53 protein-coding genes, 4 tRNA genes and 1 riboswitch (1 of these 58 running past the window's edge) are annotated in these 55,301 nt (G+C 60.7%); of the genes, 18 read left to right on the top strand and 39 right to left on the bottom strand.

Annotation, left to right across the window (positions count from 1 at the left end; all coding sequences use genetic code 11):
* Window positions 1-142: 142 nt before the first annotated feature.
* Entirely contained in the window at window positions 143-847 is a 705-nt protein-coding gene (locus tag ABIE32_RS09130) for an abortive infection family protein (RefSeq protein WP_429015424.1), read from the top strand.
* Here the strand turns inward: ABIE32_RS09130 and ABIE32_RS09125 are convergent.
* From ABIE32_RS09125 to ABIE32_RS09015, 23 genes are all read right to left on the bottom strand, one after another.
* Window positions 844-2,793, bottom strand: a complete 1,950-nt coding sequence (locus tag ABIE32_RS09125) for a replication endonuclease (protein WP_429015395.1) — start codon at window positions 2,791-2,793, stop codon at window positions 844-846. The two genes, ABIE32_RS09130 and ABIE32_RS09125, sit on opposite strands and share 4 nt — an antisense overlap.
* 69 nt (window positions 2,794-2,862) lie before the next feature.
* Entirely contained in the window at window positions 2,863-3,297 is a 435-nt protein-coding gene (locus tag ABIE32_RS09120) for a hypothetical protein (RefSeq protein WP_429015393.1), read from the bottom strand.
* Window positions 3,298-3,553: 256 nt separating this feature from the next.
* Window positions 3,554-3,895: a hypothetical protein gene (locus ABIE32_RS09115; RefSeq protein ID WP_429015391.1), complete on the bottom strand. Its 342-nt coding sequence runs from the start codon at window positions 3,893-3,895 to the stop codon at window positions 3,554-3,556.
* 3 nt (window positions 3,896-3,898) lie between these two features.
* The gene (locus tag ABIE32_RS09110; RefSeq protein ID WP_429015389.1) at window positions 3,899-4,102 is read right to left on the bottom strand and encodes a hypothetical protein; all 204 of its coding nucleotides are present in this window, start codon (window positions 4,100-4,102) and stop codon (window positions 3,899-3,901) included.
* Between the two features lie 416 nt (window positions 4,103-4,518).
* A complete protein-coding gene (locus ABIE32_RS09105) occupies window positions 4,519-4,773 on the bottom strand; it encodes a helix-turn-helix domain-containing protein (RefSeq protein ID WP_184710688.1) in 255 nt (84 codons plus the stop codon).
* Window positions 4,773-5,093, bottom strand: coding sequence for a helix-turn-helix transcriptional regulator (locus ABIE32_RS09100; protein WP_429015388.1), 321 nt, complete (start codon window positions 5,091-5,093; stop codon window positions 4,773-4,775). The genes ABIE32_RS09105 and ABIE32_RS09100 overlap by 1 nt, the downstream gene beginning before the upstream one ends.
* Window positions 5,094-5,122: 29 nt before the next feature.
* Window positions 5,123-5,791 (bottom strand): hypothetical protein, encoded by a 669-nt coding sequence (locus ABIE32_RS09095; RefSeq protein WP_429015387.1) that lies wholly within the window; start codon window positions 5,789-5,791, stop codon window positions 5,123-5,125.
* A gap of 135 nt (window positions 5,792-5,926) precedes the next feature.
* On the bottom strand, window positions 5,927-8,488 hold the full coding sequence (locus tag ABIE32_RS09090; RefSeq protein WP_429015386.1) for a phage tail tape measure protein: 2,562 nt from the start codon (window positions 8,486-8,488) through the stop codon (window positions 5,927-5,929).
* Between the two features lie 27 nt (window positions 8,489-8,515).
* Window positions 8,516-8,791, bottom strand: a complete 276-nt coding sequence (locus tag ABIE32_RS09085; protein WP_429015384.1) for a hypothetical protein — start codon at window positions 8,789-8,791, stop codon at window positions 8,516-8,518.
* Window positions 8,792-8,802: 11 nt separating this feature from the next.
* Window positions 8,803-8,940, bottom strand: coding sequence for a GpE family phage tail protein (locus ABIE32_RS09080; RefSeq protein ID WP_184710680.1), 138 nt, complete (start codon window positions 8,938-8,940; stop codon window positions 8,803-8,805).
* Between the two features lie 26 nt (window positions 8,941-8,966).
* On the bottom strand, window positions 8,967-9,302 hold the full coding sequence (locus ABIE32_RS09075; RefSeq protein WP_429015382.1) for a phage tail assembly protein: 336 nt from the start codon (window positions 9,300-9,302) through the stop codon (window positions 8,967-8,969).
* Between the two features lie 51 nt (window positions 9,303-9,353).
* Entirely contained in the window at window positions 9,354-10,181 is an 828-nt protein-coding gene (locus ABIE32_RS09070; protein ID WP_429015380.1) for a hypothetical protein, read from the bottom strand.
* A complete protein-coding gene (locus ABIE32_RS09065) occupies window positions 10,153-10,440 on the bottom strand; it encodes a hypothetical protein (protein WP_429015378.1) in 288 nt (95 codons plus the stop codon). Before ABIE32_RS09065 ends, ABIE32_RS09070 begins: the two co-directional genes overlap by 29 nt.
* On the bottom strand, window positions 10,437-10,856 hold the full coding sequence (locus ABIE32_RS09060) for an ogr/Delta-like zinc finger family protein (RefSeq protein WP_429015376.1): 420 nt from the start codon (window positions 10,854-10,856) through the stop codon (window positions 10,437-10,439). The genes ABIE32_RS09065 and ABIE32_RS09060 overlap by 4 nt, the downstream gene beginning before the upstream one ends.
* On the bottom strand, window positions 10,853-11,122 hold the full coding sequence (locus ABIE32_RS09055; protein WP_429015374.1) for a helix-turn-helix transcriptional regulator: 270 nt from the start codon (window positions 11,120-11,122) through the stop codon (window positions 10,853-10,855). Before ABIE32_RS09055 ends, ABIE32_RS09060 begins: the two co-directional genes overlap by 4 nt.
* 587 nt (window positions 11,123-11,709) lie before the next feature.
* The gene (locus tag ABIE32_RS09050) at window positions 11,710-12,075 is read right to left on the bottom strand and encodes a hypothetical protein (RefSeq protein ID WP_429015373.1); all 366 of its coding nucleotides are present in this window, start codon (window positions 12,073-12,075) and stop codon (window positions 11,710-11,712) included.
* 717 nt (window positions 12,076-12,792) lie between these two features.
* On the bottom strand, window positions 12,793-12,921 hold the full coding sequence (locus tag ABIE32_RS09045; RefSeq protein WP_429015371.1) for a hypothetical protein: 129 nt from the start codon (window positions 12,919-12,921) through the stop codon (window positions 12,793-12,795).
* Between the two features lie 46 nt (window positions 12,922-12,967).
* Window positions 12,968-13,372 carry a hypothetical protein gene (locus ABIE32_RS09040; protein WP_429015369.1) on the bottom strand — a complete coding sequence of 135 codons (405 nt, stop codon included), beginning with the start codon at window positions 13,370-13,372 and terminating at the stop codon, window positions 12,968-12,970.
* A gap of 219 nt (window positions 13,373-13,591) precedes the next feature.
* On the bottom strand, window positions 13,592-13,894 hold the full coding sequence (locus tag ABIE32_RS09035) for a DUF883 family protein (RefSeq protein WP_224149693.1): 303 nt from the start codon (window positions 13,892-13,894) through the stop codon (window positions 13,592-13,594).
* Window positions 13,895-14,012: 118 nt separating this feature from the next.
* A complete protein-coding gene (locus ABIE32_RS09030; RefSeq protein ID WP_184749485.1) occupies window positions 14,013-14,162 on the bottom strand; it encodes a hypothetical protein in 150 nt (49 codons plus the stop codon).
* Window positions 14,163-14,332: 170 nt separating this feature from the next.
* Window positions 14,333-14,458, bottom strand: a complete 126-nt coding sequence (locus tag ABIE32_RS09025; protein ID WP_395027883.1) for a hypothetical protein — start codon at window positions 14,456-14,458, stop codon at window positions 14,333-14,335.
* A gap of 119 nt (window positions 14,459-14,577) precedes the next feature.
* Window positions 14,578-14,787, bottom strand: a complete 210-nt coding sequence (locus ABIE32_RS09020; protein WP_429015368.1) for a hypothetical protein — start codon at window positions 14,785-14,787, stop codon at window positions 14,578-14,580.
* A 249-nt stretch (window positions 14,788-15,036) separates the two neighbouring features.
* A complete protein-coding gene (locus tag ABIE32_RS09015; RefSeq protein ID WP_429015366.1) occupies window positions 15,037-16,017 on the bottom strand; it encodes a thymidylate synthase in 981 nt (326 codons plus the stop codon).
* Window positions 16,018-16,372: 355 nt separating this feature from the next.
* Between ABIE32_RS09015 and ABIE32_RS09010 the strand changes: the two genes are divergently transcribed.
* Window positions 16,373-16,852, top strand: coding sequence for a hypothetical protein (locus ABIE32_RS09010; RefSeq protein ID WP_224149690.1), 480 nt, complete (start codon window positions 16,373-16,375; stop codon window positions 16,850-16,852).
* A gap of 87 nt (window positions 16,853-16,939) precedes the next feature.
* On the opposite strand, the gene ABIE32_RS09005 is transcribed toward ABIE32_RS09010, so the two are convergent.
* Window positions 16,940-18,364 (bottom strand): FAD-binding oxidoreductase, encoded by a 1,425-nt coding sequence (locus tag ABIE32_RS09005; RefSeq protein ID WP_429015364.1) that lies wholly within the window; start codon window positions 18,362-18,364, stop codon window positions 16,940-16,942.
* A 61-nt stretch (window positions 18,365-18,425) separates the two neighbouring features.
* Complete coding sequence (locus ABIE32_RS09000; protein WP_429015363.1) at window positions 18,426-18,836, bottom strand: DUF2069 domain-containing protein; 411 nt, start codon at window positions 18,834-18,836, stop codon at window positions 18,426-18,428.
* Between the two features lie 80 nt (window positions 18,837-18,916).
* On the opposite strand from ABIE32_RS09000, the gene ABIE32_RS08995 reads away from it, so the two are divergent.
* Window positions 18,917-20,221: a YihY family inner membrane protein gene (locus ABIE32_RS08995; protein WP_429015361.1), complete on the top strand. Its 1,305-nt coding sequence runs from the start codon at window positions 18,917-18,919 to the stop codon at window positions 20,219-20,221.
* A 21-nt stretch (window positions 20,222-20,242) separates the two neighbouring features.
* Here the strand turns inward: ABIE32_RS08995 and ABIE32_RS08990 are convergent, their stop codons facing one another.
* The 4 genes from ABIE32_RS08990 to ABIE32_RS08975 all read right to left on the bottom strand — a co-directional run bounded on the left by ABIE32_RS08990 (window position 20,243) and on the right by ABIE32_RS08975 (window position 23,840).
* Complete coding sequence (locus ABIE32_RS08990) at window positions 20,243-21,094, bottom strand: PoNe immunity protein domain-containing protein (RefSeq protein WP_429015360.1); 852 nt, start codon at window positions 21,092-21,094, stop codon at window positions 20,243-20,245.
* A gap of 163 nt (window positions 21,095-21,257) precedes the next feature.
* Window positions 21,258-22,067, bottom strand: coding sequence for an alpha/beta fold hydrolase (locus ABIE32_RS08985; RefSeq protein WP_429015359.1), 810 nt, complete (start codon window positions 22,065-22,067; stop codon window positions 21,258-21,260).
* Window positions 22,068-22,101: 34 nt separating this feature from the next.
* A complete protein-coding gene (locus ABIE32_RS08980; RefSeq protein ID WP_429015422.1) occupies window positions 22,102-22,524 on the bottom strand; it encodes a GNAT family acetyltransferase in 423 nt (140 codons plus the stop codon).
* Between the two features lie 17 nt (window positions 22,525-22,541).
* Window positions 22,542-23,840 (bottom strand): O-acetylhomoserine aminocarboxypropyltransferase, encoded by a 1,299-nt coding sequence (locus ABIE32_RS08975; RefSeq protein WP_224149683.1) that lies wholly within the window; start codon window positions 23,838-23,840, stop codon window positions 22,542-22,544.
* A gap of 160 nt (window positions 23,841-24,000) precedes the next feature.
* Here ABIE32_RS08975 and ABIE32_RS08970 point away from each other — a divergent pair, with 160 nt between their 5' ends.
* Window positions 24,001-24,450, top strand: coding sequence for a CBS domain-containing protein (locus ABIE32_RS08970; protein WP_184710644.1), 450 nt, complete (start codon window positions 24,001-24,003; stop codon window positions 24,448-24,450).
* Window positions 24,451-24,546: 96 nt separating this feature from the next.
* Here the strand turns inward: ABIE32_RS08970 and ABIE32_RS08965 are convergent, their stop codons facing one another.
* The gene (locus tag ABIE32_RS08965; protein ID WP_429015358.1) at window positions 24,547-25,860 is read right to left on the bottom strand and encodes a citrate synthase family protein; all 1,314 of its coding nucleotides are present in this window, start codon (window positions 25,858-25,860) and stop codon (window positions 24,547-24,549) included.
* A gap of 115 nt (window positions 25,861-25,975) precedes the next feature.
* Between ABIE32_RS08965 and ABIE32_RS08960 the strand changes: the two genes are divergently transcribed.
* Complete coding sequence (locus ABIE32_RS08960; protein WP_429015357.1) at window positions 25,976-27,487, top strand: CoA transferase; 1,512 nt, start codon at window positions 25,976-25,978, stop codon at window positions 27,485-27,487.
* A gap of 184 nt (window positions 27,488-27,671) precedes the next feature.
* Window positions 27,672-28,775, top strand: coding sequence for a chorismate synthase (aroC, locus tag ABIE32_RS08955; protein ID WP_429015355.1), 1,104 nt, complete (start codon window positions 27,672-27,674; stop codon window positions 28,773-28,775).
* 101 nt (window positions 28,776-28,876) lie between these two features.
* Here aroC and nrdR read toward each other — a convergent pair whose 3' ends face one another.
* The 3 genes from nrdR to ABIE32_RS08940 all read right to left on the bottom strand — a co-directional run bounded on the left by nrdR (window position 28,877) and on the right by ABIE32_RS08940 (window position 31,922).
* Entirely contained in the window at window positions 28,877-29,365 is a 489-nt protein-coding gene (gene nrdR, locus ABIE32_RS08950) for a transcriptional regulator NrdR (protein WP_395027905.1), read from the bottom strand.
* Window positions 29,366-29,385: 20 nt separating this feature from the next.
* Window positions 29,386-30,630 (bottom strand): serine hydroxymethyltransferase, encoded by a 1,245-nt coding sequence (glyA, locus tag ABIE32_RS08945; RefSeq protein WP_224149678.1) that lies wholly within the window; start codon window positions 30,628-30,630, stop codon window positions 29,386-29,388.
* A gap of 57 nt (window positions 30,631-30,687) precedes the next feature.
* Window positions 30,688-30,853: riboswitch (ZMP/ZTP riboswitch) on the bottom strand.
* Window positions 30,854-30,971: 118 nt separating this feature from the next.
* Window positions 30,972-31,922 carry a transglycosylase SLT domain-containing protein gene (locus ABIE32_RS08940; protein ID WP_429015352.1) on the bottom strand — a complete coding sequence of 317 codons (951 nt, stop codon included), beginning with the start codon at window positions 31,920-31,922 and terminating at the stop codon, window positions 30,972-30,974.
* Window positions 31,923-33,108: 1,186 nt separating this feature from the next.
* Here ABIE32_RS08940 and ABIE32_RS08935 point away from each other — a divergent pair.
* Window positions 33,109-37,242 carry a DUF748 domain-containing protein gene (locus ABIE32_RS08935; protein ID WP_429015350.1) on the top strand — a complete coding sequence of 1,378 codons (4,134 nt, stop codon included), beginning with the start codon at window positions 33,109-33,111 and terminating at the stop codon, window positions 37,240-37,242.
* 254 nt (window positions 37,243-37,496) lie between these two features.
* Complete coding sequence (locus ABIE32_RS08930) at window positions 37,497-40,265, top strand: DUF349 domain-containing protein (RefSeq protein WP_429015348.1); 2,769 nt, start codon at window positions 37,497-37,499, stop codon at window positions 40,263-40,265.
* A gap of 218 nt (window positions 40,266-40,483) precedes the next feature.
* Here the strand turns inward: ABIE32_RS08930 and ABIE32_RS08925 are convergent.
* The 4 genes from ABIE32_RS08925 to ABIE32_RS08910 all read right to left on the bottom strand — a co-directional run bounded on the left by ABIE32_RS08925 (window position 40,484) and on the right by ABIE32_RS08910 (window position 41,262).
* Window positions 40,484-40,568 (bottom strand) — tRNA-Leu (locus ABIE32_RS08925).
* A 170-nt stretch (window positions 40,569-40,738) separates the two neighbouring features.
* Window positions 40,739-40,823 (bottom strand) — tRNA-Leu (locus ABIE32_RS08920).
* A 154-nt stretch (window positions 40,824-40,977) separates the two neighbouring features.
* A tRNA-Leu gene (locus ABIE32_RS08915) sits at window positions 40,978-41,062 on the bottom strand.
* Window positions 41,063-41,177: 115 nt separating this feature from the next.
* Window positions 41,178-41,262: transfer RNA gene (locus ABIE32_RS08910), tRNA-Leu, on the bottom strand.
* Window positions 41,263-41,281: 19 nt separating this feature from the next.
* On the opposite strand from ABIE32_RS08910, the gene rnr reads away from it, so the two are divergent.
* Both rnr and ABIE32_RS08900 read left to right on the top strand, forming a co-directional pair.
* A complete protein-coding gene (rnr, locus tag ABIE32_RS08905) occupies window positions 41,282-43,615 on the top strand; it encodes a ribonuclease R (RefSeq protein WP_429015420.1) in 2,334 nt (777 codons plus the stop codon).
* A gap of 112 nt (window positions 43,616-43,727) precedes the next feature.
* A complete protein-coding gene (locus ABIE32_RS08900) occupies window positions 43,728-44,486 on the top strand; it encodes an SDR family oxidoreductase (RefSeq protein WP_429015346.1) in 759 nt (252 codons plus the stop codon).
* 158 nt (window positions 44,487-44,644) lie between these two features.
* On the opposite strand, the gene ABIE32_RS08895 is transcribed toward ABIE32_RS08900, so the two are convergent.
* Together ABIE32_RS08895 and ABIE32_RS08890 are read right to left on the bottom strand one after the other, a co-directional pair.
* Entirely contained in the window at window positions 44,645-46,261 is a 1,617-nt protein-coding gene (locus ABIE32_RS08895; RefSeq protein WP_429015344.1) for an NAD(P)H-hydrate dehydratase, read from the bottom strand.
* 50 nt (window positions 46,262-46,311) lie between these two features.
* Window positions 46,312-47,568, bottom strand: coding sequence for an NAD(P)/FAD-dependent oxidoreductase (locus ABIE32_RS08890; protein ID WP_429015343.1), 1,257 nt, complete (start codon window positions 47,566-47,568; stop codon window positions 46,312-46,314).
* Between the two features lie 371 nt (window positions 47,569-47,939).
* On the opposite strand from ABIE32_RS08890, the gene rpsB reads away from it, so the two are divergent.
* The 8 genes from rpsB to rseP all read left to right on the top strand — a co-directional run.
* Window positions 47,940-48,692, top strand: a complete 753-nt coding sequence (gene rpsB, locus ABIE32_RS08885; protein WP_429015342.1) for a 30S ribosomal protein S2 — start codon at window positions 47,940-47,942, stop codon at window positions 48,690-48,692.
* Between the two features lie 110 nt (window positions 48,693-48,802).
* The gene (tsf, locus tag ABIE32_RS08880; RefSeq protein WP_224149669.1) at window positions 48,803-49,693 is read left to right on the top strand and encodes a translation elongation factor Ts; all 891 of its coding nucleotides are present in this window, start codon (window positions 48,803-48,805) and stop codon (window positions 49,691-49,693) included.
* A gap of 77 nt (window positions 49,694-49,770) precedes the next feature.
* Window positions 49,771-50,490, top strand: a complete 720-nt coding sequence (gene pyrH, locus ABIE32_RS08875; protein WP_224149668.1) for a UMP kinase — start codon at window positions 49,771-49,773, stop codon at window positions 50,488-50,490.
* Window positions 50,491-50,535: 45 nt separating this feature from the next.
* Window positions 50,536-51,096: a ribosome recycling factor gene (gene frr / locus ABIE32_RS08870; protein WP_224149667.1), complete on the top strand. Its 561-nt coding sequence runs from the start codon at window positions 50,536-50,538 to the stop codon at window positions 51,094-51,096.
* Window positions 51,097-51,113: 17 nt separating this feature from the next.
* The gene (gene uppS, locus ABIE32_RS08865) at window positions 51,114-51,830 is read left to right on the top strand and encodes a polyprenyl diphosphate synthase (protein ID WP_429015340.1); all 717 of its coding nucleotides are present in this window, start codon (window positions 51,114-51,116) and stop codon (window positions 51,828-51,830) included.
* Between the two features lie 52 nt (window positions 51,831-51,882).
* Window positions 51,883-52,737 carry a phosphatidate cytidylyltransferase gene (locus tag ABIE32_RS08860; RefSeq protein ID WP_429015339.1) on the top strand — a complete coding sequence of 285 codons (855 nt, stop codon included), beginning with the start codon at window positions 51,883-51,885 and terminating at the stop codon, window positions 52,735-52,737.
* 8 nt (window positions 52,738-52,745) lie between these two features.
* Window positions 52,746-53,924, top strand: coding sequence for a 1-deoxy-D-xylulose-5-phosphate reductoisomerase (gene ispC / locus ABIE32_RS08855; RefSeq protein ID WP_429015337.1), 1,179 nt, complete (start codon window positions 52,746-52,748; stop codon window positions 53,922-53,924).
* Between the two features lie 155 nt (window positions 53,925-54,079).
* Window positions 54,080-55,301: the 5' portion of an RIP metalloprotease RseP gene (rseP, locus tag ABIE32_RS08850; RefSeq protein ID WP_429015335.1), read on the top strand. 164 nt of this gene lie beyond the right edge of the window; the window shows 1,222 of its 1,386 coding nt (coding positions 1-1,222); it begins with the start codon at window positions 54,080-54,082; its stop codon lies off the right edge, out of view.

Below are 55,301 nucleotides of genomic sequence, written 5' to 3'. Positions count from 1 at the left end.
GAATAGATTGGCGGTAAGAGTGATCCCTAGTTCTGTTATTGGTGCAGTGGCATCCGTTCTCCCTTCGTATTACCAAAGTCATACGAAAATAAATTCTCTATTTCAGGAGAGTGGAGCGCCTGGCGATCCCCCAAGCGGAAATATGGAGGCCAAGTGCGCTGAATGGCTTCGACGCTGCAATACAGATTCATCTGTTGATTCGTTAGCGATTCTTGGTCGGGTCATTCAGCCGTTTATGGATTCTCCGCCTACGAGATACCGTCCGGAAATTGCTGAAGGGCAGCAACGAATTCGGGAGACACTTGCGCGGAGTCAACTCACGTACCAAGTCAATGGCTACGTGTTGCTAGCAGGGTCTAACGTAACGAGTAAAACGCTTGCCGACTACTTGCGAACGGGCGACTTTCAGTCTATCGAAGCTGAATTCGATAGAGCCTTGAAGCAGCTTGAGTCAGATCCACATGCGTCAATAACTGCAGCATGTGCAATTATTGAGGCACTTTGCAAGACTTATATCGATACCGTGGGAATTGCTATGCCTGCGGCGCAGACTGTTATGCCGTTGTGGCGAGCAGTTCAGGCGGACTTGAAGCTTAACGTTGACCCTCTACTTAGAGACGATCAAAAGCGAGTGCTTCAAGGTTTGGCTTCAATTGTCGACGGGATCGGTGCTTATCGGACGCACATAGGCTCGGCACATGGGCGAGGTCTAAATCCGCCACCGATAGCTATCTCCGAAGCTCGTCTCGCAGTTAATGCCGCGCATTCCCTTGTCATTTTTGTTATGGAAACGTGGCACTCTACTCAGCTAGCTAATGGCATAAAGAAATCATCTATGTTTGGCTAAGGACGGACGCGCTGGCTCTGTCTTATCGATTCGCTTCGATGATTCGGTGTTATGTCGTGCATGGAGTTCGCCATTGCAACGGTACCCGCCTTGCTCCAATGCTCAAAAGAGTGCATTTTCTGCTCCAGCAACGCCTTCCGCAGCCCATGCGTCAGCCTGGCCGTACAGTTATTGAAACCAGTCCAAGCGGCAGGCAAAGCCTGCCGGACTGGCGCCATGCTTGCGCTCTGTGCTTGGTCTACGGCCTTGGGGTTTTCAGGCTTGGTCTTGGATGCATGCGCAGCATGCGCGCTGCTCTCGTTCGCTACCGGCATCCAGGCGATGCGGCGGCTCACCAGCCAGCGGCCACACATGCGGCCCCGTTGCGGGGTCAGGCCCACGATGCGGCCCACTTCCACGGCTTCGCCGTAGCGGTTGATCTGGCCTTTTTCTACCATCGTGGTGACGGTGCGTAGGTGCCACTCGTGGCGCTTTAAGGCGTGGCCGCCCATTGCCTCCATAAACACGCGCCAGTCTGCGCGCAAGTTGCCTTGGCGGTGGCATGCGCGGTAAGCGCTCATGGTTTGGCGGTCGCCTTCTTGGTTGAACAGGTCAAGCTGGTCTTTGCTTACGCGGCGCAACTCGCGCCAGGCCGTCACGCTGGGCATGCCAATGGTCTGGAATTGGCGAATGCCCCAGCAGGCCGCCCAGGCGTCTACCCGTTGGTGCCCTTGGCTGGTCTCTTCGCCGAACTCCATTTTTATCTGGTCGCCGTTGACCAAATCTTGGTGGTCAGTCAGTGCCACATGGCCCACGCTCTTGGCAATGTACTTGGCCACGTAGCCAGCGGCGCCGCCCCGATCCATGCGCTTGATGCATACGCGGTTGTCTTGCGCGCCGCGTTCCTGGCCATCTTCGGCCAGCCAGTATTGGCGCAGCGTGCTTTCCAAGGTGATGGCGTCGGCCTGGCTTTCAGTCCACAGCAGGGCATGCCAATGCGGCGTGCCATCGTGGTGCGGCTCAGCCACACGCAGGCCGTAAATTTTGACGCCAAGGCGGGCCAGCTTAGCACGCGCCTTGGCCCAGGTATCGCGCAGCCATTCTTGCCCATCGCGGGGCGTGGCACCTTTGTACTTTTTGTTGTGGCGCGATTTGCCTGCGCGAATGGTGACTGGGTGGAACTTGCTCGGCAAGGTGAGGGTGATGAACAAGCCCACATGGCCATGGCTGTCTGCATACTCTTCGGCGCCGCGGATGCGCGTCATTAGCTCGCCACCACGCACCAGCGGGTTGGCGGTGCTCAGTGCGGCCAGCTCGGCCAAGGTGTATACCTGGCCAGCCTCATTACGGTACAGGCTGCGCTGCAGCGCTTCGGTATTGCGTTTGATCTGTGCTTGGCGGCGTAAGAGGCCGCCGTGGCTGATATACCGACCCTTGGTCATGTTCACCAGACCCAAGCGAATGGCTCCGGCTTCCACCACACGGGCCACCAAGCGGCGCAGTTTTCGGCGCCACCAGCTATCGTCTGATGAGCGCTTTATCGCGGCATCAATTTTGCGATCCTTGTCCTGCGGCGTATCGCCATCTTTGAATTTGAATAGGCCCACCAAGTCCTCGATCGTCAGCGCACCAGTGGTTCGCAGCATCATGGCCAGCGCCTGGCCCCGTTCAGCCAGGCTAAAACGGGCCAGCTCGCAACCATCCATAAATTCATCTACCTGGGCGGCCAGCTGTTTTGCCCAGGTGCAGATTTCATAGTCGCTCAGGTTCAGGCGTGCGGCGTCGCCATAAGCTGCATCAAAGTCGGCAATTTGTTGCAGCTTGTCCCAGGCCTGCACCCATTCGGGTATGTTTGGCTGCTGACCTTCTTTCGTGATGACTCCGGCCAGGTGTTCCGCAATCGCTGCTTTCCAGCCCGTTGGCGCGCAGTCAGCCACGCGCTGCAGATGGTATTTCACCATTTGCATGCGTGGCTTGTTTGTCTCCCAGTCGCGCAGGCTACTGGTGGGCAACAGGCGCGGGATGGCCATGATGCGCTAGTCGATGGTTCGCAGTCGCAATGCCTGCACGCGGCTCAATATCATATAGGCTTCGCGTAGCGCAGAGCGTATGCCATCGCGCTCTTTGGGAGGGATCAACTGCCAACTTCGGGCGGCCAGCTGGTGCATATCCGCATCCAAGTCACCAATCCCGCCCATCATCAGCATCACAATGCGCCAGGGGAGTGGCATGCGCGCCCATTCCGCATCCATTACGCCGCTATGAGTGGTGTTGCCGGCCTTGTTGGCAAAATGCTCGCGTAGCTCTGCAAACCGCGGTCGCAAACGCATGGGAATGCCCTTTTCTGGTGGCCCCACGAATGCCGTAGACGCGAAGCGAGGAGCAACTGGGTCAAGCAACACCAGATCAGGAGCCAGACATTGTGCGTGGGGTTGATCGATGATGGGAAACGCCTGCAGGCGCTGCAGCATGGCGTTTGCGATGGCCTGGGCTTCGGCCCGGTCTTGCTTCATGCGGCACCGCCTTTCGGTAGTGCAACGCGCAGTGCCTGTGCTGCCCGGTTAACCAGGCCGAGAGCAAAGAGCAGGGCCGCTCCATCGTCTGCTTGCGGTGGTTCGCCGGCGCAAGCACGGTCTATCGCCCAATAGGCTAGGTCGGCTTTATCTGCATCGCACAAGTCGTAAAAACTGGTGGCTGCGGTGGCGGTTGGAGTAGTGCTGGCCATGGTTATACCCTTCCATGTTCAGGCGTGGCCTGCAGAAAAGCGCGCAATTCGGACAGTGCCGCTTCTAGGGTATCCAGGCGAGTGTTCACCGCCTCATTACTTGCACGGATGATTGCGCCAAGCTGTTCCGGCTGTGGCATGGCATGGTCAGCGGCACAAGACACCATGTATTCCAGCCCTTCATAGGCTTGCATGGCGCAACGCAAATGCTCAATAGCATCTTCTGCACGAAAGGCCAATTTGTCTGCACTTTGGGCAAGCGTTCCGGCAGCATTCAACAAGCCAGGCTGGCCATGGCTAGCGCCTGCCGTGACTGGCACGGCATTCTTTGTGGTGGAGGTCATGTCTCAGACCTCCGCTTGCAGTTGGTTGATGGCTTGCAGCGCAAGCACCAGTTTGCGGCGGGCGGCGGCAAAGTTGCCGCGTTCGATATAGCTGCTGGCCAGGTTGGTGGCGTTGAACGCGCCCAGCACGGCATGCAGATGGTCTGCGGGAATAGCGTTGGGTTTGGAGGGTGCAGCGCTGCGGGTGGCCAGGGTCATAGCGGTCATGGTCTTGGTTCCTGGATGAATCAAGGGAACCACCGTTTGCGTTTTCAAGCGCATAAGGTGGATGGGATGTTGAAAACACGGAACCAGCCGTGCGCTCAACCTCGCGGTGTGAGCCATCCCACCCGAAACCATACGGGGTAGGTGCTGACGCACCCGCCCCCAGAAATTGGGCGTGACAAAACCCCGCTTGACGGTGGGGGCTGCTACCTCTGGTTCATTGGTGTTTTCAAGCACCGGGCCTCTCGGCTTGCAAATAGTGTAGCCCAAAACTTGCAGCTGTGGTGCTGCAAATTGTGTTGCCCCGGTGCCTATGGCTTTTTGTGGGGCTTGTTCTGTAGAATAGTGCTTTGTATGACTGAGCGCCTTGGTAACTGCTTTTGTGGTTCCAGGCGCATTTTTTTTGGTTGCGTGGGTGGCTAGCATGGCGATCCCTCCAACTGATAAAGCGCCAAGCGCCTGGGGTGGCCATCGCGGTCATAGGTCGGCACCAGCAATGTAGCGATGGCATGGCCGGCTTTACGCAGTTCTGCAATGCGAGAGGTGGAGGAAAAGGCGCCAATGCGGCGCAAATCGTCAGTGGTTTTGGGGCCGGTTTTAAGGGCCTCCAAAATCAACATGCGTTGGCCCACTGCGGTGGTGGCGTTGTGCTCCGGCGTAGGGTATTTGTTCATCACACAGCCCCCATCGCAGCCTGATTGCTGCGCTTTGCTTTCAAGGAGTCAATCCAGGCGTTCAACTCGCCTTCGTCAAACAGCACTGCGCTTTGGCGGTGCTCGCCAAGTTTGATGGGGCGGGGGAAGCTGGGGTCAGTCCTGACGATGGTGTCAAGTGCCGTTTTGCTCAGGCCGATCAATGCGGCTGCGCTGTGTTTTCTAAGTAGTGCCATGTCCATGCATCCTGGTTGGTTGGGATGCATGTATTTCATTTCATATCGACTGATATGAATAGCCCAATGTGCATGCAGACTGCCTAAATAAAAGGTAGCCTGCATGCACATTGCCGAAACTAATTTCTTGCAGATCAGCGCTTTTTTTGGTGCGCTCTTGGATGCAGAGGCCAATCCTTGGCCCATGTCTGCATAGTCTTTTTGCTGCGCGGTTTGAGCTTTAATTCTTCCGCAATACCTTTCGTCATTTCTTCATAGAAAAACTCCAACGTGTCGTAGAGGTCAGGCTTTGCAATCCAGGCGTACCAGTGCCTTTTGACGTAATCGCGGCGCGCATCAGGTTTTTCTTTATGAATTTCTGCTTTCCTTCTAGCTGCCTTCGAGCTGTTCCGACTAATACTCTTTTTCTGAATCTGGCCTACCACGTCTTCTGTTCTCTTGTACAGGACGTCGTTAATACTCCTTAGAAGCTCCTGCAGGAAGCTAGCGATCTCTGCAGACTGCTGAACTTCAGGATCGTTTTTTGCGCTCTCCACATAACCCATCAGAGCCTTGCATGCGCGTCTTTCTTTCTCATCCCATCCAATGCTAATTGTCCCCCCAGCTGGTTGCTGTCTTACCCAGCCTTGAACCACTCCGCCTCGCAAAATAGAGCTACCGCCTTGTATCTGCGATGACGTAAGACACTCTACAACACCGCCGTGAATAATGCGTTGGACATCAGATCTTTCCGGAACTGCATTCGTTTTAATAGGCTTTATCGAACCATGAGCGGCTAATACTCGGCCTTGCTTCTGTTTCATATGCATCCCTCGATGCCCCTGCCAGAAATGCCAGCCCAGCCTGTCAGGGTCACAGGTGTTCGGGGATCAGCCTAGGGCTGGCATGTTCAATGGTAGCAGCGAGACGGTGCGGATAAAGTAGGGTGGGCGTCGCGTTTAATCAATATCCATAAGGGAACTACCTCGGCGAGCAGCTGTCTGGCGGTCGCGTCTATCCATCTCGAAGGTGATAGCACGCGCCACGGCTCTTTCGTCCATACCCGGTGCGGCGGTGATATTGAACGTGTTGTTGCTGCTCACCGAAACCGGGGCGGCTGCCTTGGGTTGCAGGGTGAGCAGCTCTTGTTTGACCTGAAACTGCTGACCATCTTGTAGCGCCTGTGCGCCTACCGAAGGCCCAGCCGTTGCGCCAGTGGCCAATGCAAATGCCGCCGCCGTGGCTTTGGCTCGGCCTGCCACTTGCACAGGTGAATCGTTGGCTGTAGTGCTGCCTGCACCGACAGCACTTTTCATGCCCTCCCACACAGCGCCAAGCGCTTTCTTGGCCATGGTCATGAAGAAGTCGTACAAGCCCAGCGATGCGGCATTCAAGCCCCATTCAATGGCTGCCCATATCTCCTTGGCCAGGTTCCACCATTGACCCTGATCCCAAAACTCTTTGATCTTGTCCCAATGGGCTGCAAAACCCGCCACAGCACCAGCAATGCCCATAACAACTGCGGCTACCGGATTGGCCCGGGCAAAGGTGAACACCAGTTTGAGCAATCCCCACAGGCCACCTTTGAGCAGGCCAAACACGCCGCGCAGGCTGGAGAGCTGCGAGAGCGCTCCAGTGATGGCCGGCCCAATGGTTCGGAAAATACCGGCCACTCCCATGGCTTTGAAGGCGCCCCAAGCTGATACCAGCCATTGCACGGCCTTGGCGGCTATGCCGGTGCTAGCCGCAGCGGAGGCACCGGCTGCCCGCATGCCTAGTAGGTTGAGCAGCATGCGGCCCGAGAGCAGGCGCAACATGGTCAATGAACCGATCACGCCCACCAAGGCAATACCCAGGGTGCCCAAAACGGTGAGTACGGCAGCACCGGCGGCGGCAATGAGCATCAGTGTTTTGGCAACTTGCGGATTTTCTTTGACCCACGCTTTCATGCTGACGGCCATATCGCCTAGCCAGTTGAGTACGGCTTTCGCTTCTGGCGCGATCAGCTCGCCCAGATCGACCAGCAAGTTGGTGAAGCTGCCCTGGGCGGCTTCTGCCACGTTTTTCAGTGTGCCCAGCAATTTGTTGACGCGCTCTTGCAGGTCTGCCTGGTCTTGCAGCTTGGCCACGGTTTCTTGGTAGCCTGTCAGGCCTTTTTCAATAAACTGGTTGAGCACGCGCAGAGTTTCGGCATCGTCGCCAAACAGCTCTTTGATGATGCTGCCCCGCTGCATGGTGTTGAAGTTTTTGAGCTTTTCGAGCTGGGAGAACATTTTTTCCAGCCCGCCGAACTCGCCCTTGCCATTGCTGAAATCAAGCCGAAATTTGCCGCCAGCCTTCTTGACGGCCTCATTGGCCTTAGCCAGCTTTTTGGCATCCATCGTGTACTGGTACACCTTGCGGATGGCATTGCCAGCACTGCCGCCATCGGTCATGCCGGCCTGGTTCATCATCACCATCATGGGCGAGAGCGTTTTCATCGCCTCCATACCCTTTTTCTTGATGATATTGAGCACCGGCGCCATGTTGCCGAAGCCGGCCAGCATGTAGCGCGCGTCTGCGCCGGCGTAGTGGCTGCGCTGCAGCATGTCGAGGATGCCCATCATCTCGGATTCGGTAGCCTGTAGGGCGTCTTGCATCTTGGCGCCGAACTTAGCCGCTTCCGTAGGCGTTTCTTCCAGCATGACGGCAAGGTAGGCCGATGCCTCCCCCAGGCCCCCCAGGATGGTTTTGGCGCTCATGCCTTCCTTTTTGAGCGCGGTCATCATGTTGATGAAGTCGGAAGTGGTACCGGGCAGGCGGTCGCCCAGCCGTTGGGCCAGGTCGGTGATTTGCCGCAGTTCTGCCGATGCGCCGCCGTCTTTGGTCATGAAGGCTACTTGCAGCTGAGTACGGGCCTGTTCGGCGTCCGTAAATTCTTGCACCGGGTGCTTGACCCAGCCGCTCATTTTTTGCCCGGCCATCTGCGCGCCTACGGCTGCGCCGCCCCATTTGGCCAGTTTCATCATGGTGGCGCCGTGCTTCTCGCGCAGAGCGGCCAAGCGCGTTTCTACCTGGCGCTGCTGTTCGAGCTTGTGACGCTGGGCGTCAATCTGGGTGTTGGCGGCGCCAATGCTGGTAGCCAGCTTGGCCTGGGCTTGGGATGCACTGCCCAAGCCAAGGGCCGTCACTTCAGAGCGTAAGCGCATGACAGCAACACGTTGACGCTCGTAGGCAGCCGCCTGCTGGGCAACTTCCTTTTCTTTGCTGTCCAGCTGCTTTTTGCTGGCAATGCCTTGCACGCGCATGGCAGACAGCTGTTCTTTGAGCATGCGCAGTTTGTCGCGCTCGCGGATCAAATCAGGCTTGGCATCATCCAGCCTTTGCAGCAGGCGTTGCTGCTGCTGCAGTTTTTTCAAGGCCAGCTCGGCTTCGCCCAAAGTTTTGGCGGTAGCACGGCTGCCGGTTTGGATGGCTTTGAGCGGGCCGGTTACTTTGTCAACAGCCGCAAACAGCACTTCGAGGCGCAGTTTGTCAGCCATGGCACACCCCACAGCGTGCCAGGCGGTTTAGCGCAGAGAGCTGCCAGTCTCTGCCATCAGCAGTGCTTCTTGCGCGCGGTCTGCACGCTGCTGGGCAGCGCACAGCTGCTTGGCGCTGTGCCGGCTGGGCTGCAGGGTCTGGTCGAACTGCATATCTTCCAGTTCTTGTTGCAACTGCTCGGCCCGCGCGCGCAAATGGATCAAGGCCAGATCGCGTTTGGTTTGCGCGGTCTCGCGCTCGGCCAGCACTTCTTCCAGCTTGTAGTACGCAGCAATGCCTGCAAAAAACAGCAGTGGATTCATGAAGGGGCATCTTAGCTCTTTCGCTCAGGCGGTGCGTTGACGGTGTTGAAGCGCTGTACGGCCAACTGCTGCCAGCCTACTAGTTCGTCCAGCTCCATGGCATCCATGCAGCTGGGCAGCCAGTGGAAGACGAAGGCAATGTCTGCCATTGCCTCCTCAATGTGTTTTGGCAGTGCTATTGCAGCTCTGCCTTCGGCACGAAAAAACTGACCAACGCCATCCCCAGCATGAGCAGGTCGGCAGGGTCAAGGTTTTCCACCTCGTGCTTCACCAGAAGTGGCTCCGTCACGCGGGGCAGAACTTGCATGATGGCGTCGGCATTGGCGTTGAGCATGGCACCCAGGTCGATGCCGCGTAGCTCGCCGCTTTTGGGCTTGCGCACATGCACCTTGGTGATGACTTGCGCGCCACGAGTGATCGGCTGCTGCAGCGTGATGGCACGAGCAGGACGGCCATTGATGATTTCTTCGCCTTCGAGAGTTTGGGTCTGGCTGGTTGCGATATCGGTCATGGTGTTGTTTCCGTTGTTGAAGGGTTTGGTAGAGGTGAGGTAGAGCGGTGCTCAGGCGGTTCGGGTTTGGGCTGCGAATCTGATCTTGTGATGGTCGGCAGGGGTGAGCAATTTGCGACCTTTCATCGGCCCGAGGTCGAGCGTGCCGATGGCATCGACAATGGGCTGGGTGATGCCACTGGGAGCTTTCATGGACTTGCTACGCAGCGGACTCAGCAATACGTCCATCCGGCTTTCAAGGGTGATCCGGGCGGTCTCTGGGCTGAACCCCTGTGATGGGCCTATGTCAACCTCGATCGCTGCGTTGCCAGATCGCACATTGCGAATCAATGCAAGTGCGTCGGCCATTGCAGGCCCGTGTTTTTCCAGCAGTGCAAACGCATGAAACCGCGCGCCTGCAGAAAAGGCAGAACCATGGGCTGCCTGGTACGTTTCAGCCTCGATGCTGGCCTGCATAAATAGCGGCTGGTGCTCAGCACACTCGGCGCTCATGCTGGCAATAGCGCGTTCCAGCTCTTCACAAATGGCAATGGCGTCGTTCTTTTTGTTGAGGATTTTTTGCACCGCTGCAGTTTTTTCAAACCCGGCGGCCTCGAATGCGGATTTGAATTCGGACTCGGCCTTTTCTCGCTCCAGACGGGCGGCTTCCAGCTTGGCTTTCAAGGAGTCCTGGTTGCTGAAAATCTCTTTCAAGCGAACCACGGCGCCGGTGTTGAACGCTTCGCGCGCAGCCCTCAGGCGGGCCTGCGCATCCAGCCAAGTGGTTTTGGCTTCTTCGGCTTCCTGGGTAAAGGCGTTGGCAGGGGTATGTGTAGTGGTCATGGCTTGGTTGGTGCGGTTTTCAAGGGAGTTAGCAGTCGGCCAGTTGAACGGCGTCATGGCCGCCGGCAGCAGCGTTTAGCGCCGTGGCCAGTTGGCGGGCTTGCTCGGTAGTGAAGTAGGCGATGGGCACTGCATTTGGGCCGCTCCCCTCCTGCAGCACCACCTGCGCATGGCTGGGGGCACTTTCGCTGGAGAAATTCGCGCCATTGGCGCCTGCCAGGACTTCCAGGGTGCTGGTTTTGCGTCCGTTTTTGTCGCTGCATTGGGCTGCGCCTTTAAGGCTGTATTTCTGGTCGTTCAGGCGATGGGTGGTCATGTGCGCTCCTGTTTAGGGGTGACGGTGTAGTGAATCAACGAATGCCACTGCGGTAGGTGTGCCTGGCTGCTGGCTTGAGGCTGCATCGCTGCAATGGGCTTAATGGAATTTCTCTGTGTATCGGTTTCTTTTCTCACCGGCTTTTTGTAGGCAGCAAGCGCTTCTTTTCTTAGCAATGCAATGGCGTAGTCGCTACTGGGTAGGTCTACTTCTGCATGCGGCATAGCCGATGGCGATATGGTTTGAATAGCCTCAAAGCTCGCCACGAAAGTGAAATTGCACAGCACGTTGGTGCATCGACATATCAAGCTGCGCATGGTTCTGGTTTCTTGCTTGCTGGTGCGCACCTTGGCCTGAGCTTCACAATGCGGGCAGCGAATGAAGAAACGGCTTGCCCTGTTTTCCTGGGCTGTCATTTCGCTTCCTTTGCAGATGGCAGATCGGCACGTGGGCGGCTGTCGATCCAAGCATTGATTTCGGATTCTTTCCAGGCAATGCGCTTGCCGTGCACACGAACTGCCAGCGGAAATGCGCCACTGTCCATCCAGCGGTAGATGGTTTGGCGGCCAGCCCCCGTCAGTTGCTGCACAACATTGATTTGCAGCAGGCGGTCGTGGTACGGACTTGGCAGCTGCGAAATCAGCGGAAATTTTGTGGCTGCGGTGGAGGTCTTCTTTTCCATGCCTCAATAGTGCTTTTGAGGCAGGGACAAGTCACGTTGCACAGGTTGTGACTGCGTTTCTCACAGAAAGCAGCGCCTTTTCCGGCAACGCAGATGCCTCGCCAAAAGATGCGCAAGCTTTTCGTGCGGGGCCATCATCATTTCCCGTCGAATCCCGACACTTACCAAAGGGGCAAAACCGCCCCGCGAGGCCGCACCAGCGCTGGAAAGCGCCGGTGTCGGCGGTATCGACGAAAGCGATACATTAAGAGTGCGGGCGGGGCGGGGTCTCGACTGCGCGCAGAGGGTAGATGCGGAAGTAGGGCAGGCTGGACAAGGTAACCACTGTGGAGGCAGCGCCTGAGGTGGGAGGCACTGGCAGCTTGACTTGGCGTTGTTTAGTTTCGTCAAGGCCCTGAGCCTGTTCGCGTACTGGATTCTTACCGTCCTCATATGCGCAGGCTGTCATTCAGCGACACTGCCCCAGTCAGTATCACTCCCAAGAGCTGCCACTTTGAATCACACCGGACTTGGTGGAAGCTGCTGTCCCAATTTTTCAATTCAAACAGCAGCCCTAAAGAAGTAACGCGGCAATCCCAGTTCACACTTTACGTACTCTGCGCTGGCAACCATTTAATTCCAGCTACACCGAAGTCCCCCCGGCTGATATCAGCGGAGAACATTGGGAGCAATACCTGCAAATTGACATCAAGGGTATTCGGAAGCATCGCCCGCAATTTGGCAACTGCCTTTTCATTTCTGTAAATCGTGCCACCTGGCTCAACCACCATCATTGCGACCTCCCCACGATCAGCAAAGACACACAGCAGTGCATCATCTGCGTCCTGATTCAGCGAATCTTTGAGCTCATCTTCATAGCCAGCCAACTCCTCAACGTACAAATCATTGCTTAGAGCTTTCACGCCAAGGAAGGCTGCCTGCAGATCGCTGTCAATTTGCTTTTTACTTGTCATGGCTGCATTTTCATCCAGCAAAAAGTAACTGAGTCAGCCAGCGGTTTATAGATAGTTCACAACCCTCTGACTGCTGTTCACATGAACGCAGCCATTGGAGGACTCCGGACGAGGTACTCGAGGTGGCTGCTACTTGGCGACGGTAGACATTCATGTCACGGACTCGGCAGGCAGCAATCGCTGCATCGATGACATTGGCCTACGAGGCTCGAACGACAGCAGTGGGTTGACATGAGCCTGTTGTGGTGCTCAGAAGCGGTCATCCGAGGCGGTACGCGACGAGCTGGGCAATCGAGTTGCCGCACCGAGAATGAAGCGGACGCTCAGAACAGCCGGAACTCAGTGACCGATGTTGGCGATTGCTGCCGTTCAGGGCCAAGTTCATGGATTACGCGGAGCAGCCGAAAGCAGAAATCCGAGAGTTGTAGGAGATACGAGTCTGCTCTAAGCCGCGATGAAATTCTGTGCATGGGCAACAAGTAGTCATTTTTGCGCATAGGCCGAAAGTCATGTATGCCAGCGTGTATGCCAACAATTTTCTAACTTGATTTAGTTCTTGTAAATCAATGGTTTTGTTAATATGGTTTTAAGACGCCATTCGACCAATGACATAAACCCGTATGCTTCGGCATACGGGTTTTTTCATTTGCAGGTGTGCGGTCATATATAAATTACGCTACCCGTAGCTGTCCTTTATCTGCCAGCGCACAGTGCGTTTCAAATCCGCAGTTGGGACGGGTTATCGTCTGCGGGGGGGCTTCCTCCGGGCTTGGGCTTCTTGGGCGTGCGGGGTATGGGCGATTGTTTGCTGCCCAGCGCATGTATGCCGATAAAGATGGGGCTCATCGCTTCTCTCCGGTTGCGTGAAATGCCAAATGAAGTTCCGCGAAGGCTACAAATCCTCAATGGCCAGCGAGTGGTATGCCTTGGCAAAGGAGTAGTTGCTGTTGGCAATCACTCCGCGCAATGCATTGATCTCCTGGTCATTCGCAGTGCGTATCAGCAGGCCGACATGGCCTTGCTCGGCAAGCTCCACCAGGCTGCGCGCAATGGAGCCGTCTGAGCCCATCGATGGCAACGGTTTGTTGGACGCATCTACCGTGGGCGCGATCTCCTGCAGCACAACCTGGGGCGGTACCAGAAAAATATCGTCAATGCGAAACAGGTGGTCAGTAAGCCGGCGTGCAATCTCCAAGGCCTCATCTTCCGATGGGTACATGACAAGCGAGAAACCTGTTGGGTAGAATGCGCCGCCTACAAAGGCGCGCATCTTGGGGGTTACGGTCAAGGTCTGCATGGCAGCCTCCTTGTGCTCAAAGCGTTGATGGTGCACATGCTTGTCTGCACCACCAGCCTATCGTCGGCTCCTCCGAGAAGTTACGAAGTTTGTGCTTCTCACATGCCCCGCATGGGGCAGCACTCATCCACGGACGCGGAGCCAACCGGCGTGCGTCCACGGAAAACAGTCTTCAGGTGCCTGCTCTGCAAGGAGTCCGCACCTGCGCGTAGAAATGCGTCAACGTCGGCACATGACATAGGTGACCAATGCCCCCACCGCAAGTGCCGCACCGGCAATCCGCCATGGCTCATCCTTCGCGTACTGGTCTGCACAGGCTGCGGCGTGCCGGGTTTGTTGCAGCACTTGCTCGGCAGAATCCTTGGCGCTCGCGAGCCCTTCATCGATGCGCTGGCGCACGCCTCTGATTTCGGGAATGGCATCCAATTCCTTGACAGAGAGCAAGGCTCGAACATCATCGACCAGCTTGGCCAGATCGTCTTGCACTGCGGACAGGCTGGGCTGTTTGGATTTGAACAACATGGGACTCCTTTTTGTAAATAACGAGATTGGAACTACAGTACGACGCTTCGCGGTGACTGGGTGTAGGAGCGTGGCCCGGATACAAATGGAACGGATGGCGAAGACGCTTCATGGCCCGCTACACGGGTTCGGGGTCTTTCACAGGCGGCGCTTTCTGGGGCTCTTCGATAGGCAAGGTACTGTCGGGCGGGTCAATGGGCTCAGGTTTTGCCGGCTCCGGCATGGGAGGCGGTACCGGTGGCTGCGGTGGTGCGATGGGGGTTGGCATGGCTATTTCCTCCTGGCTGCCGTGGTGGTGTTGACGGTGTTGACCCTTCCGGGCGGATGTCCAGCGTCTTCGGGCCCATGGGCGTTGCAGCCAAGGCTGTTGACGGACTGTTCGACAAGGCCCGGATCCAGGTCACACGACAAGAATAGGCATCGGCAAGGCAGGCGCGATCAGAACGGCACCCAGATCGCGACCATCAGAAATGCGATGACGATGGCAAGCAGGATGGCGAATCGCTTGTTGGCAAATTGGCCAAAACCTGTCTTGGGGTTGGATGGTTTGCTGGGTTCGGTCATAGGGGCACTTTCCAGTTATCGGGTTGATACTGCCGTGATTCATCACGCCTTGAGGTTGATGCGTCGGCCTCGTGGGCAGAGCCTGAACATCCGCCATCGGCAGCCACGCTGTCATGCAGTCATGGCCCCACCGGTTCAGGTTGCACCACCCGCTCGGACTCCGGATCCTGCGGAATATCGGGCTCGCGGTCTGGCGAAAAGGGCGGATGGGCCGGGTCGTCTCCGTCTGCGGGCAGGGCTGGCTCCTGCACCGGATCGGGCTCGCCCACGGGGTCCATTTCCTCGTCTTCGGGCTGCGGCTTGTTCGCCATGAAAAGGGCGCTGTTCATGTTTGCTCCTTCCATCAAAATTGGAAGATCTCCTTGCGGTGTATGAACCCAAAGGGTGACGCCATGGTGTCTTGCTGGCTGTAGGACGTGCGCCTCCATGCCTGCAATCCGTGTCGCAAAAGTACGTGGTATGGAGGGCCGCTCAGGCCGCACGGCTCCAGAGGCCAGGGCTTGCGAGGCGGTGCAGAAATGAAAAACCCCGCAGGTCCTGTCAACCAGCGGGGTGAATGCGATTGGCGCTGAAAAGGCCTATACCGCCATGGGCGCCGTCAGCGGCGCATGGTGCTGGTAGCCTTCGAGGCGGAAGTCGCCGGGCTCCACTTTCTCCAGCCATTCTGGCTCGTAACGGCCGGTTTCTGCATAGCTTGGAATGCGGTCGGACAGCACCAGCTGTGGCGCGGGGAAGGGCTCGCGCTGCAGTTGTTCCTGCAGCATGGGCAGGTGGTTTTCGTAGATGTGGGCATCACCGATGAAATAGGTGAACCAGCGCGGTTTGTAGCCGGTCAGGCGTCCCACCAGGTGCAGCAGCGCTGCGCCCTCGGTCAGGTTAAAAGGCGTGCCCAGGCCCACATCGTTGCTGCGGATGTAGAGGCACAGCGATATCTCGCCCGCCTGCTGGTTGACGAGAAACTGGTAGAGCAGGTGGCAGGGCGGCAGGGCCATTTCTTCCAACTGCGCCCAGTTCCAGCCATGGAACAGAATGCGGCGGCTGCCGGGGTCGTTCATGATGGTGTCCAGGCACTGGCGCAACTGGTCAACGGCCTTGTAGAGCACGGCATGCGGCACACCGCCTTCGTCCACTTCCCCAATCTGGCGGTAACCCTTGGCCAAGGCATCGGCAATCTGTGCGGCGCCCTGGGGTTGAGCCAGATCAATCAGTTTGTAGGCAGGCCACTGACGCCATTGCACGCCGTACACGGGGCCTAGGTCGTCTTCCTGCAGGCGATAGGGGTTGGCCAGCCATGCCTTGTTCTCATTGGCGTTCTGATCCCAGACCTTGCAGCCAAGCGCCCGGAAATCCGCAGCACTGCGGCATGCGCGCATGAAACCCACCATCTCGCCAATGGCAGATTTGAATGCCAGCTTTTTGGTGGTGACAGCGGGAAAGCCTTGCTGTAGGTCAAAACGTAGGCTGGCGCCTGGCATGCTGAGGGTGCGGATGCCGGTGCGATTGTTCTGCCACGAACCGTGGTCCAGAATGTCCTGCACGAGTTGGAGGTATTGCTTCATTCGGTTCTCAAGAGGGTTGCCGGCCCGGGCATGGTTTCAGCGGCTGGCCCAGGGGCCATGGCCGGGTGCTGCACCATGCAGGCCTGGGCACAATGCCCGTACTTTACGCGATGGCCGCTTTCCCCTGCAGCTATGCAGTGCAGGAAGGCCATAGTTGGTTACAGAGACAACTAATCGTATAGTGTGCCAGTTTTCTCTGTTCAGGCCTGTTGCACGGCTGCAGGCATGCAGATTTGGCGCGGCTTTGAGTTCGAACAAGTTCATTGCTATTTTTTTAATAGCTTCAAGCGCTGATTGGACAAGCGCTGGAATTCCAGAACATTTGTGAAAAACATTTGAAAGGCGAGGTATGTGGATGCAAGGGCACATCGGGTATAGGGCATGGGGCTTTGCGGCTGTATTGGCGTTGGCGGGCTGCCAGAGCGGGCCGGGAGGGGCGCCCGCTGCCCAGGCGACCGATGGCCAGCAGGCCTACGGGCAGTTGCAGGGCCAGGTGGGCAAGTACCAAAGCGATGCGCCATTTTTGCAGCGTGGCGTGATGGCGGCGCGCCTGCAACACCTGCTGGGTACGCAGGCGCCGGTTTTCATGCGGAATCTGGAGGTGGCGGGCCCCTTGCAGAAGGAAGGATCGGTCTACTTCATTACCGGCAATCGCAAGCATGAGGGCGGCAGCAACGCCGCCGCCGTGGCGCTGGACGCGCAGACCAATACCATGCGCATCTGGTGGTTGCAGGACGGTCAGCCGCGTGTGGTGCAAGACCCCGGCGCGTCCTTTCTCTGGCCCAAGGATGTCAACACCATGATCTCCAACGCGCTGAGTGCGCCGGCTTCCTAATCCGCATGCCCGCTGCCCAATGAGGGCGGGGCATGCAGGGCAATACCCGGCGATGCGCCATCGCTCCTGCTGGGTTATTGATGCGAATCAAGACTGCCGGGCCAGCATGCAGTTGGGGTTCATGATGCCGTGCGGGTCAAGCGCCTGCTTGATGGCGCGCATCATGGACAGCGCAACCGGCGACTGGTAATCGGGCAGGGTGGCTGCCTTCAGGGTGCCAATGCCATGCTCTGCCGAAATGGAGCCGCCAAACTTGGCAACAGCGTCGTAGACGATGTGGTTGATCTCGTGCTCGCGCGCCTCAAGGAATGCCTTGGGGTCCATGCCCTCGGGGGCCTGCACATTGAAGTGCAGATTGCCGTCTCCCAGGTGGCCAAAGTTCACCAGGCGCATGCCCGGCACCTTGTGCGCCAGCACGGCGGTGGCGTGTTCCACAAAGGCTGGAATGCGTGAAATTGGCACCGAGATGTCGTGCTTGATGTTCAGGCCTTCCTCCACCTGCGCGAGTGGAATGCTCTCGCGGATGTGCCACAGGTTGTGGGCTTGGCCCAGGTTTTCGGCCACGACGGCGTCCAGCACGATTTCCTGCTCGAACGCGGCCTCCATCAGCGCCTCAAAGCGTGCGCGGGCGTGTGCCTCGGATTCGCTGTCGGAGTTCTCCAGCACCACGGCGTATGGGAAATCGGGGTTGTCGATAAAGGGCACGCGCAGCTGCGGCATGTGCTTGTCCACCAGGGTCAGTGCAAAGCGGTTCATCACCTCGAAGCCCGTAAGACCCGCGCCCAGGTACTGGTGGGCCAGGCCCAGCAGTTGTACTGCCGCTTCAAACGACGGCAGTGCGGCCCAGGCGGTGAGCTGGCTGGCGGGCATGGGGTAGATCTTCATCGTGGCGGCCGTGATCACCCCCAGGGTGCCTTCGCTGCCGATGAAGAGGTTGCGCAGGTCGTAGCCGGTGTTGTCCTTGCGCAGGCCTTTCAATCCATTCCAGATTTCTCCCTGGGCGTTGACCACTTCCAGGCCCAGGCACAGCTCGCGCGTATTGCCGTAGCGCACCACCTGCGTGCCACCTGCATTGGTGCCCAGATTGCCGCCAATGGTGCAACTGCCTTCGGCCGCCAGCGACAGTGGGAAGAGAAAGCCTTCTTTCTCGCAGCGCTCCTGCAGGCTTTGCAGAATGCAGCCCGCATCGACCGTGATCGTCAGGTTGTCCTTGTCCAGCGCACGCACGGTGTTCATGCGGCCCAGGTTCAGCACCACCTGCGTGCCGGAGGTATCGGGGGTTGATCCCACCACCAGGCCGGTGTTGCCACCCTGCGGCACGATGGCGGTGCCATTGGCGGCGCAGGCCTTGACCACGGCAGCCACTTCCTCGGTGGAGCCGGGGCGCACCACGGCCAGGGCCTTGCCGTGCTCGCGGCGGCGCCAGTCCTGTTCGTAGGCGCTCAGGTCGCCATCAGTCAGTACATGGTTTTCGCCCACAATGCGGCGCAGGCTGGCAATCAGATCGGTCATGGCTTGGTCTCAACAAATATCCAAAAACAAAATGCGTTCAGCGGGACGATGGTCCGCCCGGTTATTCGGCAGGCCGCACGGCTTTCTGGCGACCCTTGACATGCAGAACGCAGGCGGCAAACAGCAGCAGGCACAGCGCGATCTCGGCCATCGCGCACCAGCGGCTGGGCGGCGCATCACCAAATGCGCGCACCACACCTTCGGTAAAGTACAGCCACACCAGAAGACTGACCCAGCGGTAGGTGTACATGCGGTGCTTGAGCAGCCCTGCCAGCGGTATGCACAGCGGCAGCGCCTTGATGACGAGCCACGAGCCACCGGGGCGCAGCGGCGCGATCCACAGCTCCCACGCCACGGACAGCACCACGAGACCCAGGAGCGACACCACTGCAAGTGTGCGAGACAGCCGCGCCACGCCAGGCGCTGCGGCGGGCGTTACCAAATCAGGCAGATTCGAAGGTGCGGAAGGCATGGTGCGTGGTGTGAAACTGGCATCATATCGGCATGTACGGCACAGAAGAGAAAAACACGGCATCGAGGGCGACGGATTCCATGGCCACCAGGCCAGAGCGCTGGTGGCAGGCGCTGGCTGATTTTCCGTGGGGCAATACGGTCGATACCCTGCGCAGGCGTTTTGGCGAAGACCGCCTGGGTCTGACGGCCAGCAGCCTGACCTTTACCACCACCCTGGCACTGGTGCCGTTCATGACGGTGGCGCTGGCGCTGTTCACCGCGTTTCCGATGTTCTCGCAGATGGAGGCGCAACTGCAGCGCTGGCTGGTCGAGAGCCTGATCCCCAGCAGCATCGCCAGCCAGGTGCTGGGCTACATCACCCAGTTTGCCAGCAAGGCCAGCCGCCTGGGCATGGCGGGCCTGAGTTTCCTGCTGGCCACGGCGCTGGCGCTGATTCTCACCATGGACCGCACGCTCAACAACATCTGGCGGGTGCGCAAGCTCCGACCGCTAGGCCAGCGCGTGCTCATCTACTGGGCCGCCATCACTTTGGGGCCGCTGCTGCTGGCCGCCAGCCTGGCGCTGACGTCGTCGGTGATGGCCGCTTCGCGCAGTGCCATGGGCGAGCTGCCGTACCTGATTCGCCTCGCTTTCGATTCGCTGGAGTTCGTGCTTTTGGCGGCGGGGGTGACAGCCATGTTCCGCTATGTGCCCAATACCCATGTGCGCTGGCGCGACGCATTGGCTGGCGGCGTGTTTGTGGCGATCGGGATCGAGCTGGCCAAGAAGATTCTCGCCCTGTACCTGGCCAACGTGCCCACGTATTCCACGATCTACGGCACCTTCGCTACGTTGCCCATCTTGCTCATCTGGATCTATGTTGCCTGGGTGATCGTGCTGCTGGGCGCCGTGGTGGCTGCCTATCTGCCCAGCCTGCTGGCGGGCGTGGCCCGCCTGCCCACGGCGCAGAGCTGGGATTTTCAGCTCGCCATCGAGTGCCTGCACGCCCTCAATCCCATGCGCTACCAGCCCGAGAAGGGGTTGTACCTGCACCAGCTGGCAGCGCAATTGAAGGTGGAGGATGTGCAACTGCACCGCGCGCTGGATGTGCTGGCCCAGCTGGACTGGGTGGGCGCCGTGGTGGATGTGGAGGGCCGCGTCACCAGCGCGGAACAGCAGGGCCAGAGCAGCGACAGCGATGCCCGCTACGTGCTGCTGGTGGAGCCCGCTGCCACGCGTGCGCAGCCGCTGATGACGGCGCTGCTGCTGGACTGCAACGAAGCCACCGAGCCCCTGTGGTGGCACTGCGGGCTCGATCACGTCATGCTGATCGATCTGCTGGAGCGCCGCCCCGGTGCGCTGGAGGCGCGAGAGGTGCAGGAGGTAGAGCGCGCAGCAGCCTGAAATCTGCGAAAGCAGGAAAAATCAGGCGCGCAAGAATTGCGGGTAGCTGGCATCCAGCCGATGGCGCGCAAATGCCACCATGTCGGCCGGATAGCGCGGGTGCGCCGCAAAGGCATTGTCGTTCAGGTCGTACAGCACCACCAGGGCTGCAACTTCCCAGGCCCAGTGGTGGTTGGCAATGTCGGTCCACGAGGCGGGCGACAGAGTATCTGCCGTGGCTGGATAGGCCTGTTGCAGGTAGGCCTGCAAGGGCGCGCCGTATACCTCCAACTGTTCGAAGAACGGCGTGAGGGCCGCGTAGGGCTCGGGGCAGAACAGCGCTTCCACGGCTTCGGTCTTGTCGCAGGCGGCGGCGCTCAGGTAATCGAGCAGGCGGTCGCACTGGTTGTCCAGCAGGCGCTGCACGATGGGCGGAATCAGTTCCTGGCGCTCCAGCAGCACCGGAAAAGCCAGCAGTTGAACCGCACTGGCGTAATCCTGGCCCGCGACCTCCAGTGTGTGGTGGTGGGCGAGACCCTTCTCGTTAGCGCTGCGTGCCATGCTGGCAAATTCATTGCAGCAATGCAGCACGTGTTCGAACAGGGCTTCCAGGCTGGTGAGAGACAGGCCCCGGGTGTAGGCCAACTCGGGCAGGCGCAGCGCCTGGCGCACGGCATCGCGCCAGTCATCCCAGGCCTGTTGCTGGCTGCCGGGGGCCAGGTCCTGCATGTCCAGCCCGTAGTAACCGTGGCTGGCGAATTCGTGCAACTGGCCCAGCGCATCTGCCCAGGCCTCGTTCCAGCGCTCGGTGTCCACGGGCTGGCGAGGCTGCAACAGATGCCACGGCAGGGCGTGACAATGCTGCAAAAGACTGGGAAGGGCGGTATCAAGCATGGCTGGTAGCGTTCGTGCTGCGTTGTGGCATGCGCTTTGCGCCCCGATGCAGCGATAGGCCATAGGCTAGCGCATTCTGCGCGATTTGCGCTCTAAAAAATGGCTCTCCTTACCACTGCTTACCGCCGATACAGGTGTGGTATCTCGCTATCAAAATTATTGCTTAAAACTGAAGGAAATCCCGAATTGCAAACAGCGTTGGATCGGGAGATTCCATCATCTGGTTGTGCCCGTTGGGAATCGTTCGCACCTGCACGGACTTGCCAGCCGCCTTGGCTGCATCGATCAGGCCTTTGGCCGCCTTGGGAGGGGTCATCTGGTCTTGCTCACCCAGCACAAACAGAACAGGGCAATTGACGGCCGTCATGGCAGCTTCTCCGCCGCTGTAGCCGTCGCAGGCGACAAAACCGGTATACAGCAGGTTGGTGTCACCATTGCTGGCCAGCACGCGGCGGCCCAGTGCCGTGCCCGCGCCGAACACCCAGCTGCCCGCGCCGTTGGGTGGCGACAAGGTGGCGCGCGAGAAGGTCTGCACCATGGCAATGGCCTGGTCCGGCGCGCTTTGCGCCAGATCCAGAAGTACGGGCGATACCTTCATGGGGGCAGCGGTGCCTACCAATACGAGGTGGCTGACCCGCGCGCCCAACTGGGCAGCTGCCTGCATGGCAATCAGGCTGCCCCAGCTGTGGCCGATCAAGGCGGCCTTCTGCAGGCCTGCGGCGTCCATCATCTGGCCGATGAAGGTGGCGGCTTCCTCCACACTGGCAGGCGCCTTGCCGCCGCTCTTGCAGTGGCCCGGCAGATCAATGGCCAGCACGTTCCAGCCGTGGTTGGCGAGATAGCGGCTTTGCAGGGCCCACACGCTGTGATCACACAGCACGCCATGGATGAAGATGGCGGTGGGCCTGGCGGCGTCGAACGCCTTGCCGCCGGTATAGGCATATATGTCTGCGCCCTGTACTTGGATATGCATTTCGGTCTCCAGATTCCTGTGCGGTATCTCGTGGTCAGATATCCGCAATCAGCCGCTTGCCCAGCGACACGGTCTTGTCATTGCTGTAGCCCAGGCTTTCGTAAAAGGCGATCACCGCCTCGTTGCCTTCGCGTACCTGCAGGTTCAGCTTGGGGCAGCCGCGCTCGGTCAGCAATTGCTCGGCCCGCTCCATCAGGCGGCGCGCATGGCCCTGGCGCTGGCAGCCGGGGTGAACGGCCAGGTAGTTGATCCAGCCGCGATGGCCGTCGTAGCCCACCATTACGCTGGCAATCAATTGCCCGGCTCCGTCGGTGCCGACCAGAAAGAGCTCGGGCGACACGCTGAGCTTGCGTGCAATGTCCTTGTGCGGGTCGTTCCAAGGGCGGGTCAGGCCGCAGTCGTTCCACAGGCCGATCACGGCTTCGGTATCAGTGGCTGCAAAGCTGCGGATCTGCAGGGCGTGCTTGATTTCCATCAAGCAGCCTTTTCTGCGGCTTTGAGGGCGCGCTTGAGGTCGTCGATCAGGTCGTCTGCATCTTCCAGCCCGATCGACAGGCGGATCGTGCCCTGGCCGATGCCCGCCTGGGTCAGCGCTTCGTCGGTCATGCGGAAATGCGTGGTGCTGGCCGGGTGGATGACCAGCGAGCGGCAGTCGCCCACATTGGCCAGGTGGCTGAAGACCTTGAGCGTTTCGATGAATTTCTTGCCCTGGTTGCGGTTGCCGGCAATGTCGAAGCTGAACACCGAGCCCGCGCCGCGCGGCAGCAGCTTCTGCGCGAGCGCATGGGAGGGGTGCGACTCCAGCATCGGGTGGCCCACGCGGCCTACCAACGGGTGGCTGGCGAGGAACTGCACCACCTTTTCGGTGTTGCGCATGTGGCGCTCCATGCGCAGTGGCAGGGTCTCGATGCCTTGCAGGATCAGCCAGGCGGTGTGCGGGCTCATGCAGGCGCCGAAGTCGCGCAGGCCTTCGCGGCGCGCGCGCAGCAAGAAGGCGCCCACCGTGCTTTCTTCGGTGAACACCATGTTGTGAAAGCCGTCGTAGGGCTCGGTCAATTCGGGGAAGCGCCCGCTCTTTTCCCAGTCGAAGCTGCCGCCATCCACGACGATGCCGCCAATCACCGTGCCATGGCCCGAGAGGAACTTGGTGGCCGAGTGGTAGACGAGGTCTGCACCATGTGCGAAGGGCTTGATGAGCCACGGCGAGGTAAGGGTGGAATCCACCAGCAGCGGCACGCCTGCCTCATGGGCAATCTGTGCCACGGTCGGAATGTCCAGCACATCCAGCCCCGGGTTGCCCACGGTTTCGCCAAAGAAAAGCTTGGTATTGGGGCGAATGGCGGCGCGCCAGCCGTCGATGTCGCCGGGTTTGACGAAAGTGGTTTCGATGCCGAAGCGCCGCAGCGTGTAATGCAGCAGGTTCTGCGAGCCGCCATACAGGGCGGTGCTGGCCACGATGTGGCTGCCCGCGCCCATCAGTGTGGCAATCGACAGATGCAGCGCCGCCTGGCCGCTGGCCACGGCAATGGCTCCCACGCCGCCTTCGAGGGCAGATACGCGCTGCTCCAGCACGGCATTGGTCGGGTTGCTGATGCGGCTGTAGACATGGCCGGGCCGCTCCAGGTTGAACAGGCTGGCGGCGTGGTCGCTGGATTCGAAGACGAACGAGGTCGTCAGGTGGATGGGCACGGCACGTGCGCCGGTGGCCGGATCGGGCTGGGCGCCTGCGTGCAGGCTCAGGGTGTCAAAACCGGGGTCTGAATAGCCGGGCATGGCAGATCTCCATCAGATTGTCATTCTGGGTGGGGATTGTCGGCTATATTTAACGAACCATTGCTGGCAGCCCTGTCGCGCAAGCGTTGGGTGGCCGCATCCACTTCCACCGAGCGCCAGCCAGGGCATGCATCTGCTGGAGATCTTGAAGGAGACGAGCATGAAAGTCAGTGACATCCTGCGCCTCAAAGGCAATACCCTCTACACCGCAAGCGTGAATGACCCGCTCTCCGACGCCATCCAGACCATGTCCGAGAAAGACATTGGTTCGCTGGTGGTGATGGAGCACGGTGACGTGGTGGGCATGCTGACTTTCCGCGAAGTGATTGTTGCCATCGTGGGCAACGGCGGTTCCGCTGGAAACACTCTGGTGCGTAGCGTGATGGATGATGCGCCGCTGACCTGCACCATGGAGACCGACATGGACGAGGTACGCCGCATGATGCTGGACCGCCATGCGCGCTACATGCCGGTAATGGACAAGAAAATGCTGATGGGCGTGATCAGCTTCTACGATGTGGCCAAGGCCGTGGTGGACAGCCAGAACTTCGAGAACAAGATGCTCAAGGCCTATATCCGCGACTGGCCGGTGGAAGGCGAAGCCGACTGACGTTGTGGCGCGGCAACAGTCCGCTCATCCGCAGCATTCAGCCAGACAGCGGCCGCAAGGCCGCTTTTTCATGCCTGTTTGCAGCCCGGCCTGCGCTCAGAAGCGGATGACGCGGCCGGGAGGGCGCTGTGCAGCATGTGTACCGCTGCTGTCTATGGGCGGCTGGCCCACATACCGTGCCCGGGGGCGAATCAACTGGCCGCTTGCACGCTGCTCCAGCGCATGGGCAATCCAGCCGGCGGTGCGGCCCAGGGCAAACAGCACAAACGCCGCGCCCGCTGGCAGGCCCAGGCTGCGCTGGATGGCGACCAGCGCGTAATCCAGGCTGGGGTGCAGGCCGGTATCTTCGTACACCTGGCGCAGCAACTGCTCACGCGCCGCATCGGGTGCCAAAAGCGCCAGCAGGTGCAGGCTGCGCGGATCGCCCGCCGGATAGAGCGGGTGGCCAAAACCTGCGCAGTAGTGCGGCGTGGTGCCCAGGCGGGTGTCTGCCAGCAATCTGCGCAGCGATGGAGCCAGCCCCTTGCGGCCTGCGCGGTGCCAGTCTTCCCAATGGCTGGCGATCACCTCCGTCATGCCGCCATGCAGGGGACCGGACAGCGCCGCCAGGCCTGCGCCCACACTCGCATGCAGGCTGGCGCCGGTGGATGCCACCACGCGCGTGGCAAAGCTGGAGGCGTTGAGTTCATGGTCGGTGCACAACACCAGCGCTTGCCGCAGGATGTTGGCATGGGCCGGGTTTGCCTGCCATATCTGCCCCAGGCGTTTATGCAGTGGGCGCAGGCGCTTTGTTTTTTGTAGCAAATGCAGTTGCTGCGCCGCGTTGGTGACAGGCTGCCCGGTCAGGATTTCTGCCATGCACTGCAGCAGGGCCAGCGGCCAGAGCGTGGCGTGTTCCATCTCGGCCTCCAGGACTTCTGTGCCACCGTACCAGGCCGACAGCGCCCGGGCAGGAGCGCGTGGGAGGTCCCAGTTTGCTATCACTTTGTGAGCTGGTGGCGCTTCTTCATCCAGTGCGACAGGCATTTTCTGATCCCAAAGCAATGCCGCCACTTCCTCAAGGCTCGCATGCGTGGCCAGCGAGGCCGCCAGATGGCCCCGGTAGTACAGCTGGCCGCCTTCGACCTGGGTGATGGCGGATGCCAGTACCGGCGTCCCCCAATCCAGCGTGGACTGGGCGAGCCGCGCCGGGTTGCGTACCGATTGCCGTTGGATGGCGAGGCGCTGCACATCGGCTCGGGCATACACATGGCCGCGCTGGCCGGACTGGGTCTGTGCGCGCAGCAGGCCACGGCTGACATAGCTGTACAGGCTGGCGCGCTGTACACCCAGCACGGCGGCGGCCTGCTGGCTGCTCAACCAGGGGGAGTCGTCGAGAGGGGCATGAGCGGCGGGAGATGGGCGAGGCATGCGCCATGCTAGCCCACATGGATTGGCCCAATCAAGATTGACGGGGCAGGGCGCAGCGCGTGCAATGGCGGCCAGCACGACCGATTCGCGTGCGCCCTCGCCCATGGAGCCAGAAATGCAAATGTCCCTCGCCACCCCGCCTGCAGATGCGCTGCATCACCGTATTCGCCAAGCCGTGCAGCAGCAGTGGCATGCGGCAGGCCTGTTGGGGGCCCCCGCCTTCGATGCACAGGGGCTGCAGCTGGGTGGCGATGGCAGCGGCTACCCCTCCAGCTTTGCGGTAGATGTGGCCGCAGGCGCTTCCGTCGCAGCAGCCACACTGGCAGCGGCGCAGTTGGGCAGCCTGCGCAGTGGCAGTGCGCTTGCCTGCGCCAGTGTGCAGGTGCCGCATGCCCTGGCAGAAACCACGGGGTACTTCACCCTTGACGGGGTGCAGCCCGATCTGTGGTCGCCCATCTCGGGCCTGTACCCCTGCGGTGCGGCGGTGGGCCGGCCGGGTTGGGTGCGCATCCACGCCAATTTCGACCACCACCGCGATGGCGCATTGCAGCTGTTGGGCTTGCCCATCGGGGCCTCGACGTCAAAACAGGCCGTAGCGCAGGCATTGAATGCGTGGGATGCTATTGATTTTGAAACGCAAGCGGCCGAGCGCGGTTTGGTAGTGGCGGCTGCCCGCACCCCGCAGGAATGGGCAGCCCACCCGCAAAGCGCTGCGGTGGCCGCGCAGCCGCTGGTGCAGATCACGCAGTTGGATGCCGGGCAGCCAGCGTCGCCGCGTGCCTGGCCTGCGCTGCAGAGTGCAGGGCTTCTTTCGGGCATTCGGGTGCTGGACCTGACGCGCATCCTCTCAGGCCCGGTAGCCGCGCGAACGCTGGCTGCGCATGGCGCCGATGTACTGATGATCAACGGCCCGGGCCTGCCCAACATCGGTGCCATTGCTGATCTGAGCAGGGGCAAGCGCTCGGCCTTGCTCGATTTGAAGTCCGCCGCCGGCAAGGCCCAGTTTGCCAGCCTGCTGGACGGCGCACACGTGCTGCTGCAGGGCTACCATCCCGGCAGCCTGGATGCGTTGGGCTTTGGCCCGCAACAGGCGGTGCAGTTGCGCCCCGGCATTGTGTACGCCAGCCTGTCGGCCTATGGGCGCAGCGGGCCGTGGGCAGACCGGCGCGGGTTCGATTCGCTGGTGCAGACGGCCAGCGGCATCAACTGGGCGGAAGGCCAGGCTTTTGAGGGCATTGCAGGTGGCAACGCCAGTGTTGGCAGTGGCGGCCTGCGTGCGCTGCCGATGCAGATTCTGGATTACGCCGCAGGCTTCTGGCTGGCCTTCGGCATCCAGACCGCGCTGTACCGCCAGGCCACGCAAGGGGGGAGCTGGCATGTGCAGGTATCGCTGGCGCGCACGGCCCAGTGGCTCCGGGAACTGGGGCAGCGGCCTGTGCTGCCGCAAGGGCTTGGCGATACGGCCGAGGGAGTGCCTGCAGCCCGAGTAGCGCCTTACCTCGAAACGCTGACCAGCGGTTTCGGCGCACTGACTGCGGTACGCCACAGCGGCGTGCTGGGTGGTGTGGCCATGCCGTGGCGCTACCCGTCCATGCCGCCGGGCACTGCTGCGCCGCAGTGGTCTTGATCTGTGTGCAGTGATTGCTATGGTTTTTGATGCACTGCTGCGCATTGGCAGGGCGAGAAAGGCTCATTTCATGCAAAAAACCTGCGTTTGGAGGGCGTAGATGGTGCTGCATGCAGGCAAGTTGCGTTGGCGGCTTGCCCGGTCTCTCTGGTGGCCGTTGCTTTCGCCCGCATAATGGCGGGCTATGAGCGGCAATACCTTCGGCACCTTATTCACTGTCACCAACTTCGGCGAATCCCACGGCCCGGCCATTGGCTGTGTGATTGATGGCTGCCCCCCGGGCATGGCGCTGTGCGAAGCAGACATCCAGCACGATCTGGACCGTCGCCGCCCCGGTACCAGCAAGTACGTGACGCAGCGCAACGAGCCAGACCAGGTCGAGATTCTCTCGGGCGTCTACGAAGGCAAGACCACCGGCACGCCGATCTCGCTGCTGATCCGCAACACCGACCAGCGCAGCAAGGATTACTCCAATATTGCGCAGAGCTTTCGCCCTGGCCATGCTGACTATGCCTACTGGCACAAGTACGGTATCCGCGATCCGCGTGGCGGCGGCCGCTCGTCTGCGCGCCTGACCGCGCCCACGGTGGCGGCAGGCGCTGTGGCCAAGAAGTGGCTCAGGGAGAAGTTTGGCACCGAGTTCCGTGCCTGCATGCTGCAGGTGGGCGAGGTGGCCCTGCCGTTCGAGAGCTGGGAGCATGTGCCTGACAACCCGTTCTTTGCCCCCGTGGCCGATGTGACGCGCTACGAGGAATACATGGATGCGCTGCGCAAATCGGGCGATTCCTGCGGCGCGTTGATTCGCGTCAACGCCAGCGGCGTGCCCGTGGGCCTGGGCGAGCCGCTGTACGACAAGCTCGATGCGGACATCGCCTACGCCATGATGGGCCTCAATGCCGTCAAGGCCGTGGAGATTGGCGCGGGCTTTGACAGCGTGGCCCAGCGCGGCACCACCCATGGTGATTCGCTCAGCCCCCAGGGTTTTCGCAGCAACAACGCGGGCGGCATTCTGGGTGGCATCAGCACCGGGCAGGACATCGAGATCCGCATCGCAATCAAGCCCACCAGCTCGATCATCAGCCCGCGCGAGTCGATCGATGTCGACGGCAACAGCACCGAAGTCATCACCAAGGGCCGCCATGACCCCTGCGTGGGCATCCGCGCTGCACCCATTGCCGAGGCCTTGCTGGCCATGGTGCTGATGGACCATGCCCTGCGCCACCGCGCGCAGAATGCCGATGTGGTGGTGGGCTTTGGGCCGATTGCCGCGCAGGCCCCTGAGGTTTGATGGAAAAGAGCCTTAGAAGCCCGTCAGCTGTACGCCTGCTGCTATGAAAAAAAGTGAACCCGAGGGTTCGCTTTTTTGTTGGAGGGTTGAAAGCAGGGGGCTCAGGGCTTTTTCCTGCCCGTGTCCTTCTTGCCCGCAGCCGGCTTGGTCACCTCATCGACGATGGACTTGAACTGGTCGATATCCTCGAAGCTGCGGTAGACGCTGGCATAGCGGATGTAGGCCACCTTGTCGAGCTTTTGCAGCTCGGTCATCACCAGCTCGCCGATCAGATGGGTCTGCACCTCGCGGGCGCCCAGGCTGCGCAGCTTGTCTTCCACATGTTCGAGCGCCATGTCCACCTTGTCGATGCTGACCGGGCGCTTGCGCAGCGCCAGGCTGAACGAGCCGCGCAGCTTGCTGCGGTCATAGTCGATGCGGCGGCCATCCTTCTTGACGATGGCGGGGAAGCTCACTTCCGGCCGCTCATAGGTGGTAAAGCGCTTCTCGCAGTTGCCACACTGGCGCCTGCGCCGGATGAAGCCGCCGTCTTCTGCCACACGGGTTTCGACCACCTGGGTGTCGGGATGGTTGCAGAAGGGGCATTTCATAGGCGCTGGCGGTGTGTCAATCAGCGATACACAGGGAAGCGGGCGGTCAGCTCGTTCACCTTGGCGCGCACGGCGGCGATGTTGGCTTCATCGCGCGGGTTGTCCAGCACGTCGGCGATCAGGTTGGCCGTGAGGCGCGCTTCCTCGTCCTTGAAGCCACGGGTCGTCATCGCGGGGGTGCCGATGCGCACGCCGCTGGTCACCATCGGCTTTTCAGGGTCGTTGGGGATGGAGTTCTTGTTGATCGTCATGTGGGCTGCGCCCAGCACGGCTTCTGCTTCCTTGCCGGTAATGCCCTTGGCGCGCAGATCGACCAGCATCACATGGCTTTGCGTGCCGCCGGAGACGATGCGCAGGCCACGCTGGGTCAGCGTTTCAGCCACGATGCGGGCATTGGTCTTGACCTGCTGGGCGTACTGCTTGAACTCGGGCTGCAGCGCTTCCTTGAAGGCCACGGCCTTGGCTGCGATCACGTGCATCAGCGGGCCGCCCTGCAGGCCGGGGAACACGGCGCTGTTGATGGCCTTTTCGTGCTCGGCCTTCATCAGGATCACACCGCCACGGGGGCCGCGCAGGCTCTTGTGGGTGGTGGTGGTCACCACATCGGCGTGGGGCACGGGGTTGGGGTATTCGCCAGCGGCAATCAGGCCGGCGTAGTGGGCCATGTCCACCATGAAGATGGCGCCCACGTCCTTGGCCACCTTGGCAAAGCGGGCGAAGTCGATGGACAGCGAGTAGGCCGAAGCACCGGCAATGATCAGCTTGGGCTTGGTCTCGTGCGCCTTCTTCTCCATGGCGTCGTAGTCCAGCTCTTCCTTCTCATTGAGGCCATAGGAGACCACGTTGAACCACTTGCCCGAAATATTGAGCGGCATGCCGTGCGTCAAGTGGCCGCCTTCGGCCAGGCTCATGCCCATGATGGTATCGCCGGGCTTGAGGAAGGCGAGGAACACGGCTTCATTGGCCGAGGCGCCGCAATGGGGCTGCACGTTGGCGGCTTCTGCGCCAAACAGTTCCTTGACGCGGTCGATGGCCAGCTTCTCGGCAATGTCCACATACTCGCAGCCGCCGTAGTAGCGCTTGCCGGGATAGCCTTCTGCGTACTTGTTGGTCAGCTGGGTGCCCTGGGCCCACATCACGGCGGGCGATGCATAGTTTTCGCTGGCGATCAGCTCGATGTGCTGTTCCTGGCGCTGGTTTTCGGCCTGGATGGCCGCAAAGAGTTCGGCGTCGGTCTGTTCGACAAGAATGTTACGGTGGTACATGACGGTCGGTTGAGTCAGAAGTAACCCCCTGCCCGCCAGAAGCTGGCGATAGAAAGCAAGGGCTGCCCAGGCGCACGGCTAACACGTGGCAAGACACAGGCGGTGATCGTGGCACCGTAGTCCCTCGCACGGTACGCTCCCCGGTGGTTGCTGCAGGGCAGGCCTGCGTTCCACGTCAACAATCTGGTTGCTCAGATGTCTATCGCCAGTCGCGTACCCGGCTAGTGTAGCCGAGGCTTGGCAGACTGTAACTTCTACTGGACTAAATGCCCGGGCAAAGAAAAAGCACCCCGCAGGGTGCCCGTTTCATATCCAGAGCTGTCCAGTGGCCGCACCGGCCATCAGGAGCCCATGGCCACGGTCGTGGACTCGGTCTTGGCAGGCTGTGCCGTAGCGGCGCCAGCCTTGTCCACCAATGCTACAGTTGCAGTAGCGCTGTCTGCTGGTGCTGCGGGCACTGGGGCCTTGTTTTGCACTGCAGGCATGGTGACGGCCGGTGCGCTGGCCTTGGCAGACAACGATGGCTTGGCTGCGGGCTCTGCAGGGTTGCTGCGGCCATTGGCCACCTGCTTGATGCGGAAGTGCTCGGCCATCACCTTGGCAGCGTAGCCGCCGTCGTCGGGCAGGTTGGCAGCGCCCACATAGTATTTCAGACCGCCTTCAAGGGAGCCGGCGCGCTGGATGCATTCCTGCAGCACCTTCACACCCACGCGCAGGTTGGTCACCGGGTCGAATGCGGCAAAGTGGCCGCCAAAGTGTTCGTACTTGTCGGTGTGGATCTTGGTCATCACCTGCATCAGGCCCTGGGCACCCACCGAGCTTTGCGCGAAGGGGTTGAAGCTCGATTCCACAGCCATGATGGCCAGGATCAGGGTCGGGTCGAGCTTGGTTTCCTTGCCGACCTGAAAGGCTTCGGAGACCAGCACTGCCAGTGGCTCGGGCGCCACGCGGTACTTTTTGGCCAGCCAGTAGGCCACGGCTGCCTGGTTCTTGGGCAGTTGCTGTGGGTTGGTGGCCGTAGCGCGGTCCACCGCGGCAATGATGCTGGCATCCGTGCTGCCGGTGCTGTCGGCCACGGCATCGGCTGCGCTTTCCTGGCGTGCCTGCAGCCAGGTGCGCAGGTAGTCTTCCCCTGCATTGCGCAGATCTGCGCGCGAAAACAGGGTGAGCGCACAGAACGCCACCAACAAACCAACCAATGCCAAACTGTTGTGGGCCATGGCCACAATGCCATGGGCTAAGGTGCTGCCCAAAGAGCGCGCACCGGCAGCCACTTTCGCGGAAGCCGTCATACCAATGATTCCTTTCTCTGTCCTGCCGTCCCGATCACCGCCGTGGTGGGGTTGAAGACTGGCAGGTGGCGCAACACCGTCCTGTGTGGCACCAATCAGGCTGCCCGCTGCTTTGCAGGCGGCCCTTGTCGTTTCATGCACGCTGCTTGCGTGTCAGGGGCTACGATCAAAACACCAAGTGGGTGTGACTAAAAATTCAGCAAAAAATGCAATGGGACGAATTCTAGAAGCTCGCTTAATAAACAGTCAACACTATAGAATTCAAAATTAAGACAAAAAAGTAGTAAAAAAACGTGTATAGCGACCCGCCGCAGCGGACCCATGTGCACGGTAGGGCAGGGTGGATTGGGTCTCCACAGCCTAGTAAAAACCCGCACCTGTGGCCGCAATCGTTGTGTGCAGCTTTTGGCGGGTCATAGCCATAAACCATAAGATTGGTTATTTTTCATTGGCATAAGCAATCATTTGAAACTTCGATATTCCATATAAAGTTTCTTGCTTGGATGCTATGAAGTTATGAGTGCGTGAAGGCCAAAGTCTGCACGGCCTGCCCGCCGATGTATTCCGGAGTTGATGTTGGAAAAGAGGCGCGGTTGCCTGGCGGCACCGGGTTGAGGTTTCGTGAGCAGCCTGTAACTGGCGAGTGGCCCTTGCAGTGCCTTCCACGGCGATTGCAAACCATGTTTGGTAAGCGCAGATTTGCTATAAATCATGGGTAAAAATGCCCAATAACCTGTTGCCTTCTCGGGTCTATAGGTTATTTTACCAGGGTAAATTAAAAGTTTGAACGCATCAAGGCGGGCTTGCGGGGTGGTGGACGGCTGCCATCTGTCCAAAAAACGGCTTATGCGACGCTGTTCATCGACAAAAAATGGGCAGAAGATGCGATGGGAGTGCCTCTGATGTAACAGTGGTAAATGGTTGGTAGCGGTCCGGTGGGAATCTGGGAGCCCGCGGGAGCCTTGTGGCGCATGGCGGGAGGGCTGGTCTTTCCCAAGGTATTTGTCCGTCCCTCTATATATAGAGGAGCGAATAGCTTTCTCCTGGGAGAGGCGAGGATGGGCCCTGATGCTTTGAACGATTGTGAAAAGGTGGCTCGCGCTGGCGTTGGTTCGCTGTGCTGCTATCTATTTAGATGGTTCTTTGGGCACAATGCGGGTGTCGACCCTGATTGAGGACTTTCGCCGTGAGCGAACAACAAAAATCCCAAAAGAAAACGGGCGCAGGCCTGCGCTGGCTGCGCCGCCTCGCGTGGTGTGTGGTGGCGCTTCTGGCGCTGTGGGCGCTGTCATGGCTGGCCTTGCCGTGGCTGCTGCGCACCCAAGGCGAAAAGATCGCCTCCGAAAAGCTGGGCCGCGCGGTGCATATCGGTGCGGTGGAATTCAAACCCTGGTCTCTGGAGCTGACGGTGCGCGACTTGCAGGTTGCGGGGCCCGCGCCAGGCAGCGAACCCCAGTTCGCTGTGGACCGCGTGTATGTCGATGCCGATATCCAGTCGGTCTTCCGTCTGGCTCCCGTGCTCGATGCCATCCAGATCGACAAGCCCGTGGTGCGCGTGGTGCAGACAGCGCCCGGCAAGTTCGACTTTGACGACATCGTTGCCAGGCTGAAGGACCCGAATCCGCCCCCCGATGATGGCAAGACCGCGCACTTTGCGCTCTACAACATCGAGCTCAAGGACGGGCAGGTGCTGTTCCGCGATGACACCGTGGGCCAGACCCATGACCTGAGCAGTCTGCACCTGGGCATTCCGTTCGTCAGCAACCTGGAATCCAAGCGTGAGATCAAGGTGGTGCCGCAGCTCTCCTTTGGTCTCAATGGCAGCCAGTTTGCCAGCCAGGCCGAATCGACGCCGTTTACCGACGATCGCAAGACCGACGCGAGCTTTGCGATCAAGGACCTCGATCTCAAGCCGTATCTGGGCTACATCCCGGCTTCCGTTCCCGTCAAGCTGGTATCCGGCGTGCTGAATGCCAATCTGAAAGTGGCCTTTGAACAGACGGACAAGGCTGCCGTCAAGCTGAGTGGTGACGTGCATGCCTCCGGCGTGCAGGTGCATGACGCCAGCAATGACGAGCTGCTGGCCTGGAAGCAACTGGATGTGCAACTGGCCGACGTGCAGCCGCTGGCCGGGCAGGTACACATCGCCCAGGTGGCGCTGGATGGTGCGCAACTCTCGCTCAAGCGCGGCAAGGATGGCAAGCTGCGCCTGCTGGATGCGCAAGGCGAGCCGCTGCAGGCCAAGGCTACAACGGCGAATGAGCCCAAGAATGCTACTGAAAAAGTAGCGGATGGCGCAGCGCCAACGGGAGAAAATGGCATAAAAGATGCCCAAAGCACGACCGAGAAGCCGGTTGGCACTGAAGCGGTCGCAGCCAGTACATCTGCTGCAGAGCCCGCAGCGCAGCCCAGTTCTGCAGGCGAAGCTGCCAGCCCGTCGAAGACTGCCAAGGTAGCCAAGGCTGCCGCATCCCCGGGTGGTGCAGGCAAGCCCGCATGGAATGTGATGGTGGACGAGGTCCAACTCAAGCATGTGCAAGGCCTGTGGGTGGACGAGAGCGTGCCTGTGCCAGCGCGCGTCCAGCTCAATGATTTTGCAATGACGGCCAGCAAGATTGCCTGGCCCTTCAAGGAGCCGTTTGCCTTTCAGGGCGAATCGGGCCTGTCGGGCGACAAGGGTGTTCCGTCATCGGGGCACATTGCCTTCAGCGGCAAGGCCACCGACCAGAGCGCCGAGGTGGAGGTAAAGACCACCGCACTGCCGCTGCAACTGGGCGCGTCCTACCTGACAGGCGTGATTGAGCCGGGCCTGCAGGGCAGTATCGACAGCGAAATGCAGCTGCACTGGCTGGGCGAGGCTGTGCAGTTGAAGCTGGCGCAGCTCACCGTGTCCGACGTTGCCTTGCAATGCAACAGCAAGGCCAACTGCGCAGCGCCCCACGGCCAGGCCGTGGGGCTGAAGGGCAAGGACAACCTGCTGGAGCTGCAGCAGCTTCTGGTCAAGGACACCACGCTCGATACCGCCAAGCAGCAGGTCGTGGTGGGCTCGGTGGAGCTGATCAAGCCCGTACTGGGCGTGTCGCGTGACAAGAGCGGCCGCATGATGTTCGAAGACTGGCTGCCCGCCACCAAGGCGGCCAAGGCAGAAAAATCAGAAAAACTGGAAAAGGACGCGAAAAAGCCCGCCGCCAAGGACGCCACGGCAGACAAGCCGTGGGATGTGCAGCTCTCGCGCATTGCAGTAAAGGGCGCCAGTGTTGCCTACCAGGACGAATCCACACCGCGCAAGGTGGCGGTGCGGCTGGCGGATTTTGATGTGGAACTGCGGGATTACGCACCGCTGGCGGTCAAGGCCAAGCCATCGCCGTTGAAGGTATCGGGCCGCATTGCCACGGGCCGCGCCGAGCCAGGGCGGCTGGTGTGGGATGGCAGCCTGGGCATGAGCCCGCTGTCGGCTGCAGGGCGCCTGAACCTGAGCCAGTTGCCGGTGCATGCCTTTGTCTCCTACGTGGAGGCGGCGCTGCCGGTGCGATTGATGCGGGCGGATGCCAGTTTCAAGGGCAACATCGACTTCGTGCAATCGCCCAAGGGGCCGGTTCTCAGTGTCAAGGGCGATGCCGGGCTGGATGACGTGCGCGTGCGGCCGCTGGCGGCTGCCAGAACGCTGAAAACAGGCGATGATGCTGTTGATGCTATCGAAAAGGAAGCGAGTGGCGCAGATGTATCGGGCGCCAAGGCCCTGAAAACCTCTGAGAAATCAACGGGTGCAGCGACTCGCAGCGGTCTGGGCTCCGGCCTGATCGGCGCCAGCGATGACCTGCTCAACTGGAAGGTGCTGAGCCTGCGCGGCCTGGACGTGCAGATGGCACCCGGCCAGCGCATGAAGGTCAAGGTAGGTGAGACGGCCTTGTCCGATTTCTATGCCCGCCTGATCGTGCAGGAAAACGGCAAGCTCAATCTGCAGGACCTGGGTGGCAGCGAAGGCGCGCCAGCAGGCGCCGCTGCCGATAGCAGCAAGGATGGCAAGGAGCCTGTTGCAGCCAAGGCGACTGCATCAGCGACTCCGGCACCGGCTGCGGCGGTGGCTCCCGCTGCGGATGCCGCTTCTTCGGCGGCTGGCCCCATCATCGAAATGGGCCCCATCACCCTGGCGGGAGGCACGGTCAAGTTCAGTGACCATTTCATCCGGCCCAACTACTCGGCCGACCTGTCCGAGCTGGCTGGCCGCATGAGCGCCTTCTCGTCCGAGCCGGCGGCTCCTGGCTCGCCGCCGCAGCTCGCCGATCTGGAGCTGCGCGGCAAGGCCGAAGGCACGGCTTCGCTCGACATCACCGGCAAGCTCAACCCGCTGGCCAAGCCGCTGGCGCTCAATATCCACGGCAAGGTGCGCGATCTGGAGCTCTCGCCGCTCTCACCCTACAGCATCAAATATGCGGGCCACGGCATCGAGCGCGGCAAGATGAGTGTGGACGTGCAATACGACGTGCAGCCTGACGGCCAGCTCACCGCCACCAACAAGCTGGTACTGAACCAGCTGCAGTTTGGCGATGCGGTGCAGGGCGCACCGGCGAGCCTGCCCGTCAAGCTGGCAGTGGCCCTGCTGGCGGATCGCAATGGCGTGATCGATCTGGACCTGCCGATCAGCGGCTCGCTCAATGACCCGCAGTTCAAGCTTGCTCCCATCATCTTCAAGGTGATCGGCAACCTCATCATGAAGGCGGTCACATCGCCCTTTGCGCTGCTTTCAGGCGCTTTTGGTGGCGGGGCAGAAGCCAGCCAGGTGGCATTTGCCCCTGGCAGCGCTGTACTGGACGATGCAAGCAAGGCCAATCTGGACAAGATTGCCAAGGCTCTGCAGGACCGCCCGGCGCTGCAGATGACGGTGACCGGCCAGTCCGACCTGACCCAGGAGAAGGACGGCTGGCGCAAGGCACGCATCAACGACATGGTGCTGGCGCAGAAGCGCCGCGCCGCCATCCGCGCCGGTGGCAAGGCCGACGATGTGGCTGCGGTCAGTGCGGCCGAGTACCCGGCGTTGCTCAAGGATGTCTATAAGCGCGCTGACATCAAGAAGCCCCGCAACATGATTGGCCTGGCCTCGGACATCCCGCAGGCCGAGATGGAAACCCTGCTCATCACCAGCGTGGATGTGCCTGACAGCGCCATGCGCGAGCTGGCGCTGGCGCGCGGGGTAGCGGTGCGCGATTACCTGGCCGGGCAGGGCGTCAAACTCGACCGCCTGTTCCTGGGCAATGTCAAGACCGAAGGCCAGGACAAGGACTGGACGCCGCGTGCAGAACTGAGCCTGGCACCCCGGTAAGCGGGTGCATCGTTGAAACCAGTGAATCGAGGGCGGGAATGGCATCCCGCCCTTCTTTTTGGCCGGGTCAGCAAAGGTAAAAGCGGTTTCTGCCTCCTGCTTGCTTGGAGACCTTGCCAAACCCGGTCAAAATAGAACCCTGGCAGCGGGCGGAATGCCGCCGGCGCCTTTTTTATTTTGTGCCAATGGCTGCACTGTCCAGGATTGCATAGCGCACCGAGGCAGTGCAGGCCGTATTTACACTAAGCTGAGCCATGTTTCCCTCCTTCCTCTCGCGCAACAAGACGCCCGAAACTCCCGAGCCTACCCCCGCACCGGCCAAGGCGGCTGCAGCACCGCATCCGCTTGACGGCCTGACGGGTGGCGCCTTTTCGGCTGCCACATCGGGCGAGCGCGCGGCCAAAGTGCGCGAATGGCTGGCCACCAACCCGGGCGCCGAGCAGCTGCAAGAGGTCTTCAAGGAACTGTCGGCCCGCGACAAGGGCGCCGCCAAGGCCATTCGCGAGCGCATTGAAGAGCTGCGCCGTGCCAAGGGCCAGGAGGCCATTGCCGCCGAATGGGCTGACAAGGCAGGCAAGCTGCTGGCTGCATCCAAACTGAACATTGCCGACGCACTGGCCTGGCAGCGCGATGCCGCCAAGGCGGGTGCACCCCTGTCCAAGGAGCCGCTGGCGTCGCTCAAGACCCAGCTGGCCGAACGCGTCAAGACCATCGAAGACCTGCAGCACCGTGTGCAGGTGCAGCGCGAGGCGGCCGTGCTGCTGGCCCAGCGCGTCGAAGTGCTGTCCACCAAGTCGTACAAGGACGCACAGGCCGCCGACAGTGCCTTGGCAGCCGATGTGCAGCACTGGCAGGACCAGGCCGCCGCCCTGGAGAGCGATGCCAGCTGGAGCAGTGTGGAGGCGCGCTATCCCACGATGCTCGACACTTCCAAGAGCCAGTTGCTCGTGGTATGGGAGGCCTTCCAGTCTGCATTGCAGCAAACGCTCAAGGCGGCCGAAGACGCGCAGGCGCCATTGCCAGCTGTCCCCGTGTGGGCTGATGAGCTGCGTGCTGCCCGTGGCCTGCCTACCGAGGCGGAACAGGCAGCAGCCCGTGCCGCTGCCAAGCCGGCAGGCAAGCCCGCTGCCGACCCTCAGGAGGCCAAGCGTGCCAAGCAGGCGGTGCAGGAGGCGTTGAAAAAACTGCAGGAGCAGACTGCCGAAGGCCATGGCAAGGGTGCATCGGGCGCCGCGCAACAGCTGCGTGCCGTGCTCAAGCAACATGGCAAGCAGATCGATGCCGAACTGGAATCGCAGGTCAACGCAGCACTGATTGCCGCAGGCGAGCTGGAAGGTTGGCAGCGCTGGAGTGCCGACAAGGTGCGCGAGGAACTGCTGGCCAAGGCACAGGGCCTGCTCACCCGCCCCGAAGGGCAGGAGCTGGGCGGCCGCAAGCTGCAGGAAACCCTGCGCCAGCTGCGCGAAGACTGGAAAAAGGCCGACCAGAGCGGGCCGACCAACCATGCGCTGTGGAAGAAGTTCGACGACGCATGCAACGCGGCCTACAAGCATGTCGAGGTATGGCTCGGCAAGGTGCGCGAAGAGGGCGCCAAGCACCGCGCCGAACGCGAGGCGCTGATTGCTGAACTGAAGGCATGGACGCAAGCCCACCAAGCGTCGACCGAGTGGAAGGCCATGCAGCGCGACCTGTTCCAGTTTGGCGATCGCTGGCGTGCCAGTGGTCATGTGGGCGAAAAGGCCTATGCCGAACTGCAGGCAGCCTGGAAGGCTGCACACCACGAAGCCACCGCGCCTTTGCACACTGCGCAAAAAACCAGTATCGCCCGCCGCGAGGCCATGATTGCCCAGGCCACCGAACTGGCTGCTGCACCGCACCTGAGCATTGACGCCGTGCGTGAACTGCAGCGCCAATGGCAGACGGAAGCGCAGGGCGTGCCCATGGACCGCCGCCATGAACAGAAGCTGTGGGATGCCTTCCGCAAGCCGCTGGACGAAGCCTTTGCACGCAAGACCCAGCAACGCGAGCGCGTGGCCCAGCAACTGAGTGCCCGCGACCAGGCTGTTCTGGATGCCTCCAAGGCACTGGAAGCTGCCAACCACAGCGGCGACGCGCAGCAGATCCAGAGCGCCATCGACGCCTTGCAGCAGGCGCTCAAGGCGCAGCGCGAACAGGCAGAGGTTGCTCCAGAGGCCGTACCGGCTCCTGCAGCAGCACCAGTGGAGGTTTCTGCAGACGCTCCGCCTGCCGACGCCCAAGCAGTTTCAGAAACGGAGGCTGGGGCGGCAGAGGACGGTGCCGATACTGCAGAAGCACCAGCCCCGACGCCTGCGCCTGCCGCACCGGCCCCCAAGCCGGTGATCGCTCAGCGCAGCGGCGATGACCGCCCAGGCATGAAGCGCGATGCGCCCGTGGTTGCGGGCCGTGGCGGCAAGCCTGGCGACCGGCGCGACGGACGTGATGGGCGCGACAGCCGTGCCCCGCGTGGTGATCGCAATGAGCGCCGTGGTGATGACCGCTTTGGTCGTGTCGACCGTTTTGACCGTGCACCGCGAGAAGACCGTGGCCCACGCCTGGGAGATGCCGCTTTCCGTGCACAACGCGATGCGCTCGACCACGCCCAGGCTGCATTGCGCAAGCTGGCAAGCCAGGCCCACGGCCAGGCATTGACGCAGATGATGGACGCCTGGAGCAAGCGCGACGCTGCCTTGTTGCCAGCTGCGCAGGAACTGGGCCGCATGGCAGGCACTGTGCGCGCCACCTGGGGCCAGGCTATCGCTGCGCCAGCTGCCGGTGATGCACGCGAAGCGCTGCTGCGCCTGGAAATGGCCGCCGAAGTGCCCACTCCGGCCGACCACATCGATGCGCGCCGCGCGCTGCAACTGCAGTTGCTCACACGCCGCAACGATCCGTCGCCACAGGAGACCTGGCAGCAGGACGTGGCCAAGGTGCTGCAGTCAGGCAGCGACGAGGCATCTGCTCGCCGCCTGCAGAATGCGCTGAAGTCGCTTCTGAAAAAGTAAGCCTCTCTGTGCCCGAGCGCACAAACGCCCCGTGTCAATGGCCGGGGCGTTTTTCTTTGCCATGAAGGGTGCGCTGGTTGCAAAGAGGGGCGAGGTGGGGCGGGCCGTTGAGGCGCTTGACATCAACGCAGTGCTTGCTTTCCCGTCGATGCTATTTCCACCCGCCGTGCATCGGGCAAACAAAAAGCCGCTGCACTTTCGTGCAACGGCTTGTGTTTTGGTGCCCAGGAGAAGACTCGAACTTCCACGATGTTACTCGCTAGTACCTGAAACTAGTGCGTCTACCAATTCCGCCACCTGGGCTTTCAGGATGCATGAATTATAGCGTTGCACCGAAGGTGGTTTTGGACAAAACCCCAATTATTTTTCAAAAAAGATAGCTGGTGGCGCTTGCTGGCTGTGCGCCATTGGTCAAAAGGAGCAGTGCCACAAGCAGAAAAGCCGCTGCACGGTGTGTGCAGCGGCTTGCTGTTTGGTGCCCAGGAGAAGACTCGAACTTCCACGATGTTACTCGCTAGTACCTGAAACTAGTGCGTCTACCAATTCCGCCACCTGGGCTTTCAGGAAGGCTGAATTATAGAGTGATTTTTTGGCACTGCAGCAGAAAAACCGGAAATTATGCGAGCGGGTAACTGGCGCTGGCAGGGGTATGGCCCGGGGTGTGGGCGGGTAAAGAAAAAGCCGCTGCACTTGCGTGCAACGGCTTGTATGTTGGTGCCCAAGAGAAGACTCGAACTTCCACGGAGTTACCCGCTAGTACCTGAAACTAGTGCGTCTACCAATTCCGCCACCTGGGCTTGTGATTCAGAGCCAGGCTCTTCGTCAACTTTCCTGAAAACCGCTGTTTGTTTGGTAAGTGAAGACCGATATTTCACCGTTTTCACAAAACAAGTAATTACTTGTCGTTAAACTTGGTGCCCAGGAGAGGACTCGAACCTCCACGGAGTTACCCGCTAGTACCTGAAACTAGTGCGTCTACCAATTCCGCCACCTGGGCATTTCAGGAAAGAATGCGATTGTATATCAAAAAAACGGCTGCCAACACAGGAGCAGATAATTTGTCAGAAGAAATTGAAGGTGTAGTCCAAGGCCACCGTGAAGGCCACGGCTTCGTGATCCGGGATGACAACGAGAGCGACATCTACATACCGGCCAACGAAATGCGCGCAGTACTGCACCGCGACAGGGTCCGCGCCCGTATCGTGCGCACTGATCGCAAAGGCCGTCCGGAAGGCCGCATTGTAGAAATCATCGAGCGTCCCCCGCACCCCATCATTGGCCGTCTGCTGCAGGAAAGCGGTGTGTGGCTGGTTGCCCCTGAAGACAAGCGCTACGGGCAGGACATCCTCATTCCCGGCGGTGCCATCGGCGCAGCCAAGACGGGTCAGGTTGTGGTGGTCGAGTTGACCGAACCGCCAGCGCTGTTCGGCCAGCCCGTGGGGCGCGTGGTGGAGGTGCTGGGCGAGATCGACGACCCTGGCATGGAAATCGAAATTGCCGTGCGCAAATATGGCGTGCCGCATGAGTTTTCGGACGAGTGCCTGGCCCTTGCCAAGAAGCTGCCCGACAAGGTGCGCGCAGCGGATCGCAAGGACCGGGTCGACCTGACCGACATTCCGCTGGTGACCATCGATGGTGAGGACGCGCGCGATTTTGACGATGCCGTCTATTGCGAGCCGATGCGCATCGGCCGCACCAAGGGATGGCGCCTTCTGGTGGCGATTGCCGATGTGAGCCATTATGTGCAGACCGGCAATGCCATCGATGTGGATGCCTACGACCGCGCTACCAGTGTGTACTTTCCGCGCCGCGTGATTCCGATGCTGCCCGAGAAGCTCAGCAATGGTCTGTGCTCGCTCAATCCGGACGTGGAGCGCCTGTGCATGGTGGCCGACATGGTGGTCACTGCCAGTGGCGATATCCATGCCTACCAGTTCTACCCGGCGGTGATGCACAGCCATGCGCGCTTTACCTATACCGAGGTTGCGGCCATTCTGGCCAACACGCGCGGCCAGGAGGCCATGAAGCGCCAGGAGCGCGTACCTGATCTGCTGAACCTGCACGACGTGTACAAGGCCTTGCTCGCTGCGCGCGGGCGCCGTGGTGCCGTGGATTTCGAGACGACGGAAACCCAGATCGTCTGCGATGAGAACGGACGTATCGAAAAAATCGTGCCGCGCACGCGCACCGAGGCGCACCGCCTGATCGAAGAAGCCATGCTCGCGGCCAATGTCTGCGCGGCAGATTTCATTCAGGAAAGCGGCCAGCCTGGATTGTTCCGCGTGCACGAGGGCCCAACTCCGGAGAAGCAGGACATTCTGCGCGGCTACCTCAAGGCCATGGGGGTGGGCATGTCGATCAGCGATGATCCGCAGCCTGCCGAATTCCAGGCCATTGCGCAGGCCACCAAAGACCGCCCGGACGCGCAGCAGATCCACACCATGCTGCTGCGCTCCATGCAGCAGGCGATCTACACGCCGATCAACAGCGGCCACTTTGGCCTGGGGTACGAGGCGTACACACATTTCACCAGTCCGATCCGGCGCTACCCGGATCTGCTGGTGCACCGGGTCATCAAATCCATCCTGGCGGGCAAGCGCTACCAGTTGCCGGCGTTGCCGACACCGGGCGAGGCCGAAGCCAAGCTGGCCAAGCGCCTGGCATCGCGGGTGGCCGCTCCCACCAAGCAGCTGGCGCAGCGCACGCAGCGCGTTTCGCGCGAAACGCAGGCCTGGGAAGCCGCCGGCCTGCACTGCAGCGCCAACGAGCGCCGTGCGGATGAGGCGAGCCGTGATGTGGAGGCCTGGCTCAAGTGCAAATACATGCGCGAGCATCTGGGCGAGGAATACAGTGGCGTGGTCTCGGCAGTCACTACGTTTGGCCTGTTCGTCACGCTGGATCAGCTGTATGTGGAGGGCTTGATCCACATCAGCGAACTGGGTGGTGATTACTTCCGCTTCGATGAAATGCGGCAGGAATTGCGCGGTGAGCGCACCGGCATCCGCTACACCATTGGCACCCGCCTGCAGATCCAGGTCAGCCGTGTGGATCTGGATGCGCGCAAGATCGACTTCCGCCTTGTGCATGAGGGTGAAGACGCAGCGGCAGCGTCGCCGCGGTCCGCCAAATCTACCAAATCGGCCAAGGCGCGCCAGCGCGATGCTGCTGCAGAAGGGCAACCAGGCCGTGGCCCGCGCAGCGGCAGTGACGAGGCTTACGCCGCCCAGCGGGCCGGGGTCAAGCGATCCAAGGCGGCCTCGCGCGAAGCGGGCAATGCGCGCCGTCAGGATCAGCGCAATGCCGGCACCAAGCAGGCTGCCAAAAAAGCGGCTCGCAAAGGCCGGCGCTGATGCGCTGAGCGCAGCGTGTGCGCCACTATGATGCGAGCCAGGTCACCTATTGGAGGTGACCTGGCTTTTTTATTGCTTTTATTGAATAGACAACAACAAGGAGTACAAGACCATGACCAACCCAACCCGCAAGATTGCCGTGGTAACCGGTGCAGGCACCGGTATTGGCCGCGCTGCCGCATTGGCCTTGATGAACGATGGCTGGGCCGTGGTGCTGGCGGGTCGCCGCCCCGAGCCGCTGCAAGAGGTAGCCAGCCACGCCAAGGATGCCGATCAGGTGCTGGTAGTGCCGACCGATGTGGCGAACCCGGTGGCGGTGAAGGCGCTGTTCGATGCTGCGGTGGAGCGTTTTGGCCGGGTGGACATGCTGTTCAACAACGCTGGCCGAGGCGCGCCGGCCGTTCCCATTGACGAGTTGCCCGTCGAGACCTGGAACGATGTGGTGAATGTGAACCTGAACGGCATGTTCTACTGCCTGCAGCAGGCCTTCCGCGTGATGCGCCACCAATCGCCCATGGGTGGGCGCATCATCAACAACGGCTCCATCTCGGCGCACACGCCGCGCCCCATGTCGATTGCCTATACATCGACCAAGCATGCGGTGGCGGGGCTGACCAAGACTGCATCGCTTGACGGCCGCAGGTACGACATCGCCGTGGGTCAGATCGATGTGGGAAATGCAGGCACTGAGCTGGCCATGCGCATGACACAAGGCGTGATGCAGGCCTACGGCGAGATTGCGCCTGAGCCGTTGATGGATGTGGATGTGGTGGGGCAGTCCGTGCTGTACATGGCCAATCTGCCGCTGGAATGCAATGTGCTCTTCCACACCGTGATGGCAACCAAGATGCCCTTCGTTGGGCGTGGTTGAGAGGTGATTGGGCGGGGTGAGCCCTGGGCTGAATATCTGAAACAGGAGCTATTGGCGCTTTCTGGTATTGGGATTCAGTGCGTTTTACCTTTGAAATCATTGTGGGGGAGGCGCTGATAGCTATGATTTTTCAGGCTCTCAATAGCGCTTGACGCAACTCAAGATCCAGACTGGCGGGGCAGTGCTTCTGCCAAGCGAGAAGCGGTCAGCGTGGGTTGTGTGGGGTGGTGCAGATCCCAGGTGTCTGCCACATGGCCGTGCAGCCACACTGCATTCAGAACCCGTTGCCAGGCGTGCTGCCACGCAGGGTCCTGGGTCTTGTCGGCTTCGCTTTCCAGGCCGGCAAGCTGTGCGGCGATGCCCCCGGCCAGTACGTCGCCGGTGCCGCCGATGGCCAGTCGGGCATTGCCGCTGTGGTTGATGGCGTAGCTTCCATCAGGCGCGGCAATCACGGTGCCGCTGCCCTTGAGTACCACGATGCATTGCCATTGCCGTGCGGCCCGACACGCTGCATTGATCCGGTCCGCCTGGACGGAGGCAGTCGTGCAGGCCAACAGCCGAGCCAATTCCAGCGGATGGGGGGTCAGCACGGTGGCGCCGAGGGCGGTGCGCGCCGCCAGTGCCTGTTGTAGCGCAGGAGAGGCCGCGATGGCGTTGAGCGCGTCGGCATCCAGCACCACAGGCCCGCTGCGCGCCAGAACCTGTGGCAGCACGGCTGCAATGGCCGTGCCGCCGCCGCACCCGCAGGCCAGCGCGCCGCGCTGGGCCAGCAGCCCATCCAGGCCGCGCACCATGATGTCGGGGGCCAGAGTGCTTGGGCGGGCGCCCGTGCTGCCAATGAGATGCAGCATCACGCGGCCTGCTCCGCTGTGCAGGGCAGCACTGGCGGCCAGCAGGGCGGCGCCTTCCATGCCTGGAGCCCCTCCCAGCACGCCCACATCGCCAAACTGGCCTTTGTGGGTGTTCTGCGCCTGTGGGCTTTGCCGATTGTGGCTCACCAGGTAAGCGGAGGGAGTGCTGCATGCCAAATCGGTCGCCGAGGTATATCTGTTGGGCGCAGAGCTGTCAATTTTTATAGCATTACTGCGGTCCCGCAATGGCGCGACCCAGACTTCGCCTGCCCAATCCCGGCCCTGGTGGGTGAACAGCCCTGGTTTGAGGCCGAGCATGCTGAGCGTAAAGCGCCGCCCCCGTGGCGCAGACGGCGCAAGCGCCGCAAATGCGGGGGTCAGTGCGCCGGTATCGCACAACAGGCCGGACGGCGTGTCCACACTCAGCACATCGCTTTCGGTGTGGAGCAGGGCATGCACGCAGCGCGCGGCGGTCGAGCCGGGCTGTAGTTCCATGCCACTGCGCAGCCCGATGCCCCAGAGGGCATCGATTGCCAGGTCGTAGTGGGGCGGCAGTTCACTGCTGATGGCCAGCCCGGCTGCGCGGGCACGTTGCAAGGCGTGTGTGGCGTCTTCTGGCAGGGTCTTGCCTTCTGCCTGCAACAAGGTGACATGAATGACCTTGCCTGCAGCAGCCAGATACACTGCGGCCTCCAGTCCGTCACCGCCGTTGTTGCCGGGGCCGCAGGCGAGCCAGATGGTTCGGGCATGCGGAGCCAGGGCCAGCGCGAGGCGGGCAGTGGCTTCGCCAGCACGCTCCATCAAGGTATAGGGTGGCAGATGCGCTGCCAGGGCCTGCTCGGCAATGCGAGTTTGCTCCGCATTCAGTAGCGTTGGATAACTGCCGTCAAGGCAGGAAGGGGCAGCTTGTGTGGTGGGTGCCATGCACTATCGTAGCGCGGCACCGGGTGGTCGGGTGTGAGCCCGTCCAGGCTTCAGTCGAAACGGCCTAGTGCAAAGGTCGCGGCATCGACCGAGGTCGCTTGCCCCATGACGAGCTGGCGCACGTGGTGGGCGCAGCCCATGGACAGGCCCCAGCCATAGCCGCCATGCGCTGCGTTGATCCAGACACCTGGAGCGCCAGCGGCGCCCATCACCGGCAGGCCGTCAGGAACGGTCATGCGAGCGCCACGCCAGATCTGCAGCACCGACTGGCTGCGCTGAATGCTGCCGGGAAACCATTCGAGCAGCACGCTGATGAGCTGGTGACGGGCTTCCTCGGTGCGCTCTGGACTGCCCTGCCATCCCAGCTCGGCACCGCCGCTGATGCGCAGACGGGTGCCTTGCCGGGTCAATACCATGCTGTTTTCGAGATCGATGATCGAGCCGCGCGGTGCCAGCGACTGCTCGGCAATCTGGATGCTGGCGCTGTAGCCATGGATGGGCGCGGCTGGCAGGCGGATGCCAACTGCCTGCAGCAACTGCGTGGTGTGCTCGCCCGTACACAGAACCACGGCGTCATGGTCGTGCTCGCCAGCGCTGGTGATCAGGCGCACTCCCTGGTTCTGCGGCTGGATGCGGGTGATGGCATGTTGCGTGAGCAACTGCAGTCCATGGCCTTGCAGTGCCTGCAGAAGGCCTTGGGAGAACAGTCGCCCATTGCCGGCCCAGGCTTGGGGCAGGTGCAGGGCCCCTGCCATGCGGATCTCCGTGGCGAGCCCGGGCTCCAGTGCACGGGCTTCGGCTTCGGTGCACTGCTTGTAATCCACATGCGCGGCCGAAAGGCGTCGTGTCAGTTCATAGAGCGCGGCTGCATTGGGCTCCTTGCGCAGCGGCAGCAACAGGCCGGCATTGAACTGGGCTTCGATATCGAACAGTTCCTGCGCATGCTGGAGGCGCTGCATGGACAGTAGCTCCAGCGCTTGCAGGGCGTCGATGGATTCGGTGTCGCTGTGCTTCTTTGCGATGGACTGGTATTTGCGAGCCCAGCGGCGGCTCGCGGACAGCAGGTTGCCGTGGACGTCCAGCTCGGCAAATACGGGCCGGTGCAGCCCCAGGCGCAAAACGTGCTGGAAGGCGGTGGCGCCCCAAGGGTTGATCACACAGGGCCACATGAGGCCGGACGGGGCGAAGCTCGCTTCCTCGCCAGCAGTACGGTGCTGCTCGTAGATGCAGACCTCGTTTCCGGCTTCCATCAGTTCAAAAGCGGTAGCAATACCCGCTATGCCTGCACCAACGACTGCAATTTTCATAGATGCCAATAGACCGGCCGGTTCGATTTTTTTGGGAGCGTGCCTACGTTCTCAGAATGCGCGCCGGCTGCAAGAAATTGCAACATTGGTGCATTCCACTACCAGATTGTGCCCAGATTTTGGGTCATCCAAATCAAGCGGGGATGGATTGTTCATTGAAATTCACAATCGAAGGGGGTGGCTTGGAACGGGCTTCTCGGCGCTTCCTCGGAATATGCTAGAATCCTAGGGTTTTGCCGAATGCCGTGCACATGGTGTGCCTGTGTTTTTGGCGAAACAAATCGCAAACCCGTCCGCCAAGGTGTTGCTAAGCCGCTTGCGGTGCATGCAATTGTTGGACGGGATTTTAGACCTAACCTTCGGAGAAGACTATGTCCGTTACGATGCGCGAGATGCTGGAAGCCGGCGTCCACTTTGGCCACCAAACCCGTTTCTGGAACCCCAAGATGGGCCAGTACATTTTCGGTAGCCGCAACAAGATTCACATCATCAACCTGGAAAAGAGCCTGCCCCTGTTCCAGGAAGCCCAGAAGTTCGTCAAGCAACTGTCGGCAAACCGTGGCACCATCCTGATGGTTGGCACCAAGCGCCAAGCGCGCGAAACCCTGGCTGCTGAAGCTCGGCGCGCAGGCGTTCCTTATGTCGACCAGCGCTGGCTGGGCGGCATGCTGACCAACTTCAAGACCGTGAAGACCTCGATCAAGCGTCTGAAGGACATGAAGGCTCAGCAGGAAGCCGGTCTGGAATCGATGAGCAAGAAGGAACAGCTGATGTTCTCTCGCGAACTGGAAAAGCTCGAGAAGGACATCGGCGGTATCCAGGACATGAACGCTCTGCCTGATGCCATCTTCGTGATCGACGTGGGCTACCACAAGATTGCAATCGCCGAAGCCAAGAAGCTGGGCATTCCTCTGATCGGTGTGGTGGATACCAACCACAACCCAGAAGGCATCGACTATGTGATCCCTGGTAACGATGACTCTGCCAAGGCTGTGGAACTGTACGCCCGCGGTATCGCTGACGCGATCCTGGAAGGCCGTGCGAACGCCGTGACCGAAGTGGTCAAGGCTGTTTCCGGCGAAGAAGGCGACGAGTTTGTGGAAGTGGAAAATTCCGCTGCTTGATCCACAGGGCTGCCCTCAGGGTCGCGAATGAAAAGCGGGGCTCCTCATTGGCCCCCTTTTTTTTACCTACGTTTCCAATCATCCAATTGAACTGAATACGGAGAATCAAAATGGCAATTACCGCAAGCATGGTGGCAGAACTGCGCGCTAAGACCGACGCGCCCATGATGGAATGCAAGAAGGCACTCACCGAGGCTGATGGCGACATGGCCAAGGCTGAAGAATTGCTGCGCGTCAAGCTGGGCACCAAGGCTGGCAAGGCTGCTTCGCGTATTGCTGCAGAAGGCGTGATCGCCGCGTTCGTGAATGGCAACGAAGGCGCCATGATCGAAGTCAACAGCGAAACCGACTTCGTGTCCAAGAACGACAGCTTCATCTCCATGGCCAACGCAGCGGCCAAGCTGGTGACGGAAAAGAATCCTGCTGACGTGGAAGCACTGGGCGCCCTGGCTTACGAGCAGGACACCTTTGGCCCTACGCTGGAAGACGTGCGCAAGGGCCTGATCGGCAAGATCGGTGAGAACATGTCCTTCCGTCGCTTCAAGCGTTTCTCGGGCAGCAACCTGGCTGTGTACCTGCACGGCACCCGTATCGGCGTGATGGTCGAGTACGAAGGTGACGCCCAGGCTGCCAAGGATGTGGCCATGCACGTGGCTGCGATGAAGCCAGTGGCTTTGAGCTCGGACGACGTGCCTGCCGACCTGATCGAAAAAGAGCGCAGCGTGGCGCTGGCCAAGGCCCAGGAATCGGGCAAGCCAGCAGATATCGCTGCCAAGATGGTTGAAGGCTCGGTGCAGAAGTATCTCAAGGAAGTCTCGCTGTACAACCAGGTGTTTGTGAAGGCCGCTGATGGCAAGCAAACCGTGGAGCAGATGCTCAAGGCTGCCAACACCAAGATCAGCTCGTTCACGCTGTACGTGGTGGGTGAAGGCATCGAGAAGAAGGTTGATGACTTCGCCGCTGAAGTGGCCGCACAGGTTGCGGCTGCCAAGGGCCAGTAATCATCCTGACAAAGGGGCTTAGGCCCCTTTGTTTCACCTGTCGTTTTTGCATACCACCACCTTCCGGAGCTTTCACCATGTCCAACAGCCCAGCCCACAAGCGCATTCTTCTCAAACTCTCTGGTGAGGCCCTGATGGGTGATGACGCGTTCGGTATCAACCGTGCCACCATCGTCCGCATGGTCGAAGAGATCGCGGAAGTCACTCGCCTGGGTGTGGAAGTGGCGGTGGTGATCGGTGGTGGCAATATCTTCCGTGGCGTGGCGGGTGGTTCGGTCGGCATGGACCGTGCAACTGCCGACTACATGGGTATGCTGGCTACGGTAATGAACGCGCTGGCACTGGCCGATGCCATGGACAAGCAGGGCTTGACGGCGCGGGTGATGTCGGCCATTGGTATCGAGCAGGTGGTGGAGCCTTATGTGCGCCCCAAGGCACTGCAGTATCTGGAAGAAGGCAAGGTGGTGGTGTTTGCTGCTGGTACCGGCAACCCGTTTTTCACCACTGATACCGCAGCGGCATTGCGTGGTGCTGAAATTGGCGCAGAATTGGTGCTTAAGGCCACCAAGGTCGATGGTGTGTACACCGCAGATCCGATGAAGGATCCAACGGCCACCCGCTATACCCAATTGACGTTTGACGAGGCCATGGGCCGCAATCTGGGCATCATGGATGCGACTGCTTTTGCATTGTGCCGCGACCAGAAACTGCCGATCCGCGTCTTCTCGATCGTCAAGAGCGGCGCGCTCAAGCGCGTGGTCATGGGTGAGGATGAGGGTACGCTCGTTTACGCGTAATGGATGTACGCTGTTCTGAACATGCGCGGTATTGAGGAGTAGAGAATGACAATCGCTGAAATCAAGAAGAATCTCGAAGGCAAGATGGACCAGTCGATCGCGGCCTTCAAAAACAATCTGACCAAGATCCGCACTGGCCGCGCCAATCCTGCGCTGCTCGACACCATCCACGTCGATTACTACGGCTCGATGGTGCCCCTGTCGCAGGTCGCGAATGTGGCCTTGATCGACAGCCGCACCATCAGCGTCACGCCATGGGAAAAGAACATGGCGGCGAAAATCGAAAAGGCCATCCGCGAAAGCGAGTTGGGCCTCAACCCTGCTGCCATGGGTGACCTGATCCGCGTTCCCATGCCTCCGATGAGCGAAGAGCGCCGCAAGGAAATGACCAAGCTGGTCAAGGCTGAAGGCGAAAACGCCAAGATCGCTGTGCGCAACCTGCGTCGTGATGCCAATGAAGGCGTCAAGAAGCTGGTCAAAGACAAGGAAGCGTCGGAAGACGATCAAAAGCGCTCGGAAGCCGATGTGCAGAAGATCACTGACAAGCACATTGTGCTGATCGACCAGTTGGTGGTGGAAAAAGAAAAAGACATCATGGCGGTCTAAGCCTTGGTGCGTATCGCATGAAGTCTGCTGTCATTCCGCACCATATTGCCATCGTCATGGATGGCAATGGGCGATGGGCCAAGCGCCGGTTTCTGCCACGTCTGGCTGGCCACAAGCAAGGGGTGGAGTCGCTGCGCCGCTGCGCCAAGGCATGCGCAGAGCGTGGTGTGAAGGTGCTCACGGTCTTTGCCTTTTCGTCGGAAAACTGGAACCGGCCTACCGATGAGGTCGATGGCCTGATGCAGTTGCTGGCCGGTGCGCTGGCAAAGGAAGTTCCCTCGCTGGCGCGCGATGGCATCCGCCTGTTTTTTGTGGGGGAGCGAGCTTCGCTTTCCGCCAAGGTGCAAGCGGGTCTCGTTCAGGCGGAAGCGGCCACCGCCAGCAATGACCGCATGGTGCTCAACGTCTGCTTCAACTATGGCGGGCGCTGGGATATTGCGCAGGCCGCAGCCAAGCTGCAGGCGGCAGGCGCTGCGATCACCGAGGCATCCATGGCGCAGGCCATGGCCCTGGCCCATGTGCCTGATCCGGATCTGCTGATCCGTACCGGCGGAGAGATGCGCATCAGCAACTTCCTGTTGTGGCAGGCGGCCTACTCGGAACTGATTTTCAGTGACAAGTGGTGGCCTGATTTTGATGAACAGGCTCTGGATGCATCGATTGCCGAGTTCAACCAGCGTGAACGCAGGTTCGGCAAGACTTCCGAACAAGTCTCCCCGGTGCAGGCAGTGTGACAGTGTGATCGTGAGCGGTGGATTGCCACCGCTTTTTTACTGGAGAAGCCATTTGCTCAAGCAACGCGTCATCACCGCCATCGTTCTCTTGCTGGTATTGATTCCGGCGATTTTTGCAGGCAGCTCTTTGCCATTTGCCGCCCTGATGCTGCTGGTCATGGGGGCTGCAGCCTGGGAGTGGGCGCGCTTGAATGGCTTGAGGGGGGGGGCGAGCTATGCAGTAGCCGCAGCTTGTCTAGCGCTATGCGGGCTTGCCTGGCAACAGGGCTGGACGCAGGCTGCTTTGCCTGCGCTGTGGCTGGCCGCTGGCGCTGTGTGGGTACTGATGGCCGCCTATCTGCTCAAGGCGGGGGTGGCTGGTTGGCCGCATATTGCGCGCTCCGTCCGGATTGTCGTCGGCGTGCTGGCCCTGTGGGCTGCATGGCTTGCGGTGGCGCAGGCCAAGTGGATCGGAGTCAACTTCCTCCTGTCGGTCTTTGCGCTGGTGTGGGTGGCTGATATTGGCGCCTATTTTGCAGGCCGTGCTTTTGGGCTGCGCTTTACCCGGAGCAAGCTGGCTCCGGCCATCAGTCCCGGTAAAAGCTGGGAGGGTGTGTGGGGCGGAGCGCTTGGCGTGCTGGTTCTGGCAGGGCTGTGGTGCGTGGCGGATCGCCATTTTGGTGCAGCAGTACCAAGCCTGTATTCGCGCCTGTGGGCATTCTCGCCTTGGCTGATGGTGGTGGCCTGCGTGTTTCTGGCTGGAATGAGCGTGGCGGGCGATCTGGTGGAGTCCCTGGTCAAGCGCAGTGCTGGCATGAAGGACAGCAGCAATCTGCTGCCTGGCCATGGTGGTGTGCTGGACCGCATTGATGCTCTGCTGCCTACGCTGCCGCTGGCAATGATGCTGCTGCAATTTTTGGATAAGTGAATTCCGCAATGACCATGCAAGTAACCGTCCTCGGATCGACGGGCTCGATTGGAACCAATACTCTGGATGTGGTTGCGCGCCATCCGGATCTCTATCAGGTGTTTGCGCTCAGCGCGCATTCCCAGGTGGATTTGCTGCTGGCGCAGTGCCTGCAGTTCAAGCCGCGTTTTGCGGTGATGACCAGCGCGTTCCATGCCCGGGATCTTCGTGATCGTCTGGCCCAGGCAGGTTGCCGGACCGAGGTGCTGGACGGGATCGATGCCCTGGAGCAGATTGCCTCTCATCCCGATGTCGATGCCGTGATGGCTGCCATTGTTGGTGCGGCTGGCCTGCGGCCTGCGGTGGCTGCTGCCCGGGCGGGCAAACGGCTGCTGCTGGCCAACAAGGAGGCTCTGGTTGTTGGCGGCCAGGTTTTCATGGATGCAGTGGCCCAGGGTGGCGCAACATTGCTGCCGATCGACAGCGAGCATTCGGCCATTTTTCAGTGCCTGCCAGAAGACGCCAGCGTGTGGCCGCAACGAGTGGATCACATCGTTCTCACCGCATCGGGCGGACCGTTTCGCACCCGTGAGCCTTCCAGCCTGCGGGATGTGACCCCGCAGCAGGCATGCAACCACCCCAATTTCTCGATGGGCAGAAAGATTTCCATCGATTCGGCCACGATGATGAACAAGGCGCTGGAGGTGATCGAGGCGCGTTGGCTGTTCAACATGCGGCCCGAGCAGATCAAGGTGGTGATCCATCCGCAGCAGATCGTGCATTCGATGGTGCAGTTCAATGACGCGTCGATCCTGGCGCAACTGGGTACGCCTGACATGCGTGTGCCCATTGCCTGCGGCCTGGCGTGGCCCGAGCGCGTGGAAAGCGGTGCTGCGCCGCTGGATTTCTCGAAGCTGGCAGCGCTCACCTTCGAGGAGGCGGACGCGCAGCGTTTCCCGGGGCTGCACCTGTCATGGCAGGCATTGCGGGCTCCAGAGGGCACGACTACCGTATTGAACGCTGCCAATGAAGTGGCGGTTGCTGCGTTTCTGGGTGGACGCATGCGTTTCGACCAGATCTACCATGTCAACGCGCAGGTGCTGGAAGGCATGCAGCCGCAGTCGCCCGATTGCGTGGAGAGCTTGCTGGCGCTGGATGCTGAAGTGCGCTCCTACGCTGAAGGTGTCATCACCGCTTGCGCGGCATGAGCGAGAATGCCCGACGAGACTGAAGTCGTCTCTATAAAAAAGAGAGCAGCTTGCGCTTGATATCTCCAGGTTTCAATATGTTTTATGCCTGGAATGGAGTAAAGGGTTGCGCAGCAAGCTATGATTTTTATACTTTGACAGCAAGGACTTGAGCAATGTTGACCGTTGTTGCATTTGTCGTTGCACTGGCCATTCTGATTGCCGTGCATGAGTACGGCCACTACCGGGTGGCAGTCGCCTGCGGCGTGAAGGTGCTGCGTTTTTCCATCGGCTTTGGCAAGCCTTTGCTGCGCTGGCAGAAGAAGGGCGCTGATACCGAATTTGTCATTGGTGCTATCCCCCTGGGTGGCTATGTGCGGATGCTGGATGAGCGCGAAGCGCCTGTGGCCGCCGAAGAGCGTCACCTCGCTTTCAACACGCAGCCGCTGCGCTCGCGTGCCGCCATTGTTGCCGCAGGGCCTCTGGCTAACCTGCTGCTGGCCATCGTTTTGTATGCATGTGTCAACTGGATGGGGGGGCGTGAGCCAGCTGCCATCGTTGGTGCACCACCTCCTGCCAGCTTGCTGGCGCAGGCGGGCGTGCAAGGCGGCGAAAAGGTTGTGGCGATGGCTCTGGATGGTGAAGAGCAGCAGCCTGTGCGCTCGCTGGAAGATCTGCGTTGGTTTGTGGCCCAGGCGGCGCTGAACGGCAAGGATGTAGTGCTGGGCATTGTGCCGGGTATGGGGTCGGGCGTTGCGCCACGCGCTGGTGGTGCGCAGCGTGAGTACCGGCTGCCTCTGTCTCGCCTGGATGCTGCGGACGCGGACGCCAAACTGCTCGAAAAGATTGGCCTGACCCATCCGTGGACCGAGGCGGTGCTGGGCGATCTGGAGCCTGGCAGTGCCGCAGAGAAATCGCAACTGCGCAAGGGCGACAAGGTGCTGGCGATTGATGGGGTGGCCGTTGGAGATGGTGGTCAACTGCGCAGCATGATTCGTGCCTCGGGTAAGGATCAGGTACCTACCTTGCAGGACTGGTTGGTCTTGCGTGATGGTGCGCAGATCCATGTCCCGGTGCAACTGGTTCAGAGTGAAGACGGTGGCGCCCGGATTGGCCGCCTGGGCGCTTACATCGGAGCGCCCGTCGCCATGGTGAATGTGCACTACGGGCCTTGGGAAGGTTTTGCCAAAGGCGTGCAGAAAACCTGGGAGGTTTCTGCGCTCACCATCAAGATGATGGGCAAGATGGTCATCGGTCAGGCATCGCTGCAGAACATCAGCGGTCCATTGACGATTGCCGAATACGCAGGCAAGTCTGCGCAGATCGGTTTGACGCAATACATTGCCTTTCTGGCATTGATCAGTGTCAGCCTGGGTGTGCTGAACCTGCTGCCGCTGC

The organism is Comamonas sp. 4034 (assembly GCF_050434545.1).
Lineage (GTDB): Bacteria > Pseudomonadota > Gammaproteobacteria > Burkholderiales > Burkholderiaceae_C > Comamonas > Comamonas odontotermitis.
Note: the sequence above shows the minus strand (reverse complement) of the source record. Positions and strands in the feature narration are given on the sequence as shown.

Excerpts from the sequence above, each read along its gene's own strand:
- ABIE32_RS09130 (WP_429015424.1), top strand. The coding sequence starts at position 143 with ATGGAGGCCAAGTGCGCTGAATGGCTTCGACGCTGCAATACAGATTCA.
- ABIE32_RS09125 (WP_429015395.1), bottom strand. The coding sequence starts at position 2,793 with ATGCAAATGGTGAAATACCATCTGCAGCGCGTGGCTGACTGCGCGCCA.
- ABIE32_RS09120 (WP_429015393.1), bottom strand. The coding sequence starts at position 3,297 with ATGCTGCAGCGCCTGCAGGCGTTTCCCATCATCGATCAACCCCACGCA.
- ABIE32_RS09115 (WP_429015391.1), bottom strand. The coding sequence starts at position 3,895 with ATGACCTCCACCACAAAGAATGCCGTGCCAGTCACGGCAGGCGCTAGC.
- ABIE32_RS09110 (WP_429015389.1), bottom strand. The coding sequence starts at position 4,102 with ATGACCGCTATGACCCTGGCCACCCGCAGCGCTGCACCCTCCAAACCC.
- ABIE32_RS09105 (WP_184710688.1), bottom strand. The coding sequence starts at position 4,773 with ATGAACAAATACCCTACGCCGGAGCACAACGCCACCACCGCAGTGGGC.
- ABIE32_RS09100 (WP_429015388.1), bottom strand. The coding sequence starts at position 5,093 with ATGCAGGCTACCTTTTATTTAGGCAGTCTGCATGCACATTGGGCTATT.
- ABIE32_RS09095 (WP_429015387.1), bottom strand. The coding sequence starts at position 5,791 with ATGAAACAGAAGCAAGGCCGAGTATTAGCCGCTCATGGTTCGATAAAG.
- ABIE32_RS09090 (WP_429015386.1), bottom strand. The coding sequence starts at position 8,488 with ATGGCTGACAAACTGCGCCTCGAAGTGCTGTTTGCGGCTGTTGACAAA.
- ABIE32_RS09085 (WP_429015384.1), bottom strand. The coding sequence starts at position 8,791 with ATGAATCCACTGCTGTTTTTTGCAGGCATTGCTGCGTACTACAAGCTG.
- ABIE32_RS09080 (WP_184710680.1), bottom strand. The coding sequence starts at position 8,940 with ATGGCAGACATTGCCTTCGTCTTCCACTGGCTGCCCAGCTGCATGGAT.
- ABIE32_RS09075 (WP_429015382.1), bottom strand. The coding sequence starts at position 9,302 with ATGACCGATATCGCAACCAGCCAGACCCAAACTCTCGAAGGCGAAGAA.
- ABIE32_RS09070 (WP_429015380.1), bottom strand. The coding sequence starts at position 10,181 with ATGACGCCGTTCAACTGGCCGACTGCTAACTCCCTTGAAAACCGCACC.
- ABIE32_RS09065 (WP_429015378.1), bottom strand. The coding sequence starts at position 10,440 with ATGACCACCCATCGCCTGAACGACCAGAAATACAGCCTTAAAGGCGCA.
- ABIE32_RS09060 (WP_429015376.1), bottom strand. The coding sequence starts at position 10,856 with ATGACAGCCCAGGAAAACAGGGCAAGCCGTTTCTTCATTCGCTGCCCG.
- ABIE32_RS09055 (WP_429015374.1), bottom strand. The coding sequence starts at position 11,122 with ATGGAAAAGAAGACCTCCACCGCAGCCACAAAATTTCCGCTGATTTCG.
- ABIE32_RS09050 (WP_429015373.1), bottom strand. The coding sequence starts at position 12,075 with ATGACAAGTAAAAAGCAAATTGACAGCGATCTGCAGGCAGCCTTCCTT.
- ABIE32_RS09045 (WP_429015371.1), bottom strand. The coding sequence starts at position 12,921 with ATGAGCCCCATCTTTATCGGCATACATGCGCTGGGCAGCAAACAATCG.
- ABIE32_RS09040 (WP_429015369.1), bottom strand. The coding sequence starts at position 13,372 with ATGCAGACCTTGACCGTAACCCCCAAGATGCGCGCCTTTGTAGGCGGC.
- ABIE32_RS09035 (WP_224149693.1), bottom strand. The coding sequence starts at position 13,894 with ATGTTGTTCAAATCCAAACAGCCCAGCCTGTCCGCAGTGCAAGACGAT.
- ABIE32_RS09030 (WP_184749485.1), bottom strand. The coding sequence starts at position 14,162 with ATGCCAACCCCCATCGCACCACCGCAGCCACCGGTACCGCCTCCCATG.
- ABIE32_RS09025 (WP_395027883.1), bottom strand. The coding sequence starts at position 14,458 with ATGACCGAACCCAGCAAACCATCCAACCCCAAGACAGGTTTTGGCCAA.
- ABIE32_RS09020 (WP_429015368.1), bottom strand. The coding sequence starts at position 14,787 with ATGAACAGCGCCCTTTTCATGGCGAACAAGCCGCAGCCCGAAGACGAG.
- ABIE32_RS09015 (WP_429015366.1), bottom strand. The coding sequence starts at position 16,017 with ATGAAGCAATACCTCCAACTCGTGCAGGACATTCTGGACCACGGTTCG.
- ABIE32_RS09010 (WP_224149690.1), top strand. The coding sequence starts at position 16,373 with ATGCAAGGGCACATCGGGTATAGGGCATGGGGCTTTGCGGCTGTATTG.
- ABIE32_RS09005 (WP_429015364.1), bottom strand. The coding sequence starts at position 18,364 with ATGACCGATCTGATTGCCAGCCTGCGCCGCATTGTGGGCGAAAACCAT.
- ABIE32_RS09000 (WP_429015363.1), bottom strand. The coding sequence starts at position 18,836 with ATGCCTTCCGCACCTTCGAATCTGCCTGATTTGGTAACGCCCGCCGCA.
- ABIE32_RS08995 (WP_429015361.1), top strand. The coding sequence starts at position 18,917 with ATGGCCACCAGGCCAGAGCGCTGGTGGCAGGCGCTGGCTGATTTTCCG.
- ABIE32_RS08990 (WP_429015360.1), bottom strand. The coding sequence starts at position 21,094 with ATGCTTGATACCGCCCTTCCCAGTCTTTTGCAGCATTGTCACGCCCTG.
- ABIE32_RS08985 (WP_429015359.1), bottom strand. The coding sequence starts at position 22,067 with ATGCATATCCAAGTACAGGGCGCAGACATATATGCCTATACCGGCGGC.
- ABIE32_RS08975 (WP_224149683.1), bottom strand. The coding sequence starts at position 23,840 with ATGCCCGGCTATTCAGACCCCGGTTTTGACACCCTGAGCCTGCACGCA.
- ABIE32_RS08970 (WP_184710644.1), top strand. The coding sequence starts at position 24,001 with ATGAAAGTCAGTGACATCCTGCGCCTCAAAGGCAATACCCTCTACACC.
- ABIE32_RS08965 (WP_429015358.1), bottom strand. The coding sequence starts at position 25,860 with ATGCCTCGCCCATCTCCCGCCGCTCATGCCCCTCTCGACGACTCCCCC.
- ABIE32_RS08960 (WP_429015357.1), top strand. The coding sequence starts at position 25,976 with ATGCAAATGTCCCTCGCCACCCCGCCTGCAGATGCGCTGCATCACCGT.
- aroC (WP_429015355.1), top strand. The coding sequence starts at position 27,672 with ATGAGCGGCAATACCTTCGGCACCTTATTCACTGTCACCAACTTCGGC.
- nrdR (WP_395027905.1), bottom strand. The coding sequence starts at position 29,365 with ATGAAATGCCCCTTCTGCAACCATCCCGACACCCAGGTGGTCGAAACC.
- glyA (WP_224149678.1), bottom strand. The coding sequence starts at position 30,630 with ATGTACCACCGTAACATTCTTGTCGAACAGACCGACGCCGAACTCTTT.
- ABIE32_RS08940 (WP_429015352.1), bottom strand. The coding sequence starts at position 31,922 with ATGACGGCTTCCGCGAAAGTGGCTGCCGGTGCGCGCTCTTTGGGCAGC.
- ABIE32_RS08930 (WP_429015348.1), top strand. The coding sequence starts at position 37,497 with ATGTTTCCCTCCTTCCTCTCGCGCAACAAGACGCCCGAAACTCCCGAG.
- ABIE32_RS08900 (WP_429015346.1), top strand. The coding sequence starts at position 43,728 with ATGACCAACCCAACCCGCAAGATTGCCGTGGTAACCGGTGCAGGCACC.
- ABIE32_RS08895 (WP_429015344.1), bottom strand. The coding sequence starts at position 46,261 with ATGGCACCCACCACACAAGCTGCCCCTTCCTGCCTTGACGGCAGTTAT.
- ABIE32_RS08890 (WP_429015343.1), bottom strand. The coding sequence starts at position 47,568 with ATGAAAATTGCAGTCGTTGGTGCAGGCATAGCGGGTATTGCTACCGCT.
- rpsB (WP_429015342.1), top strand. The coding sequence starts at position 47,940 with ATGTCCGTTACGATGCGCGAGATGCTGGAAGCCGGCGTCCACTTTGGC.
- tsf (WP_224149669.1), top strand. The coding sequence starts at position 48,803 with ATGGCAATTACCGCAAGCATGGTGGCAGAACTGCGCGCTAAGACCGAC.
- pyrH (WP_224149668.1), top strand. The coding sequence starts at position 49,771 with ATGTCCAACAGCCCAGCCCACAAGCGCATTCTTCTCAAACTCTCTGGT.
- frr (WP_224149667.1), top strand. The coding sequence starts at position 50,536 with ATGACAATCGCTGAAATCAAGAAGAATCTCGAAGGCAAGATGGACCAG.
- uppS (WP_429015340.1), top strand. The coding sequence starts at position 51,114 with ATGAAGTCTGCTGTCATTCCGCACCATATTGCCATCGTCATGGATGGC.
- ispC (WP_429015337.1), top strand. The coding sequence starts at position 52,746 with ATGACCATGCAAGTAACCGTCCTCGGATCGACGGGCTCGATTGGAACC.